This is a genomic window from Polaribacter sp. Asnod6-C07, assembly GCF_045063625.1.
GTDB lineage: Bacteria > Bacteroidota > Bacteroidia > Flavobacteriales > Flavobacteriaceae > Polaribacter > Polaribacter vadi_A.
The window spans coordinates 3,575,231-3,632,901 of the sequence record NZ_JBEFOF010000005.1; the positions used below are offsets into that span (position 1 = coordinate 3,575,231).

A 57,671-nucleotide genomic window follows, 5' to 3' on the forward strand; every position below is an offset into this window, starting at 1 on the left:
TTTGGTGATGGTGCTGCAAGACAAGGTTCTCTACACGAAGCTTTTAATATGGCTATGTTATGGAAGTTACCAGTAATTTTTATTGTTGAAAATAACGGTTATGCAATGGGTACTTCTGTTGATAGAACTGCAAATCATACAGATATTTGGAAACTTGGTTTAGGTTATGAAATGCCTTGTGGACCTGTAGATGCAATGAACCCAATTAAAGTTGCAGAAGCTGTTGATGAAGCTATTCAAAGAGCAAGACGTGGTGATGGACCAACTTTCTTAGAAATGAAAACTTACAGATACAGAGGTCACTCAATGTCTGATGCTCAACACTACAGAACAAAAGACGAAGTAGAAGAGTATAAAAAAATTGATCCTATAACTCAAGTAAAAGATATTATCTTAGAAAAAGGTTATGCAACAGAAGAAGAAATTTCTGTAATTGATAAAGAAGTAAAAAGTAGAGTAAAAGAATGCGAAAAGTTCGCAGAAGAATCTCCATATCCAGAAACTCAACAGTTATATGATATGGTTTATGAACAAGAAGATTATCCTTTTATAAGTTAAGATATGGCTACAGTAATAAATATGCCGCGTTTAAGTGACACCATGGAAGAAGGTGTTGTGGCACAATGGTTAAAGAAGGTTGGAGATAAAGTCGAAGAAGGTGATATTTTAGCAGAAATAGAAACTGATAAAGCTACAATGGAATTTGAGTCTTTCTATGAAGGTACTCTACTACATATTGGTATTCAGGAAGGTGAAACTTCTCCTGTCGATAAACTTTTAGCCATTATTGGTGAAGAAGGTGAAGATATCTCTGCTCTTTTAAATGGTGAAGCAGAACCAGCAAAAGAAGATAAAGTAGAAGAAACAAAGGAAGAAACTACTTCTGAAGCTTCAACTACAGATAATGTTGCTGTTCCTGAAGGTGTCAATGTAATTGCTATGCCTCGTTTAAGTGATACAATGACAGATGGTACAGTAGCTTCTTGGTTAAAGAAAGTTGGAGATAAAGTTGAAGAAGGTGATATTTTAGCAGAAATTGAAACTGATAAAGCAACTATGGAATTTGAATGTTTCTATGAAGGAACAATCTTACACATTGGTGTTCAAGAAGGTGAAACTGCTCCTGTAGATAGTTTACTTACAATAATTGGACCAGAAGGAACTGATGTTTCAGCAATTATAGCTAGTGGTGGTAACACTCCTGCTGCTGCAGAAAAATCTGCTCCAAAAACTGAAGAAAAGAAAGCAGAAAAACCTGCTGCTAAAGTAGAAGAAGCAAAACCTACAACAACTACTAGTACTTCTAATGGTCGTGTGTTTGCATCTCCATTAGCAAAGAAAATTGCTGCTGATAAAGGTTTTAATCTTGCTGATATTTCTGGCTCTGGAGAGAATGGTAGAATCATTAAAAAAGATGTAGAAAACTTTACTCCTGCAGCTAAAGTAGAAGCTAGTGCTGCAACAACAACATTTATTGCTGCTGGTGAAGAAAAATCTGAGGAAGTTAAAAATTCTCAAATGCGTAAAGCAATTGCAAAATCTTTAGGTAACTCTAAATTTACTGCTCCTGATTTCAGTTTAAATATTGAGGTTGATATGGACAATGCAATGGCTTCTCGTAAAACAATCAATGCAATTCCAGATGTAAAAGTATCATTTAATGATATGGTTGTTAAAGCCTGTGCAATGGCATTAAAAAAACATCCACAAGTAAATACTTCTTGGTCAGATGCTAATACAATTTATCACAGTCATATACACGTTGGTGTTGCTGTTGCTGTAGATGATGGTTTATTAGTACCAGTTATTAAACATACAGACTCTTTAAGTTTAACTCAAATTGGGGCTGGTGTAAGAGATTTAGCTGGTAAAGCAAGAAATAAAAAATTAGCTCCTGCAGAAATGCAAGGAAGTACTTTTACTGTTTCTAATTTAGGGATGTTTGGTATTCAGAATTTTAATTCTATTATTAATCAACCTAATTCAGCAATTTTATCTGTTGGTGCAATAGTCCAAAAACCTGTTGTTAAAGATGGGCAAATTGTTGTTGGTAACACAATGAATTTAACTTTAACTTGCGATCACAGAACTGTTGATGGTGCTGTTGGTGCTCAGTTTTTACAAACTTTAAAAACGTTTATAGAAAACCCTGTTACAATGTTAGCATAGTTTCTGTAAAACATTTATAATTTATAAAAACCTAAACTTAATTGTTTAGGTTTTTTTTGTACCACAAAACATCAAAGTCAAGTTATAAATAAGAAAAAAACATAAAAATTTAAGCTTTAAATTAAATTTGAAGAAGATCGATTTAAAACATAATCTTCAAACAAAATGTATAAACTAAAAGTTTATAAAAATTAACTAATTCTACAAATATTAACTGTTTGTAATTTTAATAATAGTTTTATCATACAAGCATAAAATAAATATTATGTTTAGTATTATAGCTAATATACTGATATGTAAAAATTGTTTGATGAATCACAATAAAATACCCAAATATTGGATTAATCATTATTGAATATGGTGCCAGAGAAAATATTTATCAGTAAAATAGTGCTTTATTAGAAAACCAATGAGTAATTATTTTCTTGAGTCAGTACAAACAATTTATCATGAAACTCCTTGAAAAATCATTAAAAAAAGTCAATTTATTTGGTCTTCTTATCCAGAATATTTTTGATTATTATGTAACTAATTTCAAATAAAAGTCTAAATCATAAAGGATAACTCTAGTTTTATATATTACTCATTTAAAAAATATAAAAAAACAGAAGTCAAAATTTAAACATATTTTCACCAATTTAGAAAAAGTAACATTTTTAAATCAGCGGAAAAAATTATAACTAAAAACAGTCTGATAATTTTATGATATTATATTACCAAATGGACTTTATTTTTCACAAAGATTATCAATAAGAAAGGATTATGATAGAAAATAAATCTTACATTAAATTAAGCAATTAAAAAGAACTAATTAGCTACTACAACAGCTTCCTTTTCTTTTATCAATCTTAATGTTAATCGATTAAATCTGATAAATAATAATACTGAAGCTGTTGATAAACCTGCAAGTAAGCCTAACCAAATACCAAAACTTCCATATCTATCTTCTGACCCTAAAAAGTAAGAAACAGGAAAACCTACACACCAATAAGAAATAAAAGTTAAGAGGGTTGGTATTTTAACATCTTGTAGACCACGTAAAGCTCCTAAAACGACTACTTGAATGCTATCAGATATTTGAAAAAATGCAGCTGCAATTAAAAGTTTAGAGGCAATTGTTATTACTTCCATATTATCTACAAAATTTACTTTATCATCTAAATCTACATAAATGGTAGGCATTATTTTATGAAACAAGAAAAACAAAACTGCAAAAATGGTCGCTAAAATTAGTCCTAAAAGAAAAATTGAGAATGCAATTCTACGTAATTCTTTAAAATTTTGTAATCCTTTTTGATTTCCAACTCTAATCATAGAAGCAACACTTAAACCCATTGCAACCATAAATGTCATAGAAGATAAATTTAAGGCAATTTGATTTGCAGCTTGTGGATTTTTACCTAATAAACCACTTAACCAAATTGCAGCAGTAAAAATAGCCACTTCAAAAAACATTTGCATTGCACTTAAAGATCCTAAGTTGATGATTTTTTTTATCATCAAAATATCTAAAACAAAGAATTTTAAATTACTAACAATTCGTTTGGAACGTGCTTTATTTTTTAATAAAAGCCATAAATAAATTACCATAATAATTCTAGAAGCCAATGTACCATAAGCAGCACCAACAATACCTAATTCTGGAAAACCAAACTTACCAAAGATAAATAGATAGTTTAGTACAATGTTTACAATATTGGCAATTAAAGTAGCATACATTGGGTACTTGGTCATAGACATACCATCACTAAACTGCTTAATTGCCTGAAAAATAATTAACGGAATTAATGAAAAAGCAACTAAATCTAAATACGGAATTGCCAACTCTACAACTTCTTTGGGCTGCTGCATTAGATGCATTAAAGGTTTTGCAAAAAACACCATTAAGAACAATAAAATACCTAAAGAAGTACATAAAAATAACCCGTTTTTAAATGTAGATCTGGCTTGTTCTAAATTATCAGAAGAATCTGCTTCTGCAATTAAAGGTGTAATTGCTGTAGAAAAACCAATACCAATAGACATTGCAATAAACATAAAACTGTTACCCAAAGAAACTGCAGCCAATTCTGCAGTACCCAATTGCCCAACCATAATATTATCTATAAATGCGACAAAAGTATGCCCTAACATACCCAACATTACAGGTGCTGCTAGTTTCCAATTGTATTTAAATTCTGATGTATATTGCTTAAGATTCACTTTTAAAAAATCGATTATCGGACTGCGAAGATACATATAAGATTCTCATTTTTTTAAGGAGAACTTCACAGTTTTAAGCTAAGTTTTTCAATAAAAAATATTACTTTTGGTAAAAACCAAAACTAATTATAATGGCAGATATTACGTTAAAAGGAAATGCAATAAATACAGTAGGTAATTTACCAGAAAATGGTACAAAAGCTCCTGACTTTAAATTAACAGCAGTAGATTTATCTCAAAAAAGTTTATCAGATTTTACTGGTAAAAATATCATATTAAATATTTTTCCTAGTGTAGATACTGGTACATGTGCAACTTCTGTAAGAGAATTTAATAAAAAAGCGGCAGATTTAGAAAATACAGTTGTGTTATGTATTTCTAGAGATTTACCATTTGCTCAAGCACGTTTTTGTGGTGCAGAAGGTATTGATAATGTTGTAATGCTTTCTGATTTTGCAACAGGTAATTTTGGTAAAGATTACCAATTAGAAATTGCAAATGGTCCTTTAGCAAACTTACATTCTAGAGCTATTGTTATTATCGATGATAAAGGCAATGTATCTTATACAGAACAAGTTTCAGAAATTGTTAATGAGCCAAACTATGAAAATGCTTTAAAAGCGATTTAATAATGAAAGATCCTAAAGATGGTTTTATAGTTGGCAGAATTAAAAGCTTAAAGTTCGCTTTAAAAGGAATGTGGATTTTAATTACTACAGAAGATAGTATTAAAGCTCAACTTTTTTTTGCCATTATTGCCACAATTATGGGATTATATTTTAACATTTCTACTACAGAATGGGCATTGCAATTTATAATAATTGGCTTAGTATTAGTAGCTGAGGCAGCTAATACAGCCATTGAAGAAGTTGCAGATTTTATTCACCCAGATTATCATGAAAAAATTGGCTTAATTAAAGATATTGCTGCTGGTGCACCAAGTTTTGCTGCTTTAATATCTTTAATTGTAGCTGGTTTTATTTATGTACCTAAAATAGCTTTATTATTTTAAGCAAATACGTATATTTACCCCTTAAAAATATCCAATTTTTTAATGGCTAAAAAAAAACAAAGCGTAAAAAAAACTACAGTTTTAACAGAAGAAAAATCTAGTATTTTTTCTTTTCTAAAAACAAGACAAACTCAAACTATATTTGGGTTTTTCTTAATTTTATTTTCGCTTTTTTTATGTATTGCATTTATTTCGTTTTTCTTTAGTTGGCAAGAAGACCAAAGTGCTATAGGAAAACTAGCAGATAAAACCATAAAAAGCAAAAATTTATTAGGTAAAATTGGCGCTAGTTTAAGTCATTTTTTTATTTATGACGGTTTTGGCTTAGCAGCTTTTCTAATTGCTTTTCAAATATTTTTATCAGGTATAGCTGTTTTAGTAAAAAAGAAACTTTCTAAAATTATTATTTCTTGGAACTGGGGTTTATTTATTATGCTTTGGCTTTCGGTTTCATTAGGTTTTTTACATCATAAATATGCACTTTTATCTGGTGTAATTGGTTTTGAAGTTAACGATTATGTACAGACATTTACAGGTAAAACAGGTTTAGTTATTATTTTAATCTTCTTATTATTAGCGTATTTAATTTTACGTTATAAAATAAGTATTGATACTTATTTAGAAAAAGTAAAACAAAATAAGATAGATAGAGAAGCAAAGCTATTAGTTGAAAATGAACAAAAAGCAAAAATTGAAATTGTACAAACAACTGAAACTAAGATAAAACAAACAGAAAACAAATCTGAAAATAACATAGACACAACTTCTGATAAAAAAGAAGAAAAATCTGAATTTGAACTTTCACTAGAAAATTTAAAACCTACTATTGCTAATCATTCTGATGTTACATCAAAAAATGAAGAAATTACGCTAAAAATTGAAAAAGAAATTACCCCTGAATTAAAGGTAGAAGAAACTTTAGAAAATTTACAAGAAGTAGAAATTGATGTAGCTATTGCTAGAGAAGAAGAACATTCTGTAGAAAATTTGTCAGACAAAGTTTTAAAAGATTTTGGTGAGTTCGATCCTACTTTAGAACTCTCTAACTTTAAGTTCCCAACATTTAATTTACTAAAGCAATACAATGAAAGTATTTCTATAGATCCTGCTGAATTAGAAGCTAATAAAAATAGAATTGTAGAAACTTTAAAAAACTACAAAATTGGTATTGCAGAAATTAAAGCAACTGTTGGCCCAACAATTACACTATATGAAATTGTACCAGAAGCAGGTATTCGTATTTCTAAAATTAAAAACTTAGAAGATGATATTGCTCTTTCTTTATCAGCATTAGGTATTCGTATTATTGCTCCTATACCTGGTAAAGGTACAATTGGTATAGAAGTACCAAATAAAAAATCGACCATAGTTTCTATGCACTCTGCAATTTCATCTAAGAAATTTCAAGAATCGCAAATGCAATTACCAATAGCTTTAGGTAAAACTATTTCTAATGAAACTTTTGTTGTTGATTTAGCAAAAATGCCTCACTTATTAATGGCTGGTGCAACAGGACAAGGAAAATCTGTTGGTTTAAATGCGGTTTTAACATCACTCTTATATAAAAAACATCCTGCAGAAGTTAAGTTTGTTTTGGTTGATCCTAAAAAAGTAGAATTAACTTTATTTAACAAAATTGAACGTCATTATTTAGCAAAACTTCCAGATTCTGAAGAAGCTATTATTACAGATACTACCAAAGTTGTACACACATTAAACTCTTTGTGTATAGAAATGGATAATCGTTACGATTTACTAAAAGCTGCAATGGTTAGAAATATTAAAGAGTACAACACTAAATTTAAGCAGCGTAAATTAAACCCTAATGATGGGCATCAATTTTTACCATATATTGTTTTGGTAATTGATGAATTTGCAGATTTAATAATGACAGCTGGTAAAGAAGTAGAAACACCAATAGCACGTTTAGCACAATTGGCCAGAGCTATTGGTATTCACTTAATTGTAGCCACTCAAAGACCATCTGTAAACGTAATTACAGGTATTATAAAAGCAAACTTTCCTGCAAGAATTGCCTTTAGAGTTACATCAAAAATAGATTCTAGAACCATTTTAGATTCAGGTGGAGCAGATCAATTAATTGGTCGTGGAGATTTATTATACACCAATGGAAACTCCATAACAAGAATACAATGTGCTTTTGTAGATACACCAGAAGTAGAAAAAATCACTGATTTTATTGGTTCACAAAAAGCATACACTGAAGCTCATTTATTACCAGAATATGTAGATGATGAAAGTGGCACAAGTATTGATGTTGATATAGCAGACAGAGATAAATTGTTTAAAGAAGCCGCAGAAATTATTGTTACAGCACAACAAGGTTCTGCTTCTTTGTTACAAAGAAAATTAAAACTAGGATACAACAGAGCTGGTAGATTAATAGATCAATTAGAAGCTGCTGGTATTGTTGGTGGCTTTGAAGGTAGTAAAGCAAGGCAAGTTTTAGTGCCAGATTTTATAGCTTTAGAACAATTATTAGAAAACGAAAAAAATCAATAGTGGCTCAGAGAGAATAAGAGCAACAAAATTTTAAAACATGAAAAAAATAACAATATTATTTTTAAGTTTATTAATAACAAGCTTAACTTTTTCACAAACATCACCAAAAGCAAAATCATTGTTAGATGAAGTTTCATCGAAAATGAGTGCATATAATAATATGTTTCTTGGTTTTAGTCAGACTTTAAGTAACGAAGAAGCTGGTATTAAAGAAGGTGATGAACCACCTATTAGAGGAGAAATCAATTTACAAGGCGAAAAATACAACCTAAATTATTTAGGTAATAATTTTATTTATGATGGTAGCAAGCTTTATGTAATTAATAATGATGAAAAAGAAATTTCAATTACAGATGGAGATATGAGTGGAGATGATGGCTTTATATATCCTTCTAAATTATTAACTTTTTATAAAGAAGGTTACAATTTAGAAATGGGTAAATTAGAAAACATTAATGGTAGAAAAATTCAATTTGTAACCTTAAACCCTATAGATAGTGATTCTGAAATTGTAAAAGTAGAATTAGGTATAGATGAAAAAACAAAGCACATATACAAACTAATACAAACAGGTGCTAATGGAGCAAAAACAAGTTTTATAATTACTACTTTTAAAAGTAATCAAAACTTATCAGAAAGCTTTTTTAAATTTGATAAGCAAAAATATTTGTCTCAAAAATATACAATCGACTAATTATTTCAATTAACAATAAATTAGTAGCATCTTATAAATTTAGGTGCTACTTTTGTTTTTTATGAAGATTTTAGATAAATACATCTTAAAGAGCTTTTTAGTACCTTTTGTTGCTACATTTCTTATTGTACTTTTTGTTTTGGTTATGCAAGCCTTATGGCAAGCATTCGAAAACATTGCAGGTAAAGGTATTAGCCTTGCATTTATTTTAAAGTTTTTATACTATACTACTTTAATGATAATTCCTCAAGCATTACCAATTGGTGTGCTATTATCATCTATAATGGCTCTAGGTAATTTAGGTGAAAACTATGAATTTGCAGCAGCAAAATCAGCAGGAATTTCTTTACAAAGATTAGTAAGACCTATTGCTATTTTAGCAATCGCTTTAAGTGGTATTAACTTCTTATTCTTAAATAATGTATATCCTTATGCTATACTAAATCAATCTAATTTATATTTAAACATCAAAAAGAAAAAACCTGCAATGGCCTTAGTACCTGGTAGTTTCAATGCAGATTTACCTGGTTACCAAATTAAATTTGATGAAAAATATGGAGAAAATGAAAACTTGTTAAAGAAAGTTTTAATTTACGATTTAAAAGGTAAAAAAGGAAATCAAAAAGTAATTACAGCAGATAGAGGTAAAATTCTTACAGAAGAAGGTAGTAGATATATGACCTTTATTTTATATGATGGTAATTATTATGAAGAACACGTAAAATCTGCAAAAACACAAGATAAAAGAAAAAAAATGGCAGCCTCAAATGCCACTTTTAAAGAATATGAATTTAATATTGATATTTCGTCTATAATAGGTGGTGATTTAGACACAAATAGAGTTACCAATCATTTTAGGATGTTAACTTTAAAAGAATTAAAAGATACCATACCAAAATTAAAAGGTAGGTATGATGAAATTTTGGGTTTACGTGCAAAAAACATATACATAAGTACACAGGCTAAAGAATTATACAACTATCCAGATTCTTTAAAAAACAATAATTTAGATAGTATTACCATAAATAATTTTGAAATAAAAGACAAAATTTCTATTCTAAATTCTGCAACTACAAAAACAAATAGAGTTTTAAGTACTTTAAAAAATAATACAGAAACTGTAAAATGGAACAGAAAGGGGCTTAATTTTTACGATACTGAATACTATAATAGAATAGCTTTTTCATTATCGTGTGTTATTCTCTTTTTTATTGGTGCTCCTTTAGGCTCAATTATTAGAAAAGGCGGTTTTGGTATGCCAATGATTTTAGCAATTGCCATTTATGTAACTTATTTCTTTACCAATACTTTTGGTAGAAACTTAGCAGAAGAAAGTAGTGTTTCTGCGTTTTTAGGTTCTTGGATTTCTGCAATTATAATGATTCCTGTTGCAATTCTATTAACAAAAAGAGCTACAAAAGATAAAGGGATTTTTAATATTGATTCCTTTTTACAACCAATTACCAAATTATTCAAAAAAATATTACCTAAAAAAAGGTAGAAGATATGACATCACAAATTTTAGATAAAAACATCCAATTAAATACTATTGAAGCAGCAATAAACGATATTAGAAATGGTAAAGTTATTATAGTTGTAGATGATGAAAACAGAGAAAATGAAGGCGATTTTTTAGCTGCAGCAGAAAAAGTAACACCAGAAATGGTAAACTTTATGGCTACACATGGTCGTGGTTTAATTTGTGCACCATTAACCGAAAAACGCTGTAAAGATTTAGAGCTAGGTATGATGGTAAATAACAACACAGATCCTATGGAAACTGCATTTACTGTTTCTGTAGATTTACGTGGTAAAGGTGTTACTACTGGTATTTCTGCTTCAGATAGAGCTTTAACTATTAAAGCTTTAATAGACAAAGAGACTAAACCTTTTGATTTAGCAAGACCTGGCCATATTTTTCCATTAAAAGCAAAAGAAGGTGGTGTTTTACGTAGAACAGGACACACAGAAGCAGCTATAGATTTTGCAAGATTAGCAGGCTTACAACCTGCAGGTGTTATTGTAGAGATTATGAATGAAGATGGTACAATGGCTCGTTTACCTCAACTTTTAGAAGTTGCAAAAAAGTTTGATATTAAAATAGTTTCTATAGAAGATTTAGTAGCTTACAGAATGGAGCACGATTCTTTAATAGAAAAGAAAGAAGACTTTGATTTAGAAACTCGTTTTGGTAAATTTAGATTAAGAGCATACCAACAAACTACAAATAACCAAGTTCATATTGCTTTAACAAAAGGTTCTTGGACAAATGATGAGGATGTTTTAACAAGAATAAATTCTACCTTAGTAAATAATGATATTCTAGGAACGTTAACCAATAACCCAGATAAGAAATTAGACCAAATGTTTAAGGTAATTAATGATGAAGAAAAAGGAGCAATTTTATTCATCAACCAACAAAACCAGTCTAAAAACTTATTAAGTAGATTATCTATTTTAAAAGAAAATCAGAAAAATGGCGATATAAAAGCACCAGCAATTGCTATGGATCAAAGAGATTTTGGAATTGGTGCTCAAATTCTACATGATTTAAACATCAGCAAATTAAAACTATTAACCAACACTCAACAAACTAAAAGAGTGGGTATGATTGGATATGGTTTAGAAATTGTAGATTATGTTAATTATTAAACTATTAACAAATCTAACTTTTTAAAAAAGTACTAAATAACTACCTTTTTACTTTCTTAAAAAATAGTAAACTTATGAAAGTAAAAGATAAAGTTGCAATTGTAACAGGAGCATCAAAAGGAATAGGAAAAGAAATTGCGATACTATTAGCTAAAAATGGTGCTAAAGTTGTTGTTAATTATTCCAATAGCGAAAAAGAAGCAAATGCTGTAGTTGATCTAATTAAAAAAAATAAAGGTGAAGCTTTTGCTTTTAAAGCTGATGTTAGCAAAAAAGAAGAAGTAGTTGCGCTATTTGATAAAACCTTAGCCACTTTTGGTAAAATAAATATTTTGGTAAATAATGCAGGTGTTATGTCTGCAAAAAAACTAAAAGATAATACAGAAGCAGATTTTGACAAACATTTTAACGTGAATGTTAAAGGTCTTTTTAATACGCTACAACAAGCAGAAAGTAAACTTGCAGATAAAGGAAATATTATAAATATATCTTCTAGTACTGTAAAATTAATGTTGCCTACTTATGCAGTTTATTCTGCAACAAAAGCAGCTGTAGAACAAATTACAAGAGTTTTTTCTAAAGAAATTGGCAGGGAAATTTCTGTAAACGCTGTAGCTCCAGGTCCAACAGAAACCAAGTTATTTTTAGAAGGTAAATCTGAAGATTTTATTGAAAAGTTAAAAGGAATGAATGCTTTTAATAGACTAGCAAAACCAATAGACATTGCACAAGTTGTTTTGTTTATGGCAAGTGATGAATCTAAATGGATTTCAGGACAAGTTATAGGGGCTAATGGAGCAATGGTTTAGATTAACACCTCTACTCCACTTTCTAATTCAATTGGTTTTTGGTTTTGGGTAAATAATCTTGCTGATAAATTTCCTCTTAAATAAATAGCATCACCTTTTACTTCTAACCAACTACCTTCTCGTAAACCTAAAACAGGAATATCATTAAAAACATGAAATTCCTTAATTCGCGTTTCACGAGTTTCTCCCATATGCTTAGAACCTTTTACAGGATCCAAATAATGTGCATTAATATTAAAAGAGATGCAACCTAATGTTGTAAAACTTGGTGGATAAACAATTGGCATATCATTAGTATTCATCATATTTATACCACAAATATTACTCCCTGCACTTGTACCTAAATAAGGTGTACCTTTTTCTAAAACCTTTTTTAAGATAGATAAAACATCATTTTTATATAATTGATTTACCAACTCAAATGTATTTCCACCACCAGTAAAAATAGCTTCTGCATTTAAAATAGCTTCTTTAGGATTTTTAAATTCATGAATCCCTTTTACATCAATATTAATAGAAGAAAAACCTTTTTTAGCAATAGCAGTATATTCATTATAAGTAATACCACTTGCACGTGCATAGGGTATAAAAAGTATCGTTTTTACTTCAGTAAAAAAAGATTTTAACGTTGGTAATAGATAATCTAAATAACCACTTCCATGAGTTGTAGATGTACTTGCAATAATCATTTTTTTCATAAAAGAGTATTCTAACTAATTGATAATAATTTTAATAATTACAAAATTATTTTTTTTCCTAAACAATAAATGGCTAAATTAACAAATTAAATATTTAACCCTCAAAATATGAAAACTAAAATTATTTTTCTCACATTATTTATTAGCCTTTTTTACGCCTGCGAAGTTTCTAACACATCAGACGTAGAAATTAATACTTTAGATTTAGTTGGCACTTGGTCTTTAACAAATATTGCTATAGATGATGCAGTATTAAATATAACAAATCCTGTTGTACTTACAGTTACAGGTAATGGTTATGGTAAAGATTTAAATGCATCATTAACTTTTTCTGAAAACCCTAACTTAGCTGTAATTAATGGTGATCTTACTTTTGTTTTAAACTATAATTCGTCTGGAGAAACACATACAGAAGAATTGTATTTAGATGATATCTTTTTCAATGATAATTTTGGTTTTTTATCAAGCTCTTGGCAATTAGATGGTAATACACTTACATTAAATGAAGGTGGTGAACAACTGAATATAGATATTATCTCATTTATTGATGAAGTTTTAACCATAGAAGTAGATGTTAATAAAACAATTGCTGTAGATGATGTTACCTCTATTGTAACAGGTAAAGCCACTTTAACAATCGAAAAATAATACAATTAAAAATAATTCTTAAAAGCATCATAAAATTTATGATGCTTTTTTTGTTTAACAAAAGTTTATAAAAGCATTAATAGAGTTTTAAGAGGCACTACCCTTTTCTTTGTTAACATGAGAAATCCAATTCTATTTTGCTGTTTATTTCTTTGTACTGTAGTTTATAGTCAAGAAAAGAGAAAAGTAATTACTGGTAAAGTTTTTTTTAATGATGAAGCTATTACAGATGCTCATATTATCAATAAAAACTCAAATCAAGGTGCAAGTACCAACGATTTTGGTTTGTTTGAAATTCCGGTTAAAATTGGTGATGTTTTAACATTTTCTCACATCAATCTAAAAAAAGAAGAAGTTACAATTACCCAAGAAATTCTAGACCAAGAAATCTTTGTAATTACGCTAAAAGGTAAAACCTATGAGTTAGAAGAAATTGTTTTAGAAAAACCAAAAAGTATATTTTATGTAGACCCAGAAATAATGCCACCACCAACTGTAAATGCAAAAACATTAAATTTACCTTACGCAAACACTATAGCCAAAAAAGATACAAGAATAGCAAAACTTACACTTACTAGTGCATCTGTAAGCTTAGATAATTTAATTAATTCTTTAAACGGAAATTTAAGACGTGAAAGAGAATTAAAAAAAATAAAGTTAGAAGATAAAGCTTTATCTAAAATTAGAAAACATTTTACAGACGATTTTTTTATTACAGATTTAAATATAAAGCCAGAAAACATCAATCCTTTTTTAAATTATTGTTACAAGAAAAACATTATTAATTATTATAACAAAGAAGACAACTTGGCTGTTACAAGAATTTTAATGCAAGAAAGTAGAACTTTTCCTCAGAATAAAACAGAAATCACTTTACTAGAAGAAAAATGAAATTATTAATCTAAAAAAGAATAAATTAATCAGTAAAAAAAATGCTACATGATAAAAAAACTACTCTTATTTTTTTCTTTATTTATTATAATTTTAAATGCTTATTCTCAAGACGAAAAAATTTTAATTAACGGAAAAATTTTAGATTCTTTAGGTCTTGTTAAAAATGCAAACATTATCAACCTAAATACTAAACTTGGTACTTTTTCTAACGATTCTGGAGCATTCAGAATGTTAGTTACTAAAGGAGATTCATTAATAATTTCTTCTGTACAACATATATCAAAAAAAATACTCATTACAGATAAAATTTTATCAGAAAGTAATTTAGAGATTTCTTTAAAATTAAACACCTACACTTTAGATGAATTTGAGTTAAAAAAACACAATTTAATGGGTAAATTAGCTGTTGATGTAAAATCTTTACCAAAAAAAAAGCGGGATTCTATATTAAAAGATAATATGGATTTTTCTAATGTAAATTTTGCACAAAAAGATTTTAGGATTGATGCAAACATAAGAGCCAAACCTATAATTGCAAAAACAGTTACCAATCAATATTCTGGATTAGAAGTAGGTAAAGTTTTAAGTAAACTCAATCCTTTTAAAAAAAGCAAAAAAACGAAACCATTAGAAGATAACTTAAGTTATTTAGAAGCTTTTCCTACTAAATTATTAAATGAATTGGGCAATGATTACTTTTATAATCAGTTAAAGATTCCCAAAGAAAAATATTATCATTTTTTAGAGTATTGTAAACCTTTAAACATAGAAAAAATGTATAAAAATGGTAAAGTATTACAAGTAATAGAAATACTAAGAACTCAAAGTTTTGAGTACCTTAAAATTACTAGTAATGTAAAAAAAAATCGTTAAACCTCATAAAATGAGTAATAAATGGAATATTTTGTGTAACATTATGTAGAAATTTCACACTAATTCTTTAATGATTAAAGACATACTATTTCAAATAAAATATACTTTTTCTTTTTTAAAATTCAATAGAAAAAAAGAGTTAAGCCTTAGGTTAAAAGAATCTTTTGGAAAACTGAAAGATGATTCCTTTGACTTCGAAAGTATTGAAAGCTACTTCAGAAAGAAAAACAATTCAAAAGCATATCAAGTTCTATCTGACAAGACTTGTAATGACTTAGATTTTGATGATTTGTTTATGTTTCTTGATCGAACTAACTCAAACATTGGTCAACAATATTATTACAATAACCTTAGAACCATTGAAATAAATGAGAAGCAAACCAAACTAAATGAAGAAATAATAACAAAATTATCACAAAACCCTGAATTAAGAATTTCGATTCAAAAAAAGATTGAAAAACTAAAACATAAAGATGCTTACTTTATAGCTTCTTTATTTCAAGAAGAGCATATAAATCCACCAAAATGGTTTTTTATGATACAGTTTTTATCATTTACAAGTTTAGTATCATTAATTTTAGGTTTTTTCAATCCATTTTTTTTTATCATTCTATTAGGAATTTTCTGCATAAATTTTGTGCTTCATTATTGGAATAAAAATAATTTAGTTCAATATGTAAGCTCTATTCCACAACTTTTAAGGCTTAATAATATCGCTTCTCATTTATTCGCCAAAACATTATTTAAAAAATTAAATCCAGACTTACCAAAGTCAATCAAAATAATAAATGAAGTCAAAAATAGAATGTCATTTTTTTCACTTGAGGCAAAACTTCAAGGAGAATTTGAAATCATAGCTTGGTTTATATTTGAGATTTTTAAAACAATGTTTTTACTAGAACCACTATTATTATTTGGTGTTTTAAAAAGATTAAACACAAAAAGAGAAGAAATAGAAAGTGTTTTTAAATTTGTTGGACATATTGATATGTTAGTTTCAATTGCTTCTTTAAGACACGGACTAGAAACATATTGTTTACCAATTATTAATAATGGAGATAAAATTGCTGTTAAAAAAATTAGCCACCCATTAATATATAAATGCACAACTAATAGTATTGAAATAGAAGAAAAATCTATACTTCTTACAGGTTCTAACATGTCTGGTAAAACTTCTTTTATTCGTGCAATTGGATTAAATATTATAACAGGGCTTACAATTAATACTTGTTTTGCCCATTCAATGACTTTTCCTTTATTAAAAGTGTTTTCGGCTATTCGAATTAGTGATGATTTAATGAACAATAAAAGTTATTATTTTGAAGAAGTAGTAACCATTAAGGAAATGCTTAAAGAGAGCGTAAACGGAAATAAAAATTTATTCCTTTTAGATGAAATATTTAAAGGTACAAATACAGTTGAGCGCATTTCTGCTGGAAAATCTGTTTTATCTGCTTTAATAAAAAATAATAATAAAATATTAGTTTCAACTCACGACCTAGAATTAACTGATCTTCTTTCAGACGAATATGAATTATATCATTTTAGTGAAACAATAAATGAAAAGAATGTTGATTTTGATTACAAACTAAAAATAGGAAAATTACAAAAAAGAAACGCAATTAGAATACTTGAAATTAATGATTATCCAAAAGAGATTGTAAACGAAGCAATCAAAATAGCAAAAGAATTAGACAAAACATATTTAGCAAAAAACAATACAGAATATAATTAATTGCAAATCCCTAACCTACTTAAAAAAATTTTCGCTGATTTTCTATTTGTAATTTTTTAATTGCTTAGCCTATTAATACTCAACTAATTTTTTAAATAAAAACGATATAGATAATGAATAATTAAAGAAAATTTATTTAAAGTAAATACCTAAACAACTTCTAAATAATAGTTTTTAACATAAGTTTAAAACAGATTTTTAAAACCATAAACAATAAAAGTTTTACTTTGTAAGTAAAGTTTTATTTATGATAAAAAAATTATTGCTACTTTTTCTTTTTGTGGGTTGTATTTTAAGCTCTTATGCACAAAAGAAACCTAAAATTATTATTGGTAAAATTACGGATTCTTTGGGTATTGTTAAGAATGCGAATATCATAAACCAAAAAACAAATCAAGGTACTTTTTCTAGTGATCAAGGTTTGTATAGAATATTTGTATCTGAAGGAGATACACTTCGTTTTTCTTCTGTACAGCATAAATCTAAAAAAATTGTAATTACAGAACGTATTTTAGACAATAAAGAATTAAACGTAAAACTAAAAGCTGCAATTTATAATTTAGATGAGTTTGATTTAAAAAGACACAATTTAATGGGCAGGTTAGCTGCAGATATAAAAGATGTACCTACAAATGTAAAAGACTCTTTATTGAATGATGTTATGGATTTTTCTAATATAGATTTTAATAAAGTAGACACTAGAATTGATGAAATAGAAAGAGCAAAACCACCCGAAAACAATGTAGATCCAACACAAAAGTTTGCTGGTGCAGGAGCTGCAGCTGTTTTACCTTTTAAATATTCTGAAAGACTATGGGCTTTACGCAAAGAATTGGCTAGAAAAAAAGCATTTCCTTATCAAATACTCTCAGAACTTGGTGAGCAATTTTTCTTTGACGAATTAAAAATACCAATAGAAAAATATTTTCACTTTTTAGAATATTGCAATCCTTTAGGTATAGAAGATTTACATAAAGGTGGTAGAACTCTAGAACTGATTAAAATATTAAGATCAGAAAGTATTTCTTACCTGAAAATCGATAAAAAAGAGTAGTTTAGCTCAATAATTGAATAATATTCATCAAAACCAATAAAAAGAAAAGAATTCAATAATACAAAACTACAGTTTCAACAACATTGTAAAGTGAATTTATAGCAAAGTATTTCTAATGAAATTAAAAAACACCTTCTTATTACTTTTAATCATTCCGCTTTTTTCTTTTTCGGTACACAAATATTACTTGAGTTTAACTCAAATAAACTACAAGCCAGAAGCCAAAGCGATTCAAATTACCATTAATGTTTTTATGGATGATATTGAAACTGCTTTAAATAAAGATAACAACATAGATTTACAGTTAACCACAAAAAAAGAACTTAAAAATAACGATATTTATTTTGAAAATTATTTAAAAGATAAACTCTTTTTTAAGGTAGATAACATCTCAAAAAACTATAATTATATTGGCAAAGAATATGATGGCGATTTGGTTTTCTTTTATTTAGAAATAGAAAACATAGAAAAAGTAAACACAATTAATGTTGTAAATAACATTTTAATAGATCATTTTGACAAACAACAAAACTTAATAAAATCGAAAGTAAATGGTAAAAGCAAAAGTATTTTACTAACTAAAAATAAAAATTCAGTACAACTCAAATATTAACACAAACAAACATTTTATGAAAAAAATTGGACTCTTATTGTTCTCATTTGCATTTGCTGCCAATTCTTATGGCCAAATCACAAAACAAGGGCATACAAATCAAAATAAGTTTAAGCAATTAAAACAAGAATTACCAACACCTAATTTAGAAAGAACTGCCTCTGGTAAACCTGGTAAAGAATACACACAACAGAAAGTAGATTATGTAATGGACATTACTTTAGATGATGCCAATACAAAAATTACGGGTTCAGAGACCATTACGTATCATAATAATTCTAAAGACGATTTAGAATATTTATGGGTACAATTAGATCAAAACATGAGAGCTGCAGACTCTAAAACTCCAGACATTAGTCCTAGTAGCATTAGAACTAAAATGAGTAAAGGCAGATATAATAGAGCTTTTCCAGAAGAACGTTTTGATGGTGGTTTTAATATAATGAGCGTTACTAATAAAGATGGTAGCCCATTATTACATACTATTAACCAAACAATGATGCGTATTAACTTAGTAGAACCTTTAGCTTCTGGTGATACTTTTGAGTTTAATATATCTTGGTGGTACAACATCAATAATCATAGAACTGATGGTGGTAGATCTGGTTACGAACATTTTGATGAAAATGATAATAACAATTACGTCATTGCACAGTTTTATCCAAGAATGTGTGTGTACGATAATGTAGAAGGATGGCAAAATGACCAATTCTGGGGAAGAAGTGAATTCGCTTTAGAATTTGGAGATTTTACAGTTAACATTACAGTTCCAGAAGATCACATGTTAGGCGCAACAGGAGTTTTACAAAACGAAAGTGAAGTTTTAACCAAAAAAGAACAAAAAAGATTAGAGACTGCAAGAAAAACTTTTGATGATGTCGTTGTTATCAGAACTCAAAAAGAAGCAGAAAAGATTGAAAAATCAAAAGCATCAAGTACTAAAACTTGGAAATTTGTTGCAGAAAACGTACGTGATTATGCATTTGCAACATCAAGAAAATTTATTTGGGATGCAATGGCTGTAGATATTAATGGTAAAACTGTAATGGCGTATTCATTATACTCTAAAGAAGCAAACCCTTTATATGGTGACCATTCTACAAAAGCAGTGGCACAAACTTTAGAAACATATTCTAAATACACTTTCGATTATCCTTATCACAAGGCTATTTCTGTAGATGGACAAATGGGTATGGAATACCCTCAGATCTGTTTTAATCCTGGTAGACCAGATTTACCAGATGGTGGTTATTCAGATAGAGTAAAATACAGAATGGTTAAAGTTACAATTCACGAAGTTGGGCACAACTTTTTCCCAATGATTGTAAATTCTGATGAAAGACAATGGACTTGGATGGATGAAGGTTTAAACTCATATATGGAAATGTTAGCAGAGTTAGATTACGATCCTAATTTTCCAATTACTAGAGGTTATCCTAAAAACATTGTAAGATATATGTCTGGAGATCAGTCTAGAATTGCACCAATTATGTCTAAAGGAGATAACGTATATAGCTTTGGTTCTAATGCTTATGGTAAACCAGCAACTGCACTTTGGATTTTAAGAGAAACCATTATGGGTAAAGAATTATTTGACCATGCTTTTAGAACATATTCACAAAGATGGATGTTTAAGCACCCATCACCTGCAGACTTTTTTAGAACTATGGAAGATGCTTCTGGTATAGATTTAGATTGGTTTTGGAGAGGATGGTTTTACACAACAGATGTTACTGATATAGGTATTAAAAGTGTAAAAAAATATGCTACAAAAGAATCTGGAGACACAGTAGAATTTGTAGAAGATACTACAGAAGGTTTAGGTTTTTCAAAAAATGAAAATAAATATCATTACGAAATTACTTACGAAAAACCAGGAGGTTTAGTAATGCCAATTATTGTAGAATTTACTTATAAAGATGGTACAAAAGAGAAAAAAACATACCCTGCACAAATTTGGAGATATGATGATAAAGAAGTAACTAAAGTTTTTTCATCATCTAAACAAATAGAAAGTATAATGATAGATCCTGATTTAGAAACTGCAGATGTAGATACTTCTAATAATGCTTTTCCTAAAGAAACAGCAAATAAGTTCGACAAGTTTAAATCGAAAATTAAAGGATAAAATGGAAAGTCTGTAAAAGACAACTATTTATTTTATTAAAAATTAATTTAAAAGGCAATATGTATTCATATTGCCTTTTATTATGATAAAGGTTTGTTAAAATTTTAACAAACCTTTATCTCTTTGTATAGTAATTGTTAATTTTAGCCTAAATAAAAATTCAAATTATAACAAATGAAAAAAATCTCTTTATTCGTATTTTCTTTATTCTTTATAAGCACTGTTAGCATTGCACAAGAAAAAAAGGAAGAAAAGAAAACGCAACAAGGGCACACAGATCAAAACAAATTCAGACAAATGAAAGATGTTTTGGCAACGCCTAATGATCAGCATACTGCTTCTGGTGCTCCAGGTCATCAATATACCCAACAAAAAGTTGATTATATTATGGACATTCGTTTAGAAGAAAGTACAAATAAAATTTATGGTGATGAAAATATAACTTATCACAATAATTCTAAAGACAATTTAGAATATTTATGGGTACAGTTAGACCAAAATATGAGAGCTGACGATTCTAAAACTCCGTTAGCAAAATCTGAAGGTGCATCTGCTTTTATAACACCAAGTAACTTTAAAAGCACTTATTTAAAAGAAGGTAAAGGTTTTGGTTTTAATATAGAAAAAGTAACAAGTGCAGGTAAACCATTATCACATTTCATCAACAGAACAATGATGAGAGTTAATTTACCAAAAGCATTAGCACCAGGTGAAACTTTTGAATTTAGCATTAAATGGAATTATAAAATTAACGACATCAACAAAGATGGAGGTCGTTCTGGTTTAGAATCTTTTCCTGATGGAAACAACAACTACACAATTGCTCAGTTTTTTCCAAGATTAGCAGTATATAATAATGTAGAAGGATGGCAAAATATGCAATTCTGGGGACGTTCTGAATGGGCTTTAGAATTTGGAGATTATGAGGTTAATTTAACTGTACCTGAAGATCATATTGTAGATGCAACAGGAGTTTTACAAAACGAAAAAGATGTTTTAACTAAAACACAACGCAAACGTTGGGAAACTGCAAGAAAATCTTTTGATAAACCTGTTTTAATTGTAACACAAGAAGAAGCAGAAAAAGCAGAAAAAGGACGTGCAACAGGTACAAAAACTTGGACATTTAAAGCACAACAAGTTAGAGATTTTGCTTTTGCAACATCAAGAAAATACATTTGGGATGCTATGGCTACAGATGTAAATGGTAAAACTGTTATGGCAGTTTCATTATATCCTAAAGAAGGTAACCCTTTATGGGAGGAGCATTCTACAAGAGCTGTTGCAACTACTTTAATTGAATATTCTAAGTTAACGTTTACATATCCTTATCCAAAAGCAATTTCTGTGCATTCAGAAAGACAAGGTATGGAGTACCCAATGATTTGTTTCAACTTTGGTCGTCCAAATCCTGATGGAACGTATTCAGACAGAACTAAAAAAGGAATGTTAGGTGTAATCATCCACGAAGTTGGCCACAACTTTTTCCCAATGATTGTAAATTCTGATGAAAGACAATGGACTTGGATGGATGAAGGTTTAAACTCTTTTGTAGAAATTTTAGCAGAAGATGTTTATGATCCTGAATTATTTGCATCAAATCCTGCAAAAAACATTACACGTTATATGGGTGGAGATCAATCTAACATCTCTCCTATTATGTCTCAAGGAGATTACGTAAAACAATTCGGACCAAATGCATATTCTAAACCAGCTGCTGGTTTATACATGTTACGTAAAACCATTATGGGACCAGAATTATTTGATCACGCTTTTAGAACTTATTCACAAAGATGGATGTTTAAACATCCAACTCCAGAAGATTTCTTTAGATCTATGGAAGATGCATCTGGTATGGATTTAGATTGGTTTTTTAGAGGATGGTTTTATACTACAGACGTTACAGATTTAGGTATTAAAAATGTGAAACCTTTGTATTTAACTGATAAGCCAAGTGAAAGAGTAACTAAGTTAAAAGAACAGTACAAGCAGTATTTTGATAATTTAGGAGATTTAGTTTACATTACTGATAAAAAAGAAGATGCAAACCCTAAAGCTATGGATAAATATTTAGAAGGTGTAGAAGCACCAAGCTATATTTATTCTGTAGAATTCGAAAAACCAGGAGGTTTAGTTATGCCATTAATCGTAGAATTAACCTATGCTGATGGTACTACAGAAAGACAAACTTTCCCAGCACAAATCTGGATGAAAGATGATGCTACAGTTAAAAGAATTTTCTCTTCTACACAAGAAATTAAAAGTTTTAAAGTAGATCCAGATGAAGAAACTGCAGATGTAGATACATCTAACAACAGCTGGCCAAAACCAGAAACTGATAAGTTTGATAAATTTAAAGCTAAAGTAAAAGGATAAGATTTTTTCCTTTTATTATTTGAACGTAAACCTCATAATTTTACTAATTGTTAGTAATAATTATGAGGTTTCTTTTTAAATCATTTTAGTTTATAAATCTTACAATTAATAAAAATTAAAGTAAATTTAGATTAACGAAACTATAATAATTGAAAAAGTATAGTCATCCAATTTATTGATATAAAAAAGTACAAAAATATCAACAATAATTTATAATTAGCAGATTATTTATTTAAGAATTTACTACTAAAATTTATCAAAAATTCTTAAATTTACAATTAGCTATGAAAAAAATTACTTTAAAACCAAAAAAACATCGAGAAAAAGAAATTTTTTCTATTGAATATCCTTTTGATAAAGAAATAAAAACTCACTTAAAAAAATTACCTATTGTTTTTTGGAGCAATACACTTAGATGTTATTACGCTGAATTAAATAAAGAAAATGTAGGTTTAATTTTTAATCACTTAAGACTTAAAAAATGGTTTATTGATTATAGTAGTCTTCAATTAAAAACCACATCTGTAACAAAGAAAAAAGAAGTTACTCCCCTATTTTTACCAAATCTTTCTGAAGCATTAAAAAACGATATTAATAAATTTAAAAAGTGGCTACAACAAAAAAGATTAAGTGAAAACACAGTAAACACATATGCTGATGTAACTACATCTTTCTTAAAATATAGTATATCAAAAAACACAAATAATTATTCAACAAAGCTTATAGAAGCCTTTAATTACGATTTTATTTTTGAGCAAAATAAATCTGTTTCATATCAAAATCAATGTATAAATGGCATAAAGAAATACTTTGAGTATAAAGGTCTACAAGTTGAGAATATGTATATAGAAAGACCAAAAAAAGAAAAAAAGTTACCATCCGTTTTAAGTGTTAAAGAGATAAAATCTTTATTATCGAATACACAAAATTTAAAGCACAAAACATTGTTATCTCTTATTTATTCAGCAGGATTAAGAATTGGAGAAGCTTTAAATTTAAAAGTAAAGGATATTGATGGTCAAAGAATGTTAATTCACATTCATCAAGCAAAAGGTAAAAAGGATAGATATACCTTATTATCTGCCAGTTTTTTAGAACTATTAAGAGATTATTACAAGGCCTATAAACCTAAAGAATATTTATTTGAAGGACAAAAAGGAGCCCAATATACTAATTCAAGTGCGCAAGCAATATTAAAAATTGCTACCCAAAAAGCAGGGATAAAAAAAAGAGTTACTTTGCATACGTTAAGGCATAGTTTTGTAACCCATTTATTAGAAAACGGAACAGATATAAGATATATTCAAGAATTATTAGGCCATAACAGTCCAAAAACAACAATGATTTACACGCATGTAACAGAAACGAGTATAAAAAACATTAAAAATCCATTTGATGATTTATAAGAAAATAATATCTTTAAAAATAATAAATGAAGATTTATAATAATAACAAAAACTCAGCATAGCCACCCAAAAAAGATTAAAAGGCTTATAAAAACTAAGTGTATATTCGAGTTGTGTGTCATTAGAGAAACCATATGAAAAAACTTATATACTATCCGAATTTAGAACCACCAAATACTGAATGGCTGAAATTTTCAATTCTATATCTGGAAAAATTTGAGAGTATTGTGCCATATGGAAGGCAACATTTAATTTCAGACGAGTACAGAAGATTATCTAACGAAACTGATTTGGTCGAAATGTATTCACCTGAATTTATGCAAGGAGAAAGAGCTTCTATTAAATCAATTGAGGAGGCTGAAAAATTCTTGCAAAATCCTTATGGAAGAGGTCCACTAATGAATCGAATCAATATTGAGAGAAGTTGGAGGAATGAAAGAAATTGGACATATCAAATTTTTTCAGAGAAATTCTCTTATCAATTTGGGGAATTTTGTGAGAGAGAAAGAATAGGAAAAAGAAATGGAGAAGGCTTGATATTACCCAAGGAACTGGCTTTTTTATTTATGACACATTTAGCCCAAGAGATTTCCTATGAAAGAAATGGCTCAATAATAACCGATAATATTGAATTCGACAACTATTCGAATTTCTCAAAAGTGTATAATCCAGGAGTTCGTAACAGAAATAAGTTTATGAAAGGAATAATAAATTTACTTGTACCTGCAAATATTTCAGAGATAGGATTTGATAGATTAATCGAATTCAGAAACCAAAATAGGGAAAGAATTACTGCATTTAACAATCAAATCAATCTATTAGAAGAATCAATTGGAAATGGAGTTACAGAAAGACAATTCATAGATAGTTTCAATGACATTTATTCTGACTTAACAAGAGAAATAGTTATGATGGGAATTGGATTAGCTTCAATACCTTTTGCAACCTATATGCTCATTAATAATCCACAAGCTTTATCAGCGGAATATTCCAAAGAAATATTAGGTGCTTTAGGTATTGGAATTGGAGGAACATATGCTGTAAAAAGAGCACTTTTTGATACCAGAGAAAAAAGACTCTGTAAAAAGTATTTAACGAATGTTGAACGATTAAAATAACGCCACACAACAATGGCTATAGTTAATACGGGTTTATAGCTTAACCCAAAGTTAGGTGCTTTTAACCAAGTCCGCCAAATCTTTTGATTTGGCTTTATAAAGAAAAAGATAAAACAAAATAAAAAGTTTTGGCTAAGTGCTTAATCGGAAATTAATTACTTTTAATTCCCATACTAACCATAGCCGAGACGTTGTAACACATTTGAGCGGAACCTCAAAATCCGATATTAAAACTTGAAGTCGCTGAATTCTTGAGCAATCAACGGATTTAGATTTACATATTTAGATTTATTGTAAACTTCGTTTGTCTGAACTCTTTCAATTCTTATTTGTTGAAACTTCATCATTTTTTCATCAATTAAGAATTTTGAATCATAAGTAATGTAATAGTTGGTTTCATTAATTTTATTCGCAATAGATGAATACGACTTCACTGTTTTACGTTCAAACTGACTATATACTTCTTTTAGGTTTGTATAAAAACCTATAAAACTATTTATTTTTTTACTCGTACTGTTTGACTTCTTTCTTTCAATTTCAATTCCTTTAACTATATACAATTTCATAATTAGAAGTTATTAACAATATTTAGAATATAAATATCATATTCACGTTTAAAAAACAAAATTACATATTTTAAAGTACTTTATGAATCTGCATACTAAAATATAAAGCTATATTCTAAAACGACGTTAATAACTCTTAACCAAAACACCTGAATTTCAAATAGTTGAAACTTATCTTTGTATGGAGATAATATAACTGAATGGCTAAAAAAAGTGAAATAAAAAAGAACATCAAATTCTATAAAAAGGAATTGGAAAAATGGGAATTAAGAATTCTTATATCTCTAGTACTGATTTTTTTAGGGATTACTGTTTTTTATCTTTTTTATTTAAGAGCCAATAATTGGGATATAACAAATATCGATTTTGGAACTTTAGAATTACCCAAATTAAGTCTATTAACACCATTAGTTTTCTGTTTAGGTTTTTCTGCTAGACAATTTAATTATTACAAAAAGCAATTAGATTTGTACAAACTAAAATATACGGAATTATAAGTTGAAATCGGAATAAAAACGTGTTACAACACCGTGTATAATTCATTGCTAGTTATAGCCTACTTACGAAAGTCCTCGCGGACTTTCTATCTGTGTTTTATTTGCTAACTTTAGTGCTTAAACCACGCAACGAAATCATACACAAACACGTTGTGCATAATGCGGAAATCGTGCTAAACATCAACATTTGAACTAAAAAAGCCAACGCGCAAACAGCACATTTATTTTTTTGCCAACGCGAAAAGCCAACGCTTAAAAAAACAAAAGAGCTGTTTCTTTGCCAACGCTAAATTCATTCTTGACAATCGGAATAAAAAACTTTGCAACACCATTGCATTGAAATTTATTTATCTTTGTGCCAATGAAATTTATAACTATCATACTATCATTATTAATTCTTGGTTTGTCAATTAAACCTTGTTCTGACGGAGATAATGCCGAAGACCAACATCAAGAAGAAATATCTGCTGAACACAATCATCAAAATGATAGTGATGATACTTGTCCAATAACTTGTATTTGTAATTGTTGCGGAATCGCAATTACATATGAACCAATTCAAACTTTTGAATTAGTTGTTAATAATCAAATCTCTACAGAAATATTATCTGTCTATCAATCAATCTACAGATTTAACTTTCATTCCAATATCTGGCAACCGCCACAATTAATTAGCTAAAAATATCGACTAAAAGTCAAAATTTTAAAGTTAATTAACATTTACATTTTCAATGAATAAATACATATTGAGCGCAATGCTCACAATTATAACGTGCTTTTCTATAAAAGCGCAAACATCTGATATACAAATAAAGGTAACTTCAGAATCCGAAAACGAACCGTTATTTGGAGCAACAGTATATTTTGAGGAATTAGAAAAAGGAGCAGTAACCGATTTTGACGGAATTGCAACTTTTAACGAAATTCCGAATGGCGAACATATTATCATAGTTTCTTTTTTAGGCTTTGAAACTCTAAAAACAACTATTCAAATCCCAAGTAATTCAGACTTGATTTTCAAATTAAAAAGTGGAGGAAACGAATTGGACGAAGTTGTATTACAATCTTCAAGAAGTACAAGAACCGTAAAAAAAATTCCAACAAGAATTGAATTTATTGGAGTTGAGGAATTGGGAGAAAAAGCAATTATGAATCCAACCAATATTTCAATGGTGCTTCGTGAAAGCACAGGAATACAAATGCAACAAACATCTTTAAGTAGTGGAAGTACAAACATTAGAATTCAAGGTCTTGATGGTCGTTACACACAACTTTTGAGAGATGGATTTCCACTTTACGGAGGCTTTTCAAGTGGTTTGAGTATTTTACAAATTCCACCTTTAGATTTGCAACAATTTGAAATTATTAAAGGAAGTTCATCTACACTTTATGGTGGTGGAGCAATTGCAGGCTTAATAAATATGGTATCAAAAACACCTGACGAAGAACCTGCTTTAGACGTTATGCTTACACAAACACAAGCTTTAGGAAGTACTACAAATGTATTTTACAGCAAACGGAATGAAAAGTTTGGTATTTCGCTTTACGGTTCAGGTCATTATCAAAAAGCTTATGACCCAGAAGATGATGGTTTTAGTAATTTACCAAAAACTAAATCTATTTCATTTAATCCAAAATTCTTTTATTATCCTTCTGATAAAACTACGTTTTGGTTTGGTCTAAACGGAACTTATGACGATAGAATTGGTGGAGACATTACTAAAATAGAAAGTGGCGAAAATGGAATTCATCAATACACAGAGGAAAACATTTCAAAAAGATTGAGTAGTCAAGCAGTTTACAAAACTCAAATAGATTCTATTAGTTCTTTAAACATTAAAAATAGTTTATCCTTTTTCGATAGAAATTTAACGATTCCCGATTTCAATTTTGATGGTAAACAAACCAACACTTTTACGGAAATCACTTATCAAAGAGAAACATCAAGAGCAGATTGGATTTTTGGAGCAAATTTATATACTTCAAACTTTGACGAAAATGATAATGCAACTTTACAACGTGACCAAAAAGACATCACTTACGGAATGTTTGCTAACAATATTTATGACCTTTCCGAGAATTGGATTTTAGAAACTGGATTGCGAGCAGATTACAATACTGATTTTGGTTTTTTTCCACTTCCAAAAATTTCATTGCTTTATAAAAATGATAGCGGATTTTCAAGCAGAATTGGTGGTGGTTTAGGTTACAAAATTCCAGATATTTTTACAGAAGAGGCTGAATTTATAAACTTTGAAAATGTACTTGGCATTGATAAATCTTCATTAAAGGCAGAGCGTTCTTATGGTGTAAATCTTGATTTCAATTATCAAACACGTTTATTTGAAAATATTGGCTTTTCAATTAATCAACTTTTCTATGTCACAGCAATTAACAACGGATTGTTATTGAATAGTACAAATAATGGTTTGTTTGCATTTGAAAATGCAACTGATGAAATTTTAAGCAAAGGCGCAGAAACAAATATAAAGTTTACTTATAAAGATTTTAGATGGTTTTTAAATTATGCACTTATAGACACTAAATTGAACTATTTGGCAGGAAATCCACAAAAACCATTAACTGCAAAACATAACGCAGGAAGTGTTTTGATGTACGAATCTGATAAATGGAGAATTGGCTACGAAACATTTTATACAGGAAAACAGTTTTTATCAAACGGAACAGAAACGACAGATTTTGTAACTATGGGTTTACTTTTAATGCGTAATTTTAAATTTGGTAGTGCATTTGTGAACTTTGAAAATTTCACAGACAGAAGACAAAGTAGGTTTTCACCTTTGGTTTTACCACCACACGAAAATCCAGAATTTCCAGAAATCTATGCGCCAACTGATGGTTTTATTTTTAGCGTTGGAATTATTATTAAACCATTTGGAAACGAAGACCACGATTAATTATGAAAACAATTGAAGAATTTTTAGAATCAAAAAATATTCGAGTAACTGCAATGCGTTTATTAATATATAAGTTCCTTGCCGAAAAACAAGTTGCAGTTACATTAAGTGATATAGAAAATGCTTTTGAGAAAGCAGATAGGACAACATTATACAGAACTATTAAAACATTTGAAGAAAAAGAAATTGTGCATCAAATAGATGATGGCACAGGAATTACGAAATATGCTTTGTGTGAGAAAGGTTGTAATTGTGAGATTGAAACCGATTTGCATTTACATTTTCATTGTAATAACTGTAACGAAACCATTTGTTTAACAGAACATAAAATCCCTCAAATAAAAGTACCTGATGGATTTGTTTCAGAAAACGTAAACTTGGTTGTAAAAGGCATTTGCGATAAATGTAGCGGACAATAAATGCACTTCCATTGCATTGGTTATTATAGCATTTTTACATAAAATTAGAAATTATGTTATTATTCGCTTATCTCATATTGTATTTTTTATTGGTCTTTGTTTTAAGGTCTTTATTACTTTGGAAAAAAACTGGAATAAATCCATTCACATTTGAAAAAACAGATAATGCACACGACTATAATGGTAAGGTTTTTAAATTTATCACAGTTCTTGAGCTAATTGTTGTAGGAATCTATGCTTTCAAAGAAGAATGGTATGAATATTTACTTCCTTTTTGGTATTTGGAAAATCAAACTTTACAGAAAATTGGATGGGTACTTTTGTTAGTATCGCTGATTTTTGTTTGGTTTTCTCAAAGCCAAATGGCAAATTCTTGGAGAATCGGAATTGATGAAAACAACAAAACCAAATTGGTAACAAAAGGAATATTTTCAATTTCAAGAAATCCTATATTTTTAGGAATAATGATTACGAATATTGGGTTATTCCTTGTAATTCCTAATGCATTTACATTACTAATAATTTCATTATCTACTTTAAGCATAAATACACAAATACGTTTGGAAGAAGAATTTTTAAAACGTGAATTCGGAAATGAATATAAAGAATACGCAAAAAAAGTAAGACGATGGATTTAATAATTAACGTAAAATTGCCAACGCTTAAAGCCATACACATTTCCAGTCGCATCATCCAAGCTTCACCAAAACTGTAAAAGAGTATGTCTTGCCAACGCTCACATTTGAACTAAATAACAAACATCGGAAAACCAAGCTGAACGTGAAAAGCACTATGCACAACAATGTATATAAAACATAGCTATTACAGGCTTTCCAAGAGGTTTTTACTTCTTTATTAAGTCCACCAAATTTTTATTTTTGTATATTTAGAAATTAAAAGATAAATAGAAAAAATAATAATTCGGCTCGTGTTAAATCCGAAACGATAGTGTCTTTTTACACGCTACGTTTCATATACTAGACCGTTAGGTGTAATTACCAAAAAATGAGCAAAGAGATAATAAGAGACATTATTTGTCAAGTCCTTTTTGAAAAAAAATCAAAGGAAATTATAATTTCCGTGTTAAATAAATTTCTTCCTAATTATGAGGAAATTTATGAAAATTACGGAAAACCAAATGATGATGAATATGAATTTAAATCTGAAAATGAACTAATCTCTTATTACGGAGAAATTCCGAACATTACTCAAACTCTATATTGGAACCAAAAATCGGATAATTCTGACAATATAATGGTTGGTGTTAATGTAACTGAAGACAATAAAATTATATTTAGTCTGACTTTAGACGGAACAGAAGAAACTGAATCAAAATACTATCGAAAACTGAAAGACTTTCTGAATTCTGAAACTGGTGTGATTTCTTATGTTGACCCAGTTTTTTATGAAAATGGAAAGGACTTTAAACAGAAATATAAGAACAACAAATACGATTTTGAAAAATAAAAACTACACCTAACACCGTATATAATTTATTGCTAGTTCTAGCCTACTTACGAAAGTCCTAGCGGACTTTCTTGGTCGGTAATTATTTACTAAATTAGTTGCTTGAAACACGCAACAAACCATATACATCAACGTTGTACATAATGCAAAAAATGAGGAATTACATATTAATATTCTTATTGATTTTAAGCCATCTTTCGTGCAAAACTGAAAAGGAAAAAGATGAACAGAACTTAAAAACTGAAACGGAATTCAAAAATAAAAGCTTAAATGGCGTTTGGATAATGACAAGTTATTTTGACAGTATTGTTGAAAATAGAACAATCTCAAAATATAGAATGAAAACACCAACTTGGTTTGCATTAATAATTGAAATTTCGAATGATTCAATACATAATTATGGATCAATTATAAATGACAGTCAAAAAATAAATTTTAAGTCGGACACTTTAGCAATATTAAGCGGAATTGGTGTTGCTGGAGATTGGATTTTACAAAAAAAAGACCAAACATTAATTTTAAATCATTTACCAAACGAATATCTAGTTGACACAACATCTTACACTTTTGAGAAAAGGAAAAATTTGGAGTTTTTAATAGAAAAAGATTCTGAAAATAAAATTGATTTATGGAAATCTACTACAGATTATTTTAATGAAAAAATAATATTTGGAAAATACATCAATAAAAAAGATACAATAATTTTTGGTAAAAATAGAAAAGTTCGGAACTTTAAAGACTTTGAAAACTATCGTATCGTCAATTATTTCGGAACATCTCATCCTTTTAATCCTTACGATGTAATTTTCTTAACAAATGAAAATGAATTTAAACCTTACAACTGGAAATTTGACAACAACAAACTTATTCTAACTAACTTTATTCCAAAAGAAGAAATTTATAAAGGAAAAAAATATGTTACAGATGACAATATTTTAGGAAATGAAATAATCGAATTAATAAAAATTGAATAAAGCACTATGTACAACACCGTATATAATTTATTGCTGGCTTCTTGTCTACTTGCGAAAGTCCTCGCGGACTTTCTTTGTCGGTAATTATTTACTAATTTAGTTGCTTAAAACACGCAACAAACCATATACAACAACGTTACCTGTAATTAAAATGAGACTAAAAGTTTATCCTATTATTATTTTGAATATATTCATTCTTTTTGCTTGTCAAAAGAATAAAACTGATAATCATAAAGTTATACAAAAAAATGATTCTGAAAAGATTATAGAATTTCAACCAGAAAAAAGCTGGAAAATTACATCGAAAGGAATTGGATTTATTGAATTAGGAAACTCCATAAGTAAAACAGTTTCATTGTTGAGTAAAAACTACGTTTTGAAAAAAACTTTTATGAATACTTATAACGTTTATAAAAATGGAGAAAAAATCTTGTATCTAGAACCAATTGAAAATACAGATATTATAAATTCTATTAGAATTCTTAGTAATAATTGGGAATCTGAAAGCGGATTAAAACTTGGAATCTCAATAAAAGAAATTAATACTTTTTATGAAAACTTTTATTTGGAATATGACGTTAGTAAAATTAATGAATATTTCCCTGAATATGGAAGTTTTGAAAAAAACAACAAAAATTATAAAAGCATTGTAAAATACTACTTTACTGGAGGTGGATTTGATTATATTGGAGAATATGATTTTGACGACACTAAAAAAACAATATACAAGTCAATAAAAAATTCTGAGAAAGCAAATATATTTATGATTGACATTAATATTATTCAATAACTACAGGTAACACTGTATAAAAAAAATTGCTACTTTAGTGCTTAATCAAAGTCAGTTGCTTTTTTTGTAAATTCTGAATTTCCTTCGGAAATTCCTCGTTGACAAAAAACGCAACTTTCCTTATACGAGAAACGTTGTACGTAAGTTGACCAATGACACGCAGAAAAAAAATAAAAATCGGAATTGGAGTTTTATTCTTAGGAGTATTACTCTGGCAACTCGGATTCCTAACTCGATATAATTACTTAACAGCAAAAATTGATTCTTGGCAAGACCAATCCAGAATTGTTCAAATTGGAATACCTAATTTCAACTATGGAGTTCCTGTTATTTCTCTGAATGAAAAATATGGATTTCACGAATCAAATACTGGATGTATTGTAACGGGACCACAATTACGCGGAATTGACTCTTATAACGCTGAAATTGAAAAATATCTGAATGAAAGAAACGGAAAAGATTGGGAAAAAAAATATCAAGCGGAATTGAATTATCTGATTGAAAATAATTTAACGGAATAAAACTAATGGATGAACAAAGTATAAATAAAGATGTTAGTGAGGATGATTTAGACCACACACTAAAAAATATACTTTTATTAGAAAAACTATTTATATTAGAAATTAAAAAGATTTATGAAATTGAAAATGGTATAACAACAATAAATCATTACATAATGTCAATAGCTAATAGAGCAATTTCATTAAATAGAGGTTTTGTTACTTTGTCAAATGCAAATAATTATTTAACTGCAATTTCTCTAATGAGACTTCAAATAGATAATTGTTTAAGACTATACGCAATGAGTTTGTCTGGAGATTCATCCTTGTTCTACGAAAAAGTGCTAAGTGGAGAACAAGTAAGAAATCTAAAAGATAGAGATGGTAAAAAGATGAGTGATAATTATCTTGTCACTAAAATCGACAATATTTTCCCAGGATTCAAAGCTCTTTACAAAAAACTAAGTGGTCATATACATTTTTCATCTGAACATTTTTCTTTTAATAATAGCCTTGAAAACGAAACTTATTCAATATCTGTTGGAGCAATTGAAAATTTAGAAATTTATAAAAAGGTGGATTTTGCACATAATATGTTTTTAATCGGTAATGATTTATTAAAAATAATTTCTGAATATAGAAGAGAAATCAAGGGTTGAAAAAAAACCTACGTACAACACCGTGTATAATTAATTGCTTGGTTCTTCATTACTTGCGAAAATTCCTGCGGAATTTTCACGGGTTCGTAAAAGTTTACTAATTTAGTTGCTTAACCACGCAACTAACCATACACAACAACGTTGGGTAACATATGAAGGGAAATTTATGAAAAAATTGCTAGCTATATTATTTTTGACTTATTCATTAGGAATTTTTACGCAGAATAAAACTGAATTTAATTGTGTGAATGAATTTGATGAAATTGAAACAGAAGTTGAATTACAGAAGACAGTCAGGTATAAAATAATTTCCTCTCGAAAGTTATATACAAAAGAAACTTTTGAATTTAGCGAAGGAATATTAATCGTTTCTAATCTAGAAGAAAAATTAAAACCTAAGGAAATTGCTAAAGTCATCTCCACTATTGGAATTAAAAATAATTTGAGTAAAATTACTGCGTTTGAAACTTGTCGCGCTTTAGAAATATATTACAAAAAAACAAAACCTAATGAGGTAGAATTGAATCATCTTAAAGAAAATTTAATTATTGAACTTTCTTTAGATATTAATAAATCATTGAGTAAAAAGGAAAGAAAAAGAAACAAGAAAAAAAGAGACTTCATTGAAAATATTGGAATTAACTCTTGTGAAATTTTATCAAAAAATAAGTTTGAAAATTTCAACAAGAAAGACCTATCAAATATGATTGTTTCTGAGGCTTCCAAAAATGTAGAGAAAATGATGAAAATATATGACTTGTCATTTGAAGAAGGTTCTTTGGTATTTATGGAAGACTTGACAAATTATTTAATTGATAATTGTGAAATTGTGAAAGAATTAATAAAAAGGAATGAATAATACGTTACCCAACACTGTATAAGCTTTATTGCTGCTAAATTTTTCCTTCGGAAAAATACGCAGACACAAAGTTGTTTCATTTTTTTGCTTACTTTTAGCATAACAAAAACGCAACAAAGCTTATACCAACACGTTGTAAAACATTTGAAAAAAAATCTGAACATACAGAAAAACATCATCAAACTGATTTTAATATTGGTTTGCGGAATCACATACGGACAAACTGAAATATTAGGAAAAGTGATTAGCGGAGTTTCTGGCGAAAGGCCAATTTCGGATATTTATGTTCAAGAATTGATTACTAAACAACCATTAATTATGGCTGACAGTTTAGGTTATTTCCGAATTGAATATCTTGAACCTAACAAAAAGTATATAATAGAAATATCTGGATTCGGTTACGGAATACAAAAGTTTGACGTCGAAACAAAAAGCGGAATGAATAAAGTGACGTTTGAATTAAAAGCGGATTGTGAATATAATGCTGAACATGCAGAATCTGACTGGAAAAATGGAACGGCTAATTTATTGCTTGTTGGTTCAATAGCACCAATTGCAAACTCACCTTCCGACAAGCGTTTTGAGAAAAAATTTAAAATTAAATATTTAGACTTTGGTTGCGAACCACCTATTGCCGAATGTTTAAAAGAATATAATAAGCGAATTTTTGAACTTATGGACAATAAATACGGAATGAAATGGCGGAAAAAAGTACGTTCTGATGTTGAATATTTGGAATAAAAAACGTTTTACAACACCGTGTATAATTAATTGCTTTGTTCTTGCCTACTTGCGAATATTCCTGCGGAATATTCACGGGTTCGTAAATGTTTACTAACTTAGTTGCTTAACCACGCAACTAACCATACACAAAACCGTTAGCAACAAGCAGAAAAAACCAACTATGAACAAAGATTTAACCGCATTTACAGAAGATATAAGTTGGTTTTTCCAAGAAAATGACAAGGTTGAAATTGAAGAAAGAACTCTTGAATTAACGAATGACTTTAAAAGTATATTCCCAAAACTGACAAAACTGATTGAGTGTTCACGAAAAACCTTTCTGCGAATAAATAATATTCCACACATTTTATTTGCTTGGAATGATATTGATGACGAAATATTTGGGTGGTTAAATAAAATTGAGGATTTAGAAAATGTATCAAACAAATTAAGTGCTGAACACAAAATTTTATTAGAAAATATTGGAGGAATACAGGAATCGTTTAATCAACCAGAGGATGCTCTAACAAATAATCAGAATTTTATGTTTATCGGAACTGAATGTAGTTTCGGAATTGGAAGTTGGAATGAATATTATAACGAAACTTGCGAGGAAGAAAATATGAAACCTATAGACCACTCAAATCTGATTTGTTTTGTGGAAGAGGCAAATGGAAATATGACTTTTTACAATCCTCAAAATAATGATATAGTTTTATTTGCGTCTGACCATTGCTTTGATAATATCACACCAATAAACGGACAACCAGAATATACATTTTATAAATATGACAATATAAAAACATTTAAAAATTACGTGGAAAAATTAGCTGAAGAATGGATAGAAGAAAATGCCAGTTGCTAACACCGTATATATTTTATTGCTAGTCCTAGCCTACTTACGAAAATCCTCGCGGATTTTCTATTCAGTTTTTATTTGCTAACTTAGTTGCTTAACCACGCAACTAACCATACACAAAACCGTTAGCACCAATAAAAAATCCGAAATGAAAGGAAAATTATTACTGATATTAATATTTATAACTTTAGGAATATTTAGTCAAGAAAACAATGTTGGAATTGAATATTCTTTCAAAGCTGAAATTACAAATAAAGCAATAGCTGAAAAAATAAAAGATAAACCTGAATTTAAATTTTCAAAATCTTTTAAAGTGTATTATACAGAAAAAGGGGCTTTAAGATATATTGAAAAATCGAATAATTTTATTCAGTCAAATATATTTAATAATGAAAAGAACGAATTAATATTATTTGACAGAACTGGAATAATTTCTGAAAAAGACGGAGATTATAATAAACCTGAAATAAAATCTAAGAAATCCGAATCTAAAAATACAATTACCTATAAAACTAAGTCAGGAAATTATAACTTTTACTATAATCCTGAAAAAATGAAACTTGAAAGTTTGAACCTTAATAAACTTGGAGAACATTGTTTTAACGAATTTATAAATGAAACTGGAGTTTTACCTGAAAAAATAGTGTACGAATTTGGATTTATGAAATTCATTGTAAAATTGGAAAAAACTATTAATTTGAGCTCGAAGGAAATTAAATTTTTGAATAAAATTATAAATAAACCGAATAAGAAAGGAATTGAAAAATTTATTGAATTTAACGAAGGAAAATAAAAAAACTGGTGCTAACACCGTGTAAAAAAAATTGCTTATTTTTAGCTTAACCAAAGTTTGTTGCATTTTTGTAAACTCCTATTTTCCTGCGGAAAATAGCCGTTCACTTTAAACGCAACTTTCCTTAACACAACAACGTTGGGCAACATTACCAAAAATGAGAAAAACGATAAGTATTTTATTATTTTTTATAATTTCATATTCATTCTCACAAAATGAAATAACTTATGAAAAAACTCTCGCTGAAATAAAAAAATCATCCAAGGTTTTGTGCACGAATTTAATAATCCCAAATGTTGAATTCTCTATTGGAATTTTCACAACTGAATGGATAGTTGAAGATTTAACAGAGGAACAATGTGGAGACATTAAAACGAATGAAATAAAAAACTGAAAAATTCTTGAAATTCTTGAATATAAGAACTTGTTGAAAAAATTTTACGTGGAAATGGAAAATAACAACTTTGAAAGTATAGAATCTAATGAAAAATTTGAATGGAATAAAGCTAAACTAATTATAAATCTGAATTTCTCAAACGATATTAATGAATTGAATCAAGTTTACATTCCAATAATGAATAAAAAAGAAGCGAAAGAATTAATCAAATCAATTTGTCCAATATTTGAATCTGATTTTTGCTTCAAAAAATTAAAAAGGAAAATATAAAAACGATTGCCCAACACCATATATAATTTATTGCTGGCTTTTTGCTTACTTACGAAAATCCTCGCGGATTTTCTTTGTCTGTAATTATTTACTAAATTAGTTGCTTAAACCACGCAACAAACCATATATAAACACGTTGGCAACAATAAACCAGAAACCTTAAAATGAAACAATTTTTACTAATATTAACTTTGCTACTTGCAATTAGTTGTAATAATGAAAGACCTGAACCAAATTTTTATAAAAATCTATACACAGGAGAAATTTTAGATAAAGCTGAATTTTTAGAGTTCGGAAACTCCTTAAATTCAAAAAACACGAACTCAAATGAAAAACCTCACATAATTTGGTCGTTTTATAAATTAGAAAAATCTTCAGATTCTATTATTCAGAATTTTAAGTATGACTTGAGAATTGGAGATAAGTATATAATACGTTCTAAAGATTATAAAAAAATAGGAATGAAAATCCCTCAACAATTTTTTACTTCAATTAATGGAGAAAAAATAATTATTGGTGGAAAGAAAGAGAAGCCAACATTGATTAATCTTTGGTTTATTAATTGTCCTGGCTGTATTGCTGAAATGCCTGCATTAAATAAACTAAAAGAAAAATACTCTGAAAAAGTTGACTTTGTTTCGTTGACTTTTGAGACAAAAGATGACATTTTAGATTTCTTAAAAAAGAGAAAATTTGAATTTACTCATATTGCAAATGTGAAGGAATACATAAAAGAAATTGGTTCATATCCTTATCCTGAAACTATTTTTATAGATAAAGAAGGATATATAAGAAACATAGAAGGTCCACTTCCAAGCCACAAGGATATGGATGTAAATATTTCAATTGAGTATTTTGAGGAAATAATTAAAAAATTACTGTAGCCAACACCATATATAATTTATTGCTGGCTTTTAGCCTACTTGCGAAAATCCTCTCGGATTTTATTTGTCAGTAATTATTTACTAAATTGGGTGCTTAAACCACGCAACAAACCATATACAAACACGTTACCTGCAAGTATGAAAAAAATACGTCTGATAATAATAATTTCGATTTTAAATCTAAATTTTGGTTTCTCACAAACGAAATCAGAAATTGATTTATTGTTAAACGGAATTTCGGAAACGGAAAATTCTAAAGAAATTACAAAAACTAAACAGGCGAAAAAAATTATTGCCTTTGGAGAAAACTCATTGAAAACTCTTTCCGATTTTTTTACTAACTCATCTTTGACTAAAATTAAATCGGAATGTCAAAAACGGAATTTGACGAAAGGAGAATTAGCAATTATTGTGGCTGACAGAATTGAAAATATGCCATACTTTCAATTAACTGGAATACAAAATTGTCTTTTGGAGTTTTGCGAAGGCAATCCAAATTTAATTGAATACTATCTTCCTTCAATTAAAGATTTAGGAATTGAGAAATTTAAGAAAAAATATGTTGAATGGTTATTTTGGAGGAAACTAAGCAAACGTGAAAAAAGAAAAATTGAACGAAATAAAAAAAGAGAATATAAACGAAAAATGAAAGAATTAGAAAAAAAACCTGCAGGTAACACCGTATAAAATTAATTGCTGCTTTTAGCCAGTTTACGAAAGTCCTAGCGGACTTTCTATCTGTGATTTATTTGCTAACTTTAGTGCTTAAAACACGCAACTAATCTTATACATCAACGTTAGCAGTTATTAAAAACATCACTATAATCAATGAAAGAAACTATAAAAAAGGAAATTTTAGAATTACTCGATATTAGAGATGAAAGCAATTTTTCCGACCTTGAATTATTTAAACTGTTAGATAAAAAAAGAAAGGCTGTTCATCCTGACAGAACAACTGACGATGATGTTAAAGAGGAATATGATAAGAAGATAAAATCAGCCAATGATTTATACGAAAAATTTGGGAAGTTTATAAAAGAAGAAACGACTAGTCTTGCTCTACAAATTAATGATAATGAAATCCAATTTGAGTACATAAGTTTGAAGTTTGAAAATGACGAACTAAAAAAAGAAGTTACTGACTTAAAATCAAGTATTGATTTATTGGAAATCGACAAACAGAAGACCAAACAGATAATTGAGGCTTTAAACGATAAAAAGATTGCAGAAGAAACAGAAAAACTAAAGGATGTTTTTAAACCCAAAACGTACAAGCTTATCGCCTTGGGTATCGCAGCAATTATTGGAGTTTTGATACACGTTTTAACACAGACCGAAGAAGCTGTTGGAATTTATATGAAATATTTACCTTCAGTAACACCGAAAATAATAAACCTAATAACTTTATCTATTTTATTAATAATTACTGGAATCTTTTTCACAAGTTATATTAAACAAAAAATCATTCAAAATTGGACTGAAAAAGTTAAATCAACTGAATTTAATACTCAAATATTTGAATATATAAAAGAGCATCCTTCAACTCGAAATGATTATGATGCAAACTATACTTATAGAACAACCAATTTTAATGAAAGTACAGTTTATAGTTTTATAAAAGAACATTTTGAATCCAAGAATAAGTTCACAAAAGCGTTTAGAAAAACTATTGGGTTAAATGTTTATTCAGTTTTTGAAAATTTTAAAAAAATAATTATATATCAACTTATTAATAAGGACATTATAAAAATTGACGGAAATTCTGGATTTGACAAAAAGTTTAGAGTACAAAAATAACAACTGCTAACACCGTATATAAAAAATTGCTAGATTAGTGCTTAAATAATGGTGGTTGCTTTTTTACCAACTTCCGATTTTCCTTCGGAAAATCCTCGCTGATAAAAACGCAACTTTCCATATACAAGACCGTTGTAGGTAATTAAAACGAAGCTCTGAGAATGAATGATAATTTGATAATTACATTTTTTGTTTTACTAATATTTTCACCTGTAATTTATCAATGGTTTTTATTATTAAAAGAAAGGAAAATTGAAAATAAAAAAATATTAAAAAAATCACTAAAGTTTACTCAATACAGTTTTTTAACTCTAATTTTCATTTCAATTATATTTGGAATTTTAAGTCATACAAATTTCTTAAATTATGAAAGACCAATGACTTTTGAAAAGTTCGACAAAATCACTTTTCAAAATTTTCGTGGCTTAGAGTTTTTTAAAAAGTCACTTTACGGAAATAAAAGGTTTGCCTATGTTGTTACTTCAATAGAATGTGAAATTAATGAAAATTCTGTTACAGTTCAATCATTTTTTTATCCTTCACGCTCTTTTGTTTACAACAAAAACACAAATAGTAAAGAACTATTGACTCACGAGAAGTATCACATCAAAATCACAGAATTGTTTGTTCGAGAAGCAAAAAAAGAAATATCTAATTTAAAGATTTTCAATAAAAACAAAATCAAAGAAATAATAAGAAAAGTTAAAACAAAGGAAAGAGCATTTCAAAAAGAATATGATTATAATACTTTTCATAGCTATGTTTTAAGTGAGCAAAAAAAATACGAGAGAAAAGTGGATAGTTTATTAACTTTGCTTAGTGTATATGAAAAACCAAAAATTACTATTAATGACAAAAATTAAATATCTCTTCTTAGCACTTATTTGCTTAACATTAACGAATTGTAAAACAGAAAAACACCAATTTCCAATAGATAAAAGGTATTGGGACACTAACGACTATGACAAAGTAATTCTTGAATTAAGATATGGTTACGAAAATGATGAAAAAAAACCAACTTTTGACAATCAAGAACAAAGAATAATTGTTCAGAAACTCACAGATGAACAAAATTTTAAAGTCGTATTAAATGATAAAGAATTAGGTTTAAAACATCGAAATAAAGTTGCAACAGAATTCTTTAATCATTGGAAAGATATGCATCAAATTTATCAAGCAACAGACCGAAAAGATAAATATCTTTATGATATAGAAATGTTAGCTGTTTGGCAATATGGTTTAGGTTTACAACTTGAATATTTTAAGTTAGGAAATGACGAAATAATTGAAAGCGCAGACGATCCAAATTCTTCAAAAGTTATAAATACTATTAATTCAAATATTCAAACTTTGATAAGTAATTATATTATTTATTTAGATGAGATAAACAATGAAAAAGCATTTTCAGAAAAAGGAAAATCTAAACTTGCGAGTGGAATTAATAAATATTTCTCTAAACTTATTGAACTTCATCCGAAAGCAAATTATAGCGGAATGAAAAATAAAGCGGAATTGATGCTAAAAAAGAGTGAATCAAATGAAATTAAATCATCTTTGAATAAGTTAATTGAATTAATAGAATTAAAGAAAAAGGAAGAATAACTACCTACAACACCGTGTAAAAAAAATTGCTAGTAAAAGCCTACTTACGAAAATCCTCTCGGATTTTCTTGGTTCGTGTTTTATTTACTAACTTTATTGCTTAAACCACGCAACTTTCCTTACACAACAACGTTGCCATTAATTTAAAATGAACGTCATTAATTCAATATTTTCGATTTCTATAAGTTTGATTTTCCTAATCATTAATCTGAATAGCGGAATAGAAACGACTGAAATACAAAGCGGAATTTCGACTATAAATAAAGATTGCGGAATTGAAAACGTGACTCTGAAAACGGAACGAATTGAAAAGAAACGCAAGTTTTTATTTTGGCCTTTAAGACATAAAAAAGTAATTGTGATTGACCGAATTATTGACCAAAATGGAAATAAGGTTTTTGATAAAAAATCAGTTTTTATTTGCTCAATGGACGCCTGTGATACAAGAAAATTTAGTCGGATGAAAATAGTCGATAATGAAATCTGGATTTTTAGGCACGGCAAAAATGTGGAAAAAGTTAAACCTATTAATCGTTATAATTTTTGTGGAGATTATCTTGGGGAAAAAGATTGGAAAGACGGAGATTATTACGATGACTGAAATAAAAAAACTAATGGCAACAATGTATAAAAATAATTGCTAGATTAGTGCTTAACCAAAGGTCGTTGCAGTTTTGTTACGTCTGATTTTCCTGCGGAAAATCCTCGCACACAAAACCGCAACTATTCTTATACGTAAACGTTAGCTGTAATTACCAAAAAAACCGAAAATGAATTGGAAATTTGAAGAAGAAAGTGTCTTGAAAAATTATTCGGAATCAACTCCTTGTAAAGAAATTTTTCAAGCTGTTTGTGATGAAATTGGAAAATATTTCACAGAAAAAGGTTGGAAATATTCTCGGTCGAGACCTAAAATTACTTTTAAAAATAAAGATTTAAAAATAGATATAGCTTTTTGGTCAAGTGGAAGTAATACTCCTGGAAACTTTGTAAATCTTGAAATATTACCGCAAATTTATTCCCTTGAATTATTAAACAAATTGAAATCTGAAGGAATTAAATCCAAAGGACATATTTTATCTTTCATTGATATATTTTATGAACGTTTAGAAACTTCAGAAAAAGGAAAGAAAATTATTTTAAATGCTTTTGGAGAAAAAATTGAAAGAATTGACGAATATAACCGAACATCTGAACTGATTTATAATAACAGCATAAATGTTTATGGTTTAAATGAAATCGAATTCTTAAAAATTATTGAATTTATTGAAAGAAAAATTATTGTTTGGTTTAAGAGAATAAATAATATTGAACAAATTGATTTATTCCTAAAAAAATTAGCTGAAAGAAATAAAACTAGATTAAAAGGAGGAGATTTTGAAAAATTAATAGAACTGAAATATCCTGATTATAAAATTGAAAAAACTACAGCTAACACCGTGTAAAATTTATTACTTTTTAAGGTTTTTCTGGCGAAAAACCTCGCAAGCGTAAAAGTCTGTTTTTATTAGTTATTTTTAGCTAAATTTACGCAACAAACCTTACACAACAACGTTGTGTTTAATGCAAAACGAACATTCAGAATAATATGAAAATTTGGATAATATTATTTTTTAGTTTATCAATTTCCGTGGCTTATGGACAAAATAAACAACCAAAAAAATTAGGAATCGGATTTGCAATTGCTGAAAATCCTTATTTGTATGAAAATATGTCACATCCGAATAATATCTTCACGAATAGTGAATTAACTGACAAAATTCAGACTGACGAAATATTTCCTTTTTTTTACAAACCTGACTACGGACTTTATCATTTTATATGTCTTGAAAAAAACAAGAGATATTTTAAAATACTCATTAACGATTCAGAAATTGGGTTTATCCCAAATAATGGAAAGTATATTTTTAAAACTTGGGAAACAATTTTAATGTCTGCTTCAGTTGAACGAATTAACAAACAAAACCTAATTAGGAAAAATCTAAATGGAACAGACGAAAATATTATTATGAATAATTGTGAATACGAAACTTTGAAAGTTTTAGATGTAATTGAAAAAAATGGAGAATATTGGCTTGAAATTTCGTTTGCGGAAAATTGTGAACCTTATCCAACTAAAAATACTGAACAAAAAACTGGTTGGATTAAATGGAGAAATTCTGAAAATTTATTAGTTCGAATTCAATTATTATGCTAAAAAGCACTAAAACACAACACCGTATAAAATTTATTGCTGGTAAATCGCTTACTTTCGAAAATCCTCTCGGATTTTCTATTCAGTATTTATTTGCTAACTTTACGCTAAACCAACGCAACAAACCTTATACAACAACGTTGTGGTGCATTTCTCACTCGAACCCAAAAAATGAAGAAAATAACATATATAGTTTTGATTTTATCACTTTTTTCTTGTTCGAAAAGATTTAAACCCAAAACATATGAAAATGAATATTCGGAATTAACTGAACTAAATTCTAAAGATACATTATTTAGAGTTTCAAAAAATGAATTTTATGAAGTGGGGGATGAATTTGCTTTTGTGAATCGGAAAGGAGACACTATAATTTCTTCCGAAAAAATACATTTTACATTTAAAGATACTATTACAACATTTGGAATTGTACTTGAAAAAGAAACTTATGATTTAATTGGAATAAATCGGAAAGGGGAAAGAATTTTTGAAGTTTATATGTATGACAATGGACCTGATTATATTTCTGAAGGTTTATTCAGAATTAAAAAAAACGGAAAAATTGGTTTTGCGAATGAAAAAGGAGAAATAATAATTAAACCTCAATTTGAATGTGCTTCAAGTTTTGAGAATGGAATTGCAACAGTAACTTACGATTGTTATTTGTATTATGACTTGGATGAACATTTACGTTCTGAAAGTGAAAGTTGGTTTGAAATAGATAAAACAGGAAAACGAATTGAATAAAAAAAACGACACCACAACACCGTATAAAATTAATTGCTAGTTTTAGCTCACTTGGGAAATTCCTTCGGAATTTCGCCGTTCGTGATTAATCTAGTAAATTAGTTGCTTGAAACACGCAACTAACCTTATACAACAACGTTGTAACACATTTGACAAAATCCTGCAAACTAACCGAAAAGAATGCTTTAAACCGAAAACTGTCCTGTTAACTAATTATTAGTTTATAATTAAATCTTTATATAATAAGTTTGAGAATAAATTAAACATTCTGAATATGAAATTCTTACTTTCCTTTTTAATCTGTGCTTTTTCTTTTGGGCAAGAAAATAAAACCAAATGTGACTTACGAATTGCAAATGAAAAGTGGATAGAAAAATATGACAAAACAATTTCTATAACTGAAAAAATCAATCTCATCAAAATTAAAATTAAATCAGATTCAATTTATAAGGAAAATAATGACCCAGATTTATATTGTGACTATAAAGCTAAATTTATTTTAAGTTACCCGAAAAGAAAGCGATTAAGTTTATATCTGACAAACGAAAAAAATGTTGCTGAATTGATTTCGAAAATGGATTCAACTAATATTACATCAATTGACTTAATAAAAATGCCTTATTGGAAACGAGGATTATATTGTAGTAATCCAACACCTTTACCAAGAGTAATAATGATATTCCTAAAAACGGAAAATAAAGAATTGAAAAAAGAAATAAAAAACGTGTTACAACATCGTGTATAAAAAAATGCTAAATTAGTGCTTAAATAATGGTCGTTGCTCTTTTGTTACGTCTGATTTTCCTACGGAAAATCCTCGCTTACAAAAACGCAACTTTTCATACACAAACACGTTGGCAGTAAGTTAAAACGAACACTTATGAAGAAAATTTTAATCCTAATTTTATTAGTAATTATTTATTCTTGCAAACAGGAAAATGAATCTAATGTTATGTATGGATTTTTAAATGAAGATTTTGTTTTCTCTAGTGAAATACTTAAAGTTGAAATTTCTGAAAACCTTAAAAAAGACAAAATAATCAATAATAAATCAGCAAAATTATTCAATAACTTGACAACTGAATATTTAAAATATTTGAATCAAACCTATTCTGAATTAACTAATAACTCAAAAATAAAAGAGGATTGGAGTTATGAAGGAGAACTTTCAAAAAAGAAATATTCAAACGAATTATTTTTTATTGGAGAAAAATATAGTAAAAAGGGAACAGAATTCATTTCTAAACTGGAAAAATATAGAACTGAAATATTGAAATTGATTGAAAATAAGAATTTAGCAAAAAGAGTAAATATATCTTTAAACACAAACTATGTTTTAAATCGTGAAGGAAAAAAAATTAATTATTTGAATTACATTTATAAAGATTTGCCTTTAATAAGTGTATTAGCACATCTGAAAAATAAGGAAAAATCAATTTTGGAATTTGAAAACGAATTCCTTAAAAACATAGAATTACAAGAATATAAAAAATTTGAAAAATTAAAACCTACTGCCAACACCGTACAAAATTAATTGCTTGCTTTTAGCTTACTTACGAAAATCCTCGTGGATTTTCTTTGTCAGTAATTGTTTAGTAAATTTAGTGCTTAAACCACGCAACTAACCTTGTACAACAACGTTGGCAACTATTAGAATTGAAATATGTTATCGAAAATTAATATAAATACCCGAATCATAATAATTTGTTTAACATCTTTAATATGGATTTTTTTATATAAACTTGTACTAATAGATTTAGATGAGATTTTTCCAAAAGCACGAGAAATTGCTGAATTAACTTTTGGACTACTAAGTTCTGTAATTGCATCTTGTATATTCTATTATATAGTTGTGTATTTAGAGAGAAAAAGAATGTCTAAAATATTATTTCCCTCATTAAATAAAAGACTTAAAGTTTTTGGAATTGAAGCTCATATGATAAAAAGTGAATTATTTAAATTGAACAATAAACAGTACAAAAATGAAAAACTTCTAGCTGGAGATATTATGAATTTATGTCACAAAATTAAATTATCCTCAATTCCTCCTGAAATTTTTGGAAATCCAAGTTATCAAGCATCAAATTGGTATGAATATTTTGAGTACTTTTTTCAATCAGATAAATTTCATTCATCTCAACTTTATAACTATATAAATTATTTGACTCCTGATATATTGAAAGAATTGGATAATTTACAATTAAGTCATTTTCAAAGTGCTCTACATCATTACAAATCAAATCCAAATTTGAATGATTTATCTGGATTAGGAGGACCTTTTTGGTTATATTTAGAATCCCTTGAAAAAATATCAAAAGCTGAATTGAAATAAAAAACAGTTGCCAACACCGTGTAAAAAAAATTGCTTAATTTTAGCTTAATCAAAGTTGTTGCTTTTTTACTTACTCCTATTTTCCTGCGGAAAATAGCCGTTCACAAAAATCGCAACTTTTATTACACAAACACGTTGTAAAACATTTGAAAAAAAATCTGAACATACAGAAAAACATCATCAAACTGATTTTAATATTGGTTTGCGGAATCACATACGGACAAACTGAAATATTAGGAAAAGTGATTAGCGGAGTTTCTGGCGAAAGGCCAATTTCGGATATTTATGTTCAAGAATTGATTACTAAACAACCATTAATTATGGCTGACAGTTTAGGTTATTTCCGAATTGAATATCTTGAACCTAACAAAAAGTATATAATAGAAATATCTGGATTCGGTTACGGAATACAAAAGTTTGACGTCGAAACAAAAAGCGGAATGAATAAAGTGACGTTTGAATTAAAAGCGGATTGTGAATATAATGCTGAACATGCAGAATCTGACTGGAAAAATGGAACGGCTAATTTATTGCTTGTTGGTTCAATAGCACCAATTGCAAACTCACCTTCCGACAAGCGTTTTGAGAAAAAATTTAAAATTAAATATTTAGACTTTGGTTGCGAACCACCTATTGCCGAATGTTTAAAAGAATATAATAAGCGAATTTTTGAACTTATGGACAATAAATACGGAATGAAATGGCGGAAAAAAGTACGTTCTGATGTTGAATATTTGGAATAAAAAACGTTTTACAACACCGTGTATAATTAATTGCTTTGTTCTTGCCTACTTGCGAATATTCCTGCGGAATATTCACGGGTTCGTAAATGTTTACTAACTTAGTTGCTTAACCACGCAACTAACCATACACAAAACCGTTACAAACAATTAAAAAAAGATAGTTATGAAAAATAAGAAAATAGGAATATTCTTGATTTTACTAATATTAATATCCTGTTCTTCAGAGGATGAAATAAACTTATCCATTGAAAATTTAAGTAAATGGAATTGGAAAAGGTTAGAGAATAATAAGGTAGCAAGTAAAGCTGAATATACAATCTCAAATAATAAAATAACTAAATATACAGTTGAACTTTATGATGAAAATGGTTCAGTTACTAATTGGAGTGAACAATTATTTTTTTATGAGAATGGAAAATTAGATAAAACTATAGAATCAAATTCTTTCGTAAATGATAAATATGAAACAAAATATTTTTATTTAAATAATAGGCTTGAAGAAGTAATATCAAAACACATTAGTAATCCAAATACTTTAAAAAAAATAACTTTTGAATATAATGGAGATAAAGTAAAAAGGACTTGGTTTAGCAGTATTGATGGTGGAAATAATTATGAAATTGTTGACTTTTATGCAATTATAAACCTAACATTCGACGAACAAGAAAATATTATTGAATCAAATCCAGAAGGTAAAGGGTATTCACAAGGTGTATTTAATTATTCTTATGATGAGGAAAACAATCTAATTCAGTGTATAAACGGTGGAACTGTTTATAATTATGATTATTTAAATATTGAAAATCCGATAAGTAAAACTTTTATTTCTACTTTTGGTAAATCAAATCATATTATGGCAAATTATCCTAATAGTGCACCTAGATCTTTTAATAACTTATCACCATTTATTGTAAAATCGATTGAAGGAATTGGGATTTCAGAAGGTTTAATTGAAAATATTGTTGAGTCTGGAGTAATTAAAAAAATAATTAATTATAGTAAATCAAGTTCAAATGTGAATTTTTTTCCAAATGCAATTTATGAATTTGAATATGAATAAAACTGTTTGTAACACCGTATATAATTTATTGCTAGTTCTAGCTTACTTACGAAAATTCTCGCGGATTTTCTATTCAGTTTTTATTTGCTAAATTAGTTGCTTAACCACGCAACAAATCATATACAAACACGTTATCTATAATTTAAAAGCAATCTAATTGAAATTTTCAAAACCGAACATTTTATATCTACTCAGGCTATTTTGCAGATACTATATAGCTTATCAAATGTTTTCTTATGCATTTGCAAAAATCCTAAAGTCTCAATTTGATTTAGGGCTTTCATCAACTATTGATGAAAGTCTGAACAGTTTAAATGGGTTTATGCTTACTTGGTATTATTATGGATTTTCAAGAACTTATGGTTTAATAATAGCACTTACTCAAATAGCTTCTGCATTACTACTCTTTTTCAGGAAAACAGAGCGGATTGGAACTGTTCTTTTTCTAAGTTTTATGGTGAATATTTTACTGGTAAACTACTTTTACGAAATTGATGGCGCCAAGTCAATGTCAATTCGATTGACAATAATGGGTCTTTTTCTTCTACTCTCTGACTGGAAAGCTTTTAGGAATTATTTCTTGAAATCGGATTTAAAAGTAGAATTAATTCCAGATGTAATTCCAACAAAAGTTAAAAATATTTATTGGTTAAAACTTCTAGTTATTCCTATTATCATATTCTATACGTACAATAAAATAGCGGAAATTAAAAAAGTATTTCTAGTTAAAAATGAACTTTTTGGAGTATGGGAAATAACACCTAGAAATTCAAATAACAGAATAGATAAGTTATATATAGATTACGATAATGGTCTAAAAGTACGGGACACTTTAGATAATTTTTATTACGGCGACTTAAAATTAAATAATCAAAATAAGACGTTAAGTTTTGATGTACAACACTATTCAGATCGTGCTTATTATTTTATTAAAGACAGTCTAGAAAAAACAGAGGTTGAGAAGGAAAAGATGAAAATTGTTAGAAAAAAAATTAGGGATTTTTACAACAAAAAGAATAATTCTTTGCCAATAAAACTGGATTTGAGTTATAAATTAAAAGGCGACACTTTGATAATAATTGGAGAAAAAGAATATAAGTATTTGAATATAACAGAGGATTATCGGAACTAAAAAACTATAGATAACACCGTATATAATTTATTGCTAGTACTAGCCTACTTACGAAAATCCTCGCGGATTTTCTATTCGGTTTTTATTTGCTAAATTAGGTGTTTAAACCACGCAACAAACCATATACAAACACGTTGTACACCATTTAAGAAACATTGATAATAAATGAAAATTAAGTCTATACAAATTAAAAGATATCTTTCAATAATTAATTTAAAACTGAATTTAGATTCATTAGAACATATTACAACTATTTGTGGTGCAAACAACGCAGGAAAAACAAATGTTTTAAGAGCAATTAACTTGTTTTTCAATCCAAAAGATTACGAAGCAAGCAAAGATTGTCCAAATCATAAATTTTATGGTTCAAGAGGCGGAAATGTTTTTCCTGAAATTACATTAGATTTTGAAAAAGAAAATGTTATATACAGAATAACCAAAAAATTCAATCTAGAAGGAATATCAGAAGTGAAAGGAATAAAAATTATTTCAAAATCAAATAAACAAGATTTAGACGAAAATTTCATTGCCACATTTGAAAATAAAATATCATTTTTCTTTTTACCTTCTATCAATATTTCTTTTCCTGAATTAATTAATAATCTAATTGAAGAAATTTATGATTTAGAATATTCAAAAGCACGATTTAGTGGTTTGAAATCTGAATTAAAAAAATCATTTGATAACTACACTAATGGATTGGTAGAAGTCTTAAATAATTTAGCAACAGAAATCAACCCAACTTTTAAAGAGTTTAATGAAAACTGGGAAGTAGGATTTGAATTCGTATCAGATGTTAAAAAATTTAGAGATTTAATATCAAACGATGTTGAATTCTATTTCAATGATAAGTCTAACAGAAACATTGAAGCTAAAGGCTCAGGATTGCAAAGACTTGGATTTATTTTGATGCACAGTCGCATTTTAAGTAAAATTAAAAACAAACAACCAATAATTCTTATAGACGAACCAGATATCTATTTACATCAAGGTTTACAAAAAAAGTTAAAACTTCATCTAGAAAACTTATGTCCAAAATCACAAATAATTTTAACAAGCCATTCACCTGTTTTCATTGATAGTTACAATCTTAGAAATACATTCTTACTAGATTTAGAAATTGGAGAAAAAGTATTTTATCAAAGAAGCAAAAAAGAATTTCACCCACTAAACACCTGTTTAATAGATATTTAAAAATCAACTGGAAACCAGAAAATTCGTGAATATTTAGGAATCGAATTAGACGAATTTGAACTACTAAGCGATTATAATATTATGGTTGAAGGTGATGCAGACAAAAAATTTATTGAAGAAACTTCTAAATTCTTTTCTATTAACACAGCTAATATAATACCGACACACGGTGTTACTAAATACGAAAAGTACTTAGAATTTTATGATTCATTTTATAAAGAAAAACCTAACAAACCTAGGATTAGATTGATTTTTGATAATGATAATGCTGGTAGAGTTGAATACAAGAAAATATTTAAGAAAAATGCACAGAACAAATATCAAAACCTAGAAGTTACTTGTGAATTTATACCTAATTGCTTTGGAGAAATTCCAACTCACGATGATATTTCAAAAGATTTCGTAAAATCAAACTATGAAGTAGAAGATTTTATATATCCTGAAATATTAGTGGAGCTGTCAAATAACATTTTGCAAAAAAGAGATTTTAATAAAGTACTTTGGAGAGACGTAAATAATAGGTTAAAAGCAAACTCACATAAAAACAAAGGAATCTTATATAACTTTGATTCTATTAAAAATGACAGAAATCCAGATAATGGACATCAAATTGATTTTAATAGCGAACAAGTAAAAAAAGGAATTGCCGTATCATACGAATTACAAGGAAACAAAAAACTATCAAGGAAAATTCAAGAATATGATATAAAATATCCTGAAGTTAAAAAATATTTAATTAAAATCGGAAAATAAAAACGGTGTACAACACCGTATATAATTTATTGCTAGTTCTAGCCTACTTACGAAAATCCTCGCGGATTTTCTATTCGGTTTTTATTTACTAAATTACGTGCTAAACCACGCAACAAACCATATACAACAACGTTAGCAGCAACTTAATGACGACAACTACAGCAACATTTACAGGAATCAAAAAGAAGATTCAAGAACAAATTGAGAAATCAAAAAACTCGATTAAAATTTCTGTAGCTTGGTTCACAAGTAAAGATTTATTAGGACAATTAATTGACAAAGTTGAAAATGGTTGTCAAGTGGAAATAATCATAAGTGACAATATTGAAAATAAGAGATTATCATTTGATAAGTTTATAGAAGTTGGTGGAAAAGTTTTTATAATGCAAACAAGAAGTGGGAAATTCCTGCACGATAAATTTGCGGTTTTTGATGAAAAATCACTTATTGCTGGTTCTTATAACTGGACAAATTCTGCTGAATATTATAATCACGAATTTATTATACAAAGTGAAGAGAATATACTCTTGAAACAATTCAATATTAGATTTAAGAACTTAAAAGAAATTGTAACTAATTATGACCAATTAATACTGTCAAGTAAATCTGAATTATTAGCCGACACGAAAGAAAGCGAATTTATAAAACTTGAAAATGAATTAGAGGAGCGATTTATGGAAACCATAAAAGAAGCAAATGATTTAGGAGCAAAAATAAATTCAACCAACATTATTTCATACATACACAATTATGGAGCAATTGGAGGAGCTTCAAGGTTAATAAATTTAGGTACCGAAAAATTACAATCTGGATTTATAAAATTGTGGGAAATAAAAAGGTTAGACATCAGTTTTGAAAGTATAATACTTCAAGAAAAATATAGAATATTATTTAGTAAAGAAATTTTAGAAAAAGCGGAGAAAAGATTGAAAAAATTAGAAAGGAAATAAAAAGCAGCTGCTAACAAAGTATATAATTTATTGCTGGCTTCTTGCTTACTTGTGAAAGTCCTCGCGGACTTTCTTTGTCCGTAATTATTTACTAAATTAGTTGCTTAAAACACGCAACAAACCATATACATCAACGTTAGCAAAAATTAAAAACCAAGTTTATTATGAAAAAAATGACTATATTATTTTTTATTGGAATTATATTAACTTCTTGCTCGAACGAAGCAGATAATTTAAATAGAAACAATAATTTAAATATAGGAGAATATGTTTTACTAATTCCATTATCAAGTCCAATAAATACAATAGAATATAATAATGAATTTTATATATTTTATAATGATGATGAAGCAAATGACCAAAGTTTTATTCACGGACAGTCTAATAAATTAAGTAAAATTAATAGACAAGGTTTAATAGAATGGACTAAAGAAATTCCTTTATATAATTATCCTGGTTTTAGTATAACTTCAATTATAAATAACAAATTGAATTTTCTTTATCTATATAATGGAGAATTTAATCTTATGGTATTTGATTTAGAAGGAAACTTTTTAGAAAAAAAACCTATAATTATTAATGAACTTTATGATTCTGTTCAAAAAAGTGACGAAGGTTTTATTTTAACGAGACATCATTTGGATGGTGTAGTTTTAAAAAAATATTCAATTTCAGGAGAAATATTAGAGACAATTAATATAGATTCAAAAATAGTAGAACCTAATAATACTAATTCAATTTTGAAAAATGACAAAATCTACATATCAAGTGCTTCAGGTTTTGTTAGAAATAGTAATTTTTCTTATGAAAATTATAATTTTAAAATATTTAGTCAAAATAATTTATTAAATACCATAAATTTCGATACCCCTGAAGGAAATATATTTTACGGATTGAACAAAGTTTTTAAAAACGGAAATATATTAATAACTTCAGACAAAAGACAAGGTAATATAGAATTGAAATTATTTAATGAAAATAGTATAGAAATAGCAAATAATAACTTTGAAAAAAATTATATAGGAAACCTATTTCTAAATAATTCCGAAAATATCGCAATTGTTGGAAATTATAAAGAATCAACTAACTCAATCAGAACTCATTTAACAATTCTTGATTCAAATTTAAATATTAGTTCTCAAAGACTTTTAGGTGTAAATAATTATAATAATTTTAGAATTGCTTACGAATCAAATAATCATTATTATGTAGTAGGTTTAACAGATTCAAGAACAGGCGATTTTGATTTACCAAATAACAGTACAGGAACAGATATGTTTATTTACAAACTGAAAAAATAACTTTTGCTAACACCGTATATAATTTATTGCTGGCTTTTCGTCTACTTACGAAAGTCCTCTCGGACTTTCTTGGTCGGTAATTATTTACTAAATTAGTTGCTTGAAACACGCAACAAACCATATACATCAACGTTAGCAAATATAAAACTGAAACTCTAAAAATTAAAGTTTGAATATTAAAAAAAATTATAAATTAAAAAAAGGAATGAGTATGAAAAAAGTATTATTAGGATTAGTATTATTAATCGGAATGAACTGTTTTGCACAACAAAAATCTAAAGTGCAAAAAGTAAATGGAATTGAAGTTTATTTATTGGCTGAACCAGTTAGAGAATATGAAACTTTGAAAAGTGGTGGAAAAGGAATTCAATGGGGTTCAGCAATTACAGGTGGTTTAATTAACGAAAGTATAGCTACAAAAGTTACAAAGTATATTAAAAAATTAGCGAAAGAATACAAAGACCAAAACATTGACTTTGACGCAATTATTTATTCTAATGGGAAACAAATGACAGCTATTAAGTTTACAGATGAAAAAACAGATGAAAATGACAGAATTGCTATTGTTCAAAAAATAGAAGGAATTCCGTTTTTTGTTATGAGCGAGCCAATAACTGAATATGAATTTGTAAAAACAATTGGTGGTGGAATAAAATGGAAATCTGCATTAACAGGAGGTTTAATTAACAATAGTATTGAACAAGATTTAATGAAATTTGCTAAAAAAATGGATAAGAAATTTAGGAAAAAACAAATTTCAGCGATTATTTATGAGCGTGGAAAAAAAGCGAATGCGATAAAGTTTACGAAATAAAAGAAAATTACATTTGCTAACACCGTGTATAAAAAATTGCTGGTTTTTGGCTAAATCAAAAGGCAGTTGCGTTTTTGCCAACTTCTGAATTTCCGCTGGAAATTCCTCGTTGACAAAATCGCAACTTTCCATAACACAACAACGTTACCTGTAACCTAAAAACACATTTTGCTACTAAAAGAAAGATAATGTCAACAAAAGAAAAACACATACCTACTATTTTTCTTTCATATTCTTGGAAGGATTTTGAAAAAGCAGAAAAAATAGAAAAGGACTTGAAAGATGCTGGAATTAAAGTTATTCGTGATTTCAATATGAATTACAAAGACAGTATAACAAAATTTATGAAAAGAATTTGCAATGAAGATTTTGCAATTCTTTTAATAAGTAATTCTTATCTGAATTCTCCAAACTGTATGTATGAAGTTTTAGAATTATTAAAAGATAAAAATTTTGAAAAAAAAATATTGCCAATTATTTTACCAAAAACAAAAATTTTTAAACCTAAAGAACAAATAGAAATAATAAAATATTGGGAGAATGAAATTGAGTTACTTAACAATGATTTAAGAGAATTAAATAGTTTAGCAAATATTAATGAAATCATAGAAAGTATTAATCATTTCACAGAAATCAGAAAATCAATATCATTTTTCATTTCAAAAATTAAAGATTTAAACGCCAAATCATTTGAAGAACTTAATGACTCAAACTACAAGCCAATTATAGAACATATTGGTATATTAAAAGATGATATAATAGCCTTGACTTTAGAATTAATTAAAATTCCAAACCTATCTCAAAGGGAAATAGAAATTGATAATCTACTTGAAAAGTATCCAAAAAATGGTAATTTATATTTTTTAAAAGCAAATTTATATTTAGAAGAAAAAAAATATAAAAAAGCCGAGAAAGTATATCTCAAACTAATAGAAAGTAATGCAGAAAATATAGGTGTATCAACAATTTATAATAACATCGGAATTTGTTATAATAAACAAGGTTTATTCCAAGAAGCTATAAATTCTTATAATAAAGCAATTGAAATAAATCCTGAAGAAGATTTAGCCTATTCAAATTTAGCTCTATTGTATGACGAAAAATTGAAAGATTATGTAAATGCAGAAAAAAATTATTTATTAAGTATAGAAAAAAACGATTTATCTAGTTTAATCCATTCAAACTATGCACTCTTTTTATCAAAAAAAAGGAATTACTTAAAAGCTAAAATACATTTTGAAAAAGCTTTAAATTTAAAATTTGAAAACCCAATTGAACTTTCTAATACACATTATAGTTTTGCTAATTTACTTCATTTAAATCTTTTTAAATTTGAAAAAGCTAAAAAACAATATGAGAGTTCTATTAAATTAAATCCAAAAAAATTTCAAGCACATTGCAATTTAGCAGTATTGCTGAAAAACGCTTTTAAAGATTATGAAGCTGCTGCCTTTTACTATAATGAGGCTAATAAAATAAACCCTAAAGATTCAATAACCCTTAATAATCTTGGAAACCTTTACCAACATCATTTAAACCAAAAAGAACTTGCTAAACATCATTATTTGAAAGCAATTGAGTTTGATGAAAATTATGCAGAACCATATAATGGAATTGGATTTTTATTAAAAGATGAATTTCCAAATAAATCAAGAAAATATTTTGAAAAAGGGATTGCTGTAAACCCCAATAATTCTAAATTACAATTCAATTATGCAAAACTATTATTAGAAAAATTTAACTTGAAAGATAAGGCGAAAAAACATTATATTAAATCTATAACTCTTAATTTCAAGTTTCACACTAATGAAAACAACTTGCTTTTTAATGTAAAAAGTATAGTCATAGGCGGCTACAGGTAACACCGTATATAATT

Annotated in this window: 58 protein-coding genes (1 of these 58 cut by a window edge); 55 read left to right on the plus strand and 3 right to left on the minus strand. The window is 27.9% G+C overall.

The annotated features are described in order from the left end of the window. On the plus strand, nucleotides 1-558 hold the 3' portion of the coding sequence (gene pdhA, locus ACJJVK_RS15590) for a pyruvate dehydrogenase (acetyl-transferring) E1 component subunit alpha (protein WP_215994814.1). The gene continues 432 nt to the left of window position 1, outside the view; 558 of the gene's 990 nt are visible here — the last part of the coding sequence; its start codon lies off the left edge, out of view; it ends in the stop codon at nucleotides 556-558. A 3-nt stretch (nucleotides 559-561) separates the two neighbouring features. After that, a complete protein-coding gene (locus ACJJVK_RS15595; protein ID WP_405567664.1) occupies nucleotides 562-2,169 on the plus strand; it encodes a 2-oxo acid dehydrogenase subunit E2 in 1,608 nt (535 codons plus the stop codon). An 807-nt stretch (nucleotides 2,170-2,976) separates the two neighbouring features. Here the strand turns inward: ACJJVK_RS15595 and ACJJVK_RS15600 are convergent. Next, nucleotides 2,977-4,371, minus strand: coding sequence for an MATE family efflux transporter (locus ACJJVK_RS15600; protein WP_405567667.1), 1,395 nt, complete (start codon nucleotides 4,369-4,371; stop codon nucleotides 2,977-2,979). Nucleotides 4,372-4,502: 131 nt separating this feature from the next. On the opposite strand from ACJJVK_RS15600, the gene tpx reads away from it, so the two are divergent. The 7 genes from tpx (at nucleotide 4,503) to ACJJVK_RS15635 (ending at nucleotide 12,061) form a co-directional block, all read left to right on the plus strand. Further along, entirely contained in the window at nucleotides 4,503-5,000 is a 498-nt protein-coding gene (gene tpx, locus ACJJVK_RS15605) for a thiol peroxidase (protein WP_405567669.1), read from the plus strand. 2 nt (nucleotides 5,001-5,002) lie between these two features. Beyond that, entirely contained in the window at nucleotides 5,003-5,383 is a 381-nt protein-coding gene (locus ACJJVK_RS15610; RefSeq protein ID WP_215994818.1) for a diacylglycerol kinase family protein, read from the plus strand. 42 nt (nucleotides 5,384-5,425) lie between these two features. Continuing rightward, nucleotides 5,426-7,906: a DNA translocase FtsK 4TM domain-containing protein gene (locus tag ACJJVK_RS15615; protein ID WP_405567670.1), complete on the plus strand. Its 2,481-nt coding sequence runs from the start codon at nucleotides 5,426-5,428 to the stop codon at nucleotides 7,904-7,906. Between the two features lie 37 nt (nucleotides 7,907-7,943). Then, nucleotides 7,944-8,600 (plus strand): outer membrane lipoprotein carrier protein LolA, encoded by a 657-nt coding sequence (locus tag ACJJVK_RS15620; RefSeq protein WP_215994820.1) that lies wholly within the window; start codon nucleotides 7,944-7,946, stop codon nucleotides 8,598-8,600. A gap of 61 nt (nucleotides 8,601-8,661) precedes the next feature. Beyond that, nucleotides 8,662-10,101 carry an LptF/LptG family permease gene (locus ACJJVK_RS15625; RefSeq protein ID WP_405567673.1) on the plus strand — a complete coding sequence of 480 codons (1,440 nt, stop codon included), beginning with the start codon at nucleotides 8,662-8,664 and terminating at the stop codon, nucleotides 10,099-10,101. A 5-nt stretch (nucleotides 10,102-10,106) separates the two neighbouring features. Continuing rightward, on the plus strand, nucleotides 10,107-11,252 hold the full coding sequence (gene ribB, locus ACJJVK_RS15630) for a 3,4-dihydroxy-2-butanone-4-phosphate synthase (protein ID WP_405567675.1): 1,146 nt from the start codon (nucleotides 10,107-10,109) through the stop codon (nucleotides 11,250-11,252). Between the two features lie 74 nt (nucleotides 11,253-11,326). Further along, nucleotides 11,327-12,061, plus strand: a complete 735-nt coding sequence (locus tag ACJJVK_RS15635; RefSeq protein ID WP_215994823.1) for an SDR family oxidoreductase — start codon at nucleotides 11,327-11,329, stop codon at nucleotides 12,059-12,061. Here the strand turns inward: ACJJVK_RS15635 and pepE are convergent. After that, complete coding sequence (gene pepE, locus ACJJVK_RS15640) at nucleotides 12,058-12,759, minus strand: dipeptidase PepE (RefSeq protein WP_405567678.1); 702 nt, start codon at nucleotides 12,757-12,759, stop codon at nucleotides 12,058-12,060. The genes ACJJVK_RS15635 and pepE overlap by 4 nt on opposite strands. A 108-nt stretch (nucleotides 12,760-12,867) precedes the next feature. Between pepE and ACJJVK_RS15645 the strand changes: the two genes are divergently transcribed. The 10 genes from ACJJVK_RS15645 to ACJJVK_RS15690 all read left to right on the plus strand — a co-directional run bounded on the left by ACJJVK_RS15645 (nucleotide 12,868) and on the right by ACJJVK_RS15690 (nucleotide 25,604). Next, the gene (locus ACJJVK_RS15645; RefSeq protein ID WP_405567681.1) at nucleotides 12,868-13,407 is read left to right on the plus strand and encodes a hypothetical protein; all 540 of its coding nucleotides are present in this window, start codon (nucleotides 12,868-12,870) and stop codon (nucleotides 13,405-13,407) included. A 117-nt stretch (nucleotides 13,408-13,524) separates the two neighbouring features. Further along, nucleotides 13,525-14,298 carry a carboxypeptidase-like regulatory domain-containing protein gene (locus ACJJVK_RS15650; RefSeq protein WP_405567683.1) on the plus strand — a complete coding sequence of 258 codons (774 nt, stop codon included), beginning with the start codon at nucleotides 13,525-13,527 and terminating at the stop codon, nucleotides 14,296-14,298. 48 nt (nucleotides 14,299-14,346) lie between these two features. Then, nucleotides 14,347-15,174 (plus strand): hypothetical protein, encoded by an 828-nt coding sequence (locus ACJJVK_RS15655; protein WP_405567685.1) that lies wholly within the window; start codon nucleotides 14,347-14,349, stop codon nucleotides 15,172-15,174. A gap of 70 nt (nucleotides 15,175-15,244) precedes the next feature. Continuing rightward, entirely contained in the window at nucleotides 15,245-16,909 is a 1,665-nt protein-coding gene (locus tag ACJJVK_RS15660; protein ID WP_405567688.1) for a MutS-related protein, read from the plus strand. Between the two features lie 247 nt (nucleotides 16,910-17,156). Further along, on the plus strand, nucleotides 17,157-17,963 hold the full coding sequence (locus ACJJVK_RS15665) for a hypothetical protein (RefSeq protein WP_405567691.1): 807 nt from the start codon (nucleotides 17,157-17,159) through the stop codon (nucleotides 17,961-17,963). A gap of 115 nt (nucleotides 17,964-18,078) precedes the next feature. Beyond that, nucleotides 18,079-18,576: a DUF6702 family protein gene (locus tag ACJJVK_RS15670; RefSeq protein WP_405567694.1), complete on the plus strand. Its 498-nt coding sequence runs from the start codon at nucleotides 18,079-18,081 to the stop codon at nucleotides 18,574-18,576. A 16-nt stretch (nucleotides 18,577-18,592) separates the two neighbouring features. Then, entirely contained in the window at nucleotides 18,593-20,704 is a 2,112-nt protein-coding gene (locus ACJJVK_RS15675) for a M1 family metallopeptidase (RefSeq protein ID WP_405567697.1), read from the plus strand. A gap of 174 nt (nucleotides 20,705-20,878) precedes the next feature. Continuing rightward, nucleotides 20,879-23,080 carry a M1 family metallopeptidase gene (locus ACJJVK_RS15680; RefSeq protein WP_405567699.1) on the plus strand — a complete coding sequence of 734 codons (2,202 nt, stop codon included), beginning with the start codon at nucleotides 20,879-20,881 and terminating at the stop codon, nucleotides 23,078-23,080. Between the two features lie 284 nt (nucleotides 23,081-23,364). Continuing rightward, nucleotides 23,365-24,486, plus strand: a complete 1,122-nt coding sequence (gene xerA / locus ACJJVK_RS15685) for a site-specific tyrosine recombinase/integron integrase (protein WP_405567702.1) — start codon at nucleotides 23,365-23,367, stop codon at nucleotides 24,484-24,486. Between the two features lie 134 nt (nucleotides 24,487-24,620). Then, nucleotides 24,621-25,604 carry a hypothetical protein gene (locus ACJJVK_RS15690; protein ID WP_405567705.1) on the plus strand — a complete coding sequence of 328 codons (984 nt, stop codon included), beginning with the start codon at nucleotides 24,621-24,623 and terminating at the stop codon, nucleotides 25,602-25,604. Nucleotides 25,605-25,831: 227 nt separating this feature from the next. Here ACJJVK_RS15690 and ACJJVK_RS15695 read toward each other — a convergent pair whose 3' ends face one another. Further along, nucleotides 25,832-26,170, minus strand: coding sequence for a hypothetical protein (locus tag ACJJVK_RS15695; RefSeq protein ID WP_405567707.1), 339 nt, complete (start codon nucleotides 26,168-26,170; stop codon nucleotides 25,832-25,834). Nucleotides 26,171-26,370: 200 nt separating this feature from the next. Here ACJJVK_RS15695 and ACJJVK_RS15700 point away from each other — a divergent pair, with 200 nt between their 5' ends. The 36 genes from ACJJVK_RS15700 to ACJJVK_RS15875 all read left to right on the plus strand — a co-directional run bounded on the left by ACJJVK_RS15700 (nucleotide 26,371) and on the right by ACJJVK_RS15875 (nucleotide 57,657). Further along, entirely contained in the window at nucleotides 26,371-26,667 is a 297-nt protein-coding gene (locus ACJJVK_RS15700; RefSeq protein ID WP_405567709.1) for a hypothetical protein, read from the plus strand. Nucleotides 26,668-27,028: 361 nt separating this feature from the next. Next, nucleotides 27,029-27,346 carry a DUF6660 family protein gene (locus tag ACJJVK_RS15705; RefSeq protein WP_405567710.1) on the plus strand — a complete coding sequence of 106 codons (318 nt, stop codon included), beginning with the start codon at nucleotides 27,029-27,031 and terminating at the stop codon, nucleotides 27,344-27,346. A 52-nt stretch (nucleotides 27,347-27,398) separates the two neighbouring features. After that, complete coding sequence (locus ACJJVK_RS15710) at nucleotides 27,399-29,585, plus strand: TonB-dependent receptor (RefSeq protein WP_179340021.1); 2,187 nt, start codon at nucleotides 27,399-27,401, stop codon at nucleotides 29,583-29,585. 2 nt (nucleotides 29,586-29,587) lie between these two features. Continuing rightward, complete coding sequence (locus ACJJVK_RS15715; protein WP_013994522.1) at nucleotides 29,588-30,004, plus strand: Fur family transcriptional regulator; 417 nt, start codon at nucleotides 29,588-29,590, stop codon at nucleotides 30,002-30,004. A 53-nt stretch (nucleotides 30,005-30,057) separates the two neighbouring features. After that, nucleotides 30,058-30,642 carry an isoprenylcysteine carboxylmethyltransferase family protein gene (locus ACJJVK_RS15720; protein WP_179340022.1) on the plus strand — a complete coding sequence of 195 codons (585 nt, stop codon included), beginning with the start codon at nucleotides 30,058-30,060 and terminating at the stop codon, nucleotides 30,640-30,642. 442 nt (nucleotides 30,643-31,084) lie between these two features. Then, nucleotides 31,085-31,471: a hypothetical protein gene (locus ACJJVK_RS15725; protein WP_405567713.1), complete on the plus strand. Its 387-nt coding sequence runs from the start codon at nucleotides 31,085-31,087 to the stop codon at nucleotides 31,469-31,471. Nucleotides 31,472-31,623: 152 nt separating this feature from the next. After that, entirely contained in the window at nucleotides 31,624-32,445 is an 822-nt protein-coding gene (locus ACJJVK_RS15730) for a hypothetical protein (RefSeq protein ID WP_405567169.1), read from the plus strand. A gap of 151 nt (nucleotides 32,446-32,596) precedes the next feature. Beyond that, nucleotides 32,597-33,235, plus strand: a complete 639-nt coding sequence (locus ACJJVK_RS15735; protein WP_405567716.1) for a hypothetical protein — start codon at nucleotides 32,597-32,599, stop codon at nucleotides 33,233-33,235. 152 nt (nucleotides 33,236-33,387) lie between these two features. Further along, nucleotides 33,388-33,756 (plus strand): hypothetical protein, encoded by a 369-nt coding sequence (locus tag ACJJVK_RS15740; protein ID WP_405567719.1) that lies wholly within the window; start codon nucleotides 33,388-33,390, stop codon nucleotides 33,754-33,756. Nucleotides 33,757-33,761: 5 nt separating this feature from the next. Next, entirely contained in the window at nucleotides 33,762-34,394 is a 633-nt protein-coding gene (locus ACJJVK_RS15745) for a hypothetical protein (protein ID WP_405567721.1), read from the plus strand. 106 nt (nucleotides 34,395-34,500) lie between these two features. After that, nucleotides 34,501-35,253 carry a hypothetical protein gene (locus ACJJVK_RS15750; RefSeq protein WP_405567723.1) on the plus strand — a complete coding sequence of 251 codons (753 nt, stop codon included), beginning with the start codon at nucleotides 34,501-34,503 and terminating at the stop codon, nucleotides 35,251-35,253. 144 nt (nucleotides 35,254-35,397) lie between these two features. Continuing rightward, nucleotides 35,398-35,994 carry a hypothetical protein gene (locus ACJJVK_RS15755; protein ID WP_405567726.1) on the plus strand — a complete coding sequence of 199 codons (597 nt, stop codon included), beginning with the start codon at nucleotides 35,398-35,400 and terminating at the stop codon, nucleotides 35,992-35,994. Between the two features lie 163 nt (nucleotides 35,995-36,157). Next, nucleotides 36,158-36,841: a hypothetical protein gene (locus ACJJVK_RS15760; RefSeq protein ID WP_405567728.1), complete on the plus strand. Its 684-nt coding sequence runs from the start codon at nucleotides 36,158-36,160 to the stop codon at nucleotides 36,839-36,841. 142 nt (nucleotides 36,842-36,983) lie between these two features. Next, on the plus strand, nucleotides 36,984-37,628 hold the full coding sequence (locus ACJJVK_RS15765) for a hypothetical protein (protein ID WP_405567730.1): 645 nt from the start codon (nucleotides 36,984-36,986) through the stop codon (nucleotides 37,626-37,628). Between the two features lie 448 nt (nucleotides 37,629-38,076). After that, nucleotides 38,077-38,295: a hypothetical protein gene (locus ACJJVK_RS15770; RefSeq protein WP_405567733.1), complete on the plus strand. Its 219-nt coding sequence runs from the start codon at nucleotides 38,077-38,079 to the stop codon at nucleotides 38,293-38,295. A 164-nt stretch (nucleotides 38,296-38,459) separates the two neighbouring features. Then, a complete protein-coding gene (locus tag ACJJVK_RS15775; RefSeq protein ID WP_405567736.1) occupies nucleotides 38,460-39,179 on the plus strand; it encodes a TlpA family protein disulfide reductase in 720 nt (239 codons plus the stop codon). 138 nt (nucleotides 39,180-39,317) lie between these two features. Continuing rightward, nucleotides 39,318-39,866 carry a hypothetical protein gene (locus ACJJVK_RS15780; protein ID WP_405567738.1) on the plus strand — a complete coding sequence of 183 codons (549 nt, stop codon included), beginning with the start codon at nucleotides 39,318-39,320 and terminating at the stop codon, nucleotides 39,864-39,866. A gap of 141 nt (nucleotides 39,867-40,007) precedes the next feature. Beyond that, nucleotides 40,008-40,976: a hypothetical protein gene (locus tag ACJJVK_RS15785; protein ID WP_405567741.1), complete on the plus strand. Its 969-nt coding sequence runs from the start codon at nucleotides 40,008-40,010 to the stop codon at nucleotides 40,974-40,976. A gap of 161 nt (nucleotides 40,977-41,137) precedes the next feature. After that, nucleotides 41,138-41,839: a hypothetical protein gene (locus ACJJVK_RS15790; protein WP_215993830.1), complete on the plus strand. Its 702-nt coding sequence runs from the start codon at nucleotides 41,138-41,140 to the stop codon at nucleotides 41,837-41,839. After that, entirely contained in the window at nucleotides 41,826-42,578 is a 753-nt protein-coding gene (locus ACJJVK_RS15795; RefSeq protein ID WP_215993829.1) for a hypothetical protein, read from the plus strand. The genes ACJJVK_RS15790 and ACJJVK_RS15795 overlap by 14 nt, the downstream gene beginning before the upstream one ends. A 148-nt stretch (nucleotides 42,579-42,726) precedes the next feature. Then, nucleotides 42,727-43,179, plus strand: coding sequence for a hypothetical protein (locus tag ACJJVK_RS15800; RefSeq protein WP_405567743.1), 453 nt, complete (start codon nucleotides 42,727-42,729; stop codon nucleotides 43,177-43,179). 169 nt (nucleotides 43,180-43,348) lie between these two features. Further along, entirely contained in the window at nucleotides 43,349-44,023 is a 675-nt protein-coding gene (locus ACJJVK_RS15805; RefSeq protein ID WP_405567745.1) for a hypothetical protein, read from the plus strand. Between the two features lie 143 nt (nucleotides 44,024-44,166). After that, on the plus strand, nucleotides 44,167-44,775 hold the full coding sequence (locus tag ACJJVK_RS15810; RefSeq protein ID WP_405567747.1) for a hypothetical protein: 609 nt from the start codon (nucleotides 44,167-44,169) through the stop codon (nucleotides 44,773-44,775). Between the two features lie 168 nt (nucleotides 44,776-44,943). Then, complete coding sequence (locus ACJJVK_RS15815) at nucleotides 44,944-45,516, plus strand: WG repeat-containing protein (protein ID WP_405567749.1); 573 nt, start codon at nucleotides 44,944-44,946, stop codon at nucleotides 45,514-45,516. Nucleotides 45,517-45,790: 274 nt separating this feature from the next. Beyond that, nucleotides 45,791-46,261, plus strand: a complete 471-nt coding sequence (locus ACJJVK_RS15820) for a hypothetical protein (protein WP_405567752.1) — start codon at nucleotides 45,791-45,793, stop codon at nucleotides 46,259-46,261. Nucleotides 46,262-46,396: 135 nt separating this feature from the next. Continuing rightward, complete coding sequence (locus ACJJVK_RS15825) at nucleotides 46,397-47,050, plus strand: hypothetical protein (protein ID WP_405567753.1); 654 nt, start codon at nucleotides 46,397-46,399, stop codon at nucleotides 47,048-47,050. Between the two features lie 129 nt (nucleotides 47,051-47,179). Then, nucleotides 47,180-47,848, plus strand: coding sequence for a hypothetical protein (locus ACJJVK_RS15830; protein ID WP_405567756.1), 669 nt, complete (start codon nucleotides 47,180-47,182; stop codon nucleotides 47,846-47,848). Nucleotides 47,849-47,994: 146 nt separating this feature from the next. Beyond that, entirely contained in the window at nucleotides 47,995-48,591 is a 597-nt protein-coding gene (locus tag ACJJVK_RS15835; protein WP_405567726.1) for a hypothetical protein, read from the plus strand. 163 nt (nucleotides 48,592-48,754) lie between these two features. Then, entirely contained in the window at nucleotides 48,755-49,651 is an 897-nt protein-coding gene (locus tag ACJJVK_RS15840; RefSeq protein ID WP_405567759.1) for a hypothetical protein, read from the plus strand. 157 nt (nucleotides 49,652-49,808) lie between these two features. Beyond that, nucleotides 49,809-50,783 (plus strand): hypothetical protein, encoded by a 975-nt coding sequence (locus tag ACJJVK_RS15845; protein WP_405567761.1) that lies wholly within the window; start codon nucleotides 49,809-49,811, stop codon nucleotides 50,781-50,783. Nucleotides 50,784-50,948: 165 nt separating this feature from the next. Further along, on the plus strand, nucleotides 50,949-51,977 hold the full coding sequence (locus ACJJVK_RS15850) for an ATP-dependent nuclease (protein WP_405567764.1): 1,029 nt from the start codon (nucleotides 50,949-50,951) through the stop codon (nucleotides 51,975-51,977). An 81-nt stretch (nucleotides 51,978-52,058) separates the two neighbouring features. After that, the gene (locus tag ACJJVK_RS15855; protein WP_405567766.1) at nucleotides 52,059-52,730 is read left to right on the plus strand and encodes a hypothetical protein; all 672 of its coding nucleotides are present in this window, start codon (nucleotides 52,059-52,061) and stop codon (nucleotides 52,728-52,730) included. A gap of 146 nt (nucleotides 52,731-52,876) precedes the next feature. After that, nucleotides 52,877-53,680, plus strand: coding sequence for a phospholipase D-like domain-containing protein (locus tag ACJJVK_RS15860; protein ID WP_405567769.1), 804 nt, complete (start codon nucleotides 52,877-52,879; stop codon nucleotides 53,678-53,680). Nucleotides 53,681-53,844: 164 nt separating this feature from the next. Then, on the plus strand, nucleotides 53,845-54,981 hold the full coding sequence (locus tag ACJJVK_RS15865) for a hypothetical protein (protein WP_405567772.1): 1,137 nt from the start codon (nucleotides 53,845-53,847) through the stop codon (nucleotides 54,979-54,981). Nucleotides 54,982-55,192: 211 nt separating this feature from the next. Then, nucleotides 55,193-55,795, plus strand: coding sequence for a hypothetical protein (locus tag ACJJVK_RS15870; protein WP_405567775.1), 603 nt, complete (start codon nucleotides 55,193-55,195; stop codon nucleotides 55,793-55,795). A 188-nt stretch (nucleotides 55,796-55,983) separates the two neighbouring features. Next, nucleotides 55,984-57,657, plus strand: a complete 1,674-nt coding sequence (locus tag ACJJVK_RS15875) for a tetratricopeptide repeat protein (protein ID WP_405567776.1) — start codon at nucleotides 55,984-55,986, stop codon at nucleotides 57,655-57,657. Nucleotides 57,658-57,671 lie beyond the last annotated feature (14 nt).

What these genes read in the sequence shown, in the direction of transcription:
- ACJJVK_RS15595 (WP_405567664.1), top strand. Translation starts at nt 562, where the DNA reads ATGGCTACAGTAATAAATATGCCGCGTTTAAGTGACACCATGGAAGAA.
- tpx (WP_405567669.1), top strand. Translation starts at nt 4,503, where the DNA reads ATGGCAGATATTACGTTAAAAGGAAATGCAATAAATACAGTAGGTAAT.
- ACJJVK_RS15610 (WP_215994818.1), top strand. Translation starts at nt 5,003, where the DNA reads ATGAAAGATCCTAAAGATGGTTTTATAGTTGGCAGAATTAAAAGCTTA.
- ACJJVK_RS15615 (WP_405567670.1), top strand. Translation starts at nt 5,426, where the DNA reads ATGGCTAAAAAAAAACAAAGCGTAAAAAAAACTACAGTTTTAACAGAA.
- ACJJVK_RS15620 (WP_215994820.1), top strand. Translation starts at nt 7,944, where the DNA reads ATGAAAAAAATAACAATATTATTTTTAAGTTTATTAATAACAAGCTTA.
- ACJJVK_RS15625 (WP_405567673.1), top strand. Translation starts at nt 8,662, where the DNA reads ATGAAGATTTTAGATAAATACATCTTAAAGAGCTTTTTAGTACCTTTT.
- ribB (WP_405567675.1), top strand. Translation starts at nt 10,107, where the DNA reads ATGACATCACAAATTTTAGATAAAAACATCCAATTAAATACTATTGAA.
- ACJJVK_RS15635 (WP_215994823.1), top strand. Translation starts at nt 11,327, where the DNA reads ATGAAAGTAAAAGATAAAGTTGCAATTGTAACAGGAGCATCAAAAGGA.
- pepE (WP_405567678.1), bottom strand. Translation starts at nt 12,759, where the DNA reads ATGAAAAAAATGATTATTGCAAGTACATCTACAACTCATGGAAGTGGT.
- ACJJVK_RS15645 (WP_405567681.1), top strand. Translation starts at nt 12,868, where the DNA reads ATGAAAACTAAAATTATTTTTCTCACATTATTTATTAGCCTTTTTTAC.
- ACJJVK_RS15650 (WP_405567683.1), top strand. Translation starts at nt 13,525, where the DNA reads ATGAGAAATCCAATTCTATTTTGCTGTTTATTTCTTTGTACTGTAGTT.
- ACJJVK_RS15655 (WP_405567685.1), top strand. Translation starts at nt 14,347, where the DNA reads ATGATAAAAAAACTACTCTTATTTTTTTCTTTATTTATTATAATTTTA.
- ACJJVK_RS15660 (WP_405567688.1), top strand. Translation starts at nt 15,245, where the DNA reads ATGATTAAAGACATACTATTTCAAATAAAATATACTTTTTCTTTTTTA.
- ACJJVK_RS15665 (WP_405567691.1), top strand. Translation starts at nt 17,157, where the DNA reads ATGATAAAAAAATTATTGCTACTTTTTCTTTTTGTGGGTTGTATTTTA.
- ACJJVK_RS15670 (WP_405567694.1), top strand. Translation starts at nt 18,079, where the DNA reads ATGAAATTAAAAAACACCTTCTTATTACTTTTAATCATTCCGCTTTTT.
- ACJJVK_RS15675 (WP_405567697.1), top strand. Translation starts at nt 18,593, where the DNA reads ATGAAAAAAATTGGACTCTTATTGTTCTCATTTGCATTTGCTGCCAAT.
- ACJJVK_RS15680 (WP_405567699.1), top strand. Translation starts at nt 20,879, where the DNA reads ATGAAAAAAATCTCTTTATTCGTATTTTCTTTATTCTTTATAAGCACT.
- xerA (WP_405567702.1), top strand. Translation starts at nt 23,365, where the DNA reads ATGAAAAAAATTACTTTAAAACCAAAAAAACATCGAGAAAAAGAAATT.
- ACJJVK_RS15690 (WP_405567705.1), top strand. Translation starts at nt 24,621, where the DNA reads ATGAAAAAACTTATATACTATCCGAATTTAGAACCACCAAATACTGAA.
- ACJJVK_RS15695 (WP_405567707.1), bottom strand. Translation starts at nt 26,170, where the DNA reads ATGAAATTGTATATAGTTAAAGGAATTGAAATTGAAAGAAAGAAGTCA.
- ACJJVK_RS15700 (WP_405567709.1), top strand. Translation starts at nt 26,371, where the DNA reads ATGGCTAAAAAAAGTGAAATAAAAAAGAACATCAAATTCTATAAAAAG.
- ACJJVK_RS15705 (WP_405567710.1), top strand. Translation starts at nt 27,029, where the DNA reads ATGAAATTTATAACTATCATACTATCATTATTAATTCTTGGTTTGTCA.
- ACJJVK_RS15710 (WP_179340021.1), top strand. Translation starts at nt 27,399, where the DNA reads ATGAATAAATACATATTGAGCGCAATGCTCACAATTATAACGTGCTTT.
- ACJJVK_RS15715 (WP_013994522.1), top strand. Translation starts at nt 29,588, where the DNA reads ATGAAAACAATTGAAGAATTTTTAGAATCAAAAAATATTCGAGTAACT.
- ACJJVK_RS15720 (WP_179340022.1), top strand. Translation starts at nt 30,058, where the DNA reads ATGTTATTATTCGCTTATCTCATATTGTATTTTTTATTGGTCTTTGTT.
- ACJJVK_RS15730 (WP_405567169.1), top strand. Translation starts at nt 31,624, where the DNA reads ATGAGGAATTACATATTAATATTCTTATTGATTTTAAGCCATCTTTCG.
- ACJJVK_RS15735 (WP_405567716.1), top strand. Translation starts at nt 32,597, where the DNA reads ATGAGACTAAAAGTTTATCCTATTATTATTTTGAATATATTCATTCTT.
- ACJJVK_RS15740 (WP_405567719.1), top strand. Translation starts at nt 33,388, where the DNA reads ATGACACGCAGAAAAAAAATAAAAATCGGAATTGGAGTTTTATTCTTA.
- ACJJVK_RS15745 (WP_405567721.1), top strand. Translation starts at nt 33,762, where the DNA reads ATGGATGAACAAAGTATAAATAAAGATGTTAGTGAGGATGATTTAGAC.
- ACJJVK_RS15760 (WP_405567728.1), top strand. Translation starts at nt 36,158, where the DNA reads ATGAACAAAGATTTAACCGCATTTACAGAAGATATAAGTTGGTTTTTC.
- ACJJVK_RS15765 (WP_405567730.1), top strand. Translation starts at nt 36,984, where the DNA reads ATGAAAGGAAAATTATTACTGATATTAATATTTATAACTTTAGGAATA.
- ACJJVK_RS15770 (WP_405567733.1), top strand. Translation starts at nt 38,077, where the DNA reads ATGGAAAATAACAACTTTGAAAGTATAGAATCTAATGAAAAATTTGAA.
- ACJJVK_RS15775 (WP_405567736.1), top strand. Translation starts at nt 38,460, where the DNA reads ATGAAACAATTTTTACTAATATTAACTTTGCTACTTGCAATTAGTTGT.
- ACJJVK_RS15780 (WP_405567738.1), top strand. Translation starts at nt 39,318, where the DNA reads ATGAAAAAAATACGTCTGATAATAATAATTTCGATTTTAAATCTAAAT.
- ACJJVK_RS15785 (WP_405567741.1), top strand. Translation starts at nt 40,008, where the DNA reads ATGAAAGAAACTATAAAAAAGGAAATTTTAGAATTACTCGATATTAGA.
- ACJJVK_RS15790 (WP_215993830.1), top strand. Translation starts at nt 41,138, where the DNA reads ATGAATGATAATTTGATAATTACATTTTTTGTTTTACTAATATTTTCA.
- ACJJVK_RS15795 (WP_215993829.1), top strand. Translation starts at nt 41,826, where the DNA reads ATGACAAAAATTAAATATCTCTTCTTAGCACTTATTTGCTTAACATTA.
- ACJJVK_RS15800 (WP_405567743.1), top strand. Translation starts at nt 42,727, where the DNA reads ATGAACGTCATTAATTCAATATTTTCGATTTCTATAAGTTTGATTTTC.
- ACJJVK_RS15805 (WP_405567745.1), top strand. Translation starts at nt 43,349, where the DNA reads ATGAATTGGAAATTTGAAGAAGAAAGTGTCTTGAAAAATTATTCGGAA.
- ACJJVK_RS15810 (WP_405567747.1), top strand. Translation starts at nt 44,167, where the DNA reads ATGAAAATTTGGATAATATTATTTTTTAGTTTATCAATTTCCGTGGCT.
- ACJJVK_RS15815 (WP_405567749.1), top strand. Translation starts at nt 44,944, where the DNA reads ATGAAGAAAATAACATATATAGTTTTGATTTTATCACTTTTTTCTTGT.
- ACJJVK_RS15820 (WP_405567752.1), top strand. Translation starts at nt 45,791, where the DNA reads ATGAAATTCTTACTTTCCTTTTTAATCTGTGCTTTTTCTTTTGGGCAA.
- ACJJVK_RS15825 (WP_405567753.1), top strand. Translation starts at nt 46,397, where the DNA reads ATGAAGAAAATTTTAATCCTAATTTTATTAGTAATTATTTATTCTTGC.
- ACJJVK_RS15830 (WP_405567756.1), top strand. Translation starts at nt 47,180, where the DNA reads ATGTTATCGAAAATTAATATAAATACCCGAATCATAATAATTTGTTTA.
- ACJJVK_RS15840 (WP_405567759.1), top strand. Translation starts at nt 48,755, where the DNA reads ATGAAAAATAAGAAAATAGGAATATTCTTGATTTTACTAATATTAATA.
- ACJJVK_RS15850 (WP_405567764.1), top strand. Translation starts at nt 50,949, where the DNA reads ATGAAAATTAAGTCTATACAAATTAAAAGATATCTTTCAATAATTAAT.
- ACJJVK_RS15855 (WP_405567766.1), top strand. Translation starts at nt 52,059, where the DNA reads ATGGTTGAAGGTGATGCAGACAAAAAATTTATTGAAGAAACTTCTAAA.
- ACJJVK_RS15860 (WP_405567769.1), top strand. Translation starts at nt 52,877, where the DNA reads ATGACGACAACTACAGCAACATTTACAGGAATCAAAAAGAAGATTCAA.
- ACJJVK_RS15865 (WP_405567772.1), top strand. Translation starts at nt 53,845, where the DNA reads ATGAAAAAAATGACTATATTATTTTTTATTGGAATTATATTAACTTCT.
- ACJJVK_RS15870 (WP_405567775.1), top strand. Translation starts at nt 55,193, where the DNA reads ATGAAAAAAGTATTATTAGGATTAGTATTATTAATCGGAATGAACTGT.
- ACJJVK_RS15875 (WP_405567776.1), top strand. Translation starts at nt 55,984, where the DNA reads ATGTCAACAAAAGAAAAACACATACCTACTATTTTTCTTTCATATTCT.